General features: G+C 63.1%; 58 protein-coding genes and 4 tRNA genes (2 of these 62 only partly in view). 26 read left to right on the top strand and 36 right to left on the bottom strand.

Annotated elements, in window-relative coordinates; genetic code table 11:
- Positions 1 to 658, top strand: the 3' end of a protein-coding gene (gene menE, locus NO877_RS02920) for an o-succinylbenzoate--CoA ligase (RefSeq protein WP_256394792.1). 995 nt of this gene lie to the left of the window's left edge; the window shows 658 of its 1,653 coding nt (coding positions 996-1,653); its start codon lies off the left edge, out of view; its stop codon occupies positions 656 to 658.
- Between the two features lie 158 nt (positions 659 to 816).
- Complete coding sequence (locus tag NO877_RS02915) at positions 817 to 1,110, top strand: HalOD1 output domain-containing protein (RefSeq protein ID WP_256394791.1); 294 nt, start codon at positions 817 to 819, stop codon at positions 1,108 to 1,110.
- Between the two features lie 16 nt (positions 1,111 to 1,126).
- Here NO877_RS02915 and NO877_RS02910 read toward each other — a convergent pair whose 3' ends face one another.
- Entirely contained in the window at positions 1,127 to 2,965 is a 1,839-nt protein-coding gene (locus tag NO877_RS02910; protein ID WP_256394790.1) for an ATP-binding protein, read from the bottom strand.
- A gap of 95 nt (positions 2,966 to 3,060) precedes the next feature.
- Between NO877_RS02910 and NO877_RS02905 the strand changes: the two genes are divergently transcribed.
- The gene (locus tag NO877_RS02905; RefSeq protein WP_256394789.1) at positions 3,061 to 3,273 is read left to right on the top strand and encodes a hypothetical protein; all 213 of its coding nucleotides are present in this window, start codon (positions 3,061 to 3,063) and stop codon (positions 3,271 to 3,273) included.
- A 58-nt stretch (positions 3,274 to 3,331) separates the two neighbouring features.
- Here the strand turns inward: NO877_RS02905 and NO877_RS02900 are convergent, their stop codons facing one another.
- The 4 genes from NO877_RS02900 to NO877_RS02885 all read right to left on the bottom strand — a co-directional run bounded on the left by NO877_RS02900 (position 3,332) and on the right by NO877_RS02885 (position 6,592).
- Positions 3,332 to 3,895, bottom strand: coding sequence for an NUDIX hydrolase (locus NO877_RS02900; protein WP_256394788.1), 564 nt, complete (start codon positions 3,893 to 3,895; stop codon positions 3,332 to 3,334).
- Between the two features lie 71 nt (positions 3,896 to 3,966).
- The gene (locus NO877_RS02895) at positions 3,967 to 5,190 is read right to left on the bottom strand and encodes a Tm-1-like ATP-binding domain-containing protein (protein ID WP_256394787.1); all 1,224 of its coding nucleotides are present in this window, start codon (positions 5,188 to 5,190) and stop codon (positions 3,967 to 3,969) included.
- Positions 5,190 to 6,023, bottom strand: coding sequence for a phosphoenolpyruvate hydrolase family protein (locus NO877_RS02890; protein WP_256394786.1), 834 nt, complete (start codon positions 6,021 to 6,023; stop codon positions 5,190 to 5,192). The genes NO877_RS02895 and NO877_RS02890 overlap by 1 nt, the downstream gene beginning before the upstream one ends.
- A 155-nt stretch (positions 6,024 to 6,178) precedes the next feature.
- Positions 6,179 to 6,592 carry an Lrp/AsnC family transcriptional regulator gene (locus NO877_RS02885; RefSeq protein ID WP_256394785.1) on the bottom strand — a complete coding sequence of 138 codons (414 nt, stop codon included), beginning with the start codon at positions 6,590 to 6,592 and terminating at the stop codon, positions 6,179 to 6,181.
- Positions 6,593 to 6,688: 96 nt separating this feature from the next.
- On the opposite strand from NO877_RS02885, the gene carA reads away from it, so the two are divergent.
- A complete protein-coding gene (gene carA / locus NO877_RS02880) occupies positions 6,689 to 7,753 on the top strand; it encodes a glutamine-hydrolyzing carbamoyl-phosphate synthase small subunit (RefSeq protein ID WP_256394784.1) in 1,065 nt (354 codons plus the stop codon).
- Positions 7,754 to 7,867: 114 nt separating this feature from the next.
- Here carA and NO877_RS02875 read toward each other — a convergent pair whose 3' ends face one another.
- Positions 7,868 to 8,545, bottom strand: a complete 678-nt coding sequence (locus NO877_RS02875) for a hypothetical protein (protein ID WP_256394783.1) — start codon at positions 8,543 to 8,545, stop codon at positions 7,868 to 7,870.
- A 105-nt stretch (positions 8,546 to 8,650) separates the two neighbouring features.
- Between NO877_RS02875 and NO877_RS02870 the strand changes: the two genes are divergently transcribed.
- From NO877_RS02870 to NO877_RS02835, 8 genes are all read left to right on the top strand, one after another.
- A complete protein-coding gene (locus NO877_RS02870) occupies positions 8,651 to 9,043 on the top strand; it encodes a DUF5778 family protein (protein WP_256394782.1) in 393 nt (130 codons plus the stop codon).
- Positions 9,044 to 9,185: 142 nt separating this feature from the next.
- Positions 9,186 to 12,311: an ATPase, T2SS/T4P/T4SS family gene (locus tag NO877_RS02865; protein ID WP_256394781.1), complete on the top strand. Its 3,126-nt coding sequence runs from the start codon at positions 9,186 to 9,188 to the stop codon at positions 12,309 to 12,311.
- Positions 12,312 to 14,345, top strand: a complete 2,034-nt coding sequence (locus tag NO877_RS02860; protein WP_256394780.1) for a type II secretion system F family protein — start codon at positions 12,312 to 12,314, stop codon at positions 14,343 to 14,345.
- Entirely contained in the window at positions 14,342 to 14,854 is a 513-nt protein-coding gene (locus NO877_RS02855) for a DUF7287 family protein (RefSeq protein ID WP_256394779.1), read from the top strand. The genes NO877_RS02860 and NO877_RS02855 overlap by 4 nt, the downstream gene beginning before the upstream one ends.
- A 1-nt stretch (position 14,855) precedes the next feature.
- Positions 14,856 to 15,485 carry a DUF7288 family protein gene (locus tag NO877_RS02850; RefSeq protein WP_256394778.1) on the top strand — a complete coding sequence of 210 codons (630 nt, stop codon included), beginning with the start codon at positions 14,856 to 14,858 and terminating at the stop codon, positions 15,483 to 15,485.
- Positions 15,473 to 16,411: a DUF7261 family protein gene (locus NO877_RS02845; RefSeq protein ID WP_256394777.1), complete on the top strand. Its 939-nt coding sequence runs from the start codon at positions 15,473 to 15,475 to the stop codon at positions 16,409 to 16,411. The genes NO877_RS02850 and NO877_RS02845 overlap by 13 nt, the downstream gene beginning before the upstream one ends.
- A complete protein-coding gene (locus tag NO877_RS02840) occupies positions 16,408 to 16,902 on the top strand; it encodes a DUF7266 family protein (RefSeq protein ID WP_256394776.1) in 495 nt (164 codons plus the stop codon). Before NO877_RS02845 ends, NO877_RS02840 begins: the two co-directional genes overlap by 4 nt.
- Positions 16,899 to 17,720: a DUF7289 family protein gene (locus NO877_RS02835; RefSeq protein ID WP_256394775.1), complete on the top strand. Its 822-nt coding sequence runs from the start codon at positions 16,899 to 16,901 to the stop codon at positions 17,718 to 17,720. The genes NO877_RS02840 and NO877_RS02835 overlap by 4 nt, the downstream gene beginning before the upstream one ends.
- On the opposite strand, the gene NO877_RS02830 is transcribed toward NO877_RS02835, so the two are convergent.
- On the bottom strand, positions 17,721 to 19,292 hold the full coding sequence (locus tag NO877_RS02830) for a hybrid sensor histidine kinase/response regulator (RefSeq protein ID WP_256394774.1): 1,572 nt from the start codon (positions 19,290 to 19,292) through the stop codon (positions 17,721 to 17,723).
- 137 nt (positions 19,293 to 19,429) lie between these two features.
- On the opposite strand from NO877_RS02830, the gene NO877_RS02825 reads away from it, so the two are divergent.
- Positions 19,430 to 19,960, top strand: coding sequence for a GNAT family N-acetyltransferase (locus tag NO877_RS02825; protein ID WP_256394773.1), 531 nt, complete (start codon positions 19,430 to 19,432; stop codon positions 19,958 to 19,960).
- 30 nt (positions 19,961 to 19,990) lie between these two features.
- Here NO877_RS02825 and lysA read toward each other — a convergent pair whose 3' ends face one another.
- From lysA to NO877_RS02810, 3 genes are all read right to left on the bottom strand, one after another.
- The gene (gene lysA, locus NO877_RS02820) at positions 19,991 to 21,226 is read right to left on the bottom strand and encodes a diaminopimelate decarboxylase (protein WP_256394772.1); all 1,236 of its coding nucleotides are present in this window, start codon (positions 21,224 to 21,226) and stop codon (positions 19,991 to 19,993) included.
- 69 nt (positions 21,227 to 21,295) lie between these two features.
- Positions 21,296 to 22,183, bottom strand: coding sequence for a diaminopimelate epimerase (gene dapF, locus NO877_RS02815; RefSeq protein WP_256394771.1), 888 nt, complete (start codon positions 22,181 to 22,183; stop codon positions 21,296 to 21,298).
- Between the two features lie 191 nt (positions 22,184 to 22,374).
- Positions 22,375 to 23,217 carry a 2,3,4,5-tetrahydropyridine-2,6-dicarboxylate N-succinyltransferase gene (locus tag NO877_RS02810; RefSeq protein WP_256394770.1) on the bottom strand — a complete coding sequence of 281 codons (843 nt, stop codon included), beginning with the start codon at positions 23,215 to 23,217 and terminating at the stop codon, positions 22,375 to 22,377.
- Between the two features lie 331 nt (positions 23,218 to 23,548).
- On the opposite strand from NO877_RS02810, the gene NO877_RS02805 reads away from it, so the two are divergent.
- Positions 23,549 to 24,889: a glycerate kinase type-2 family protein gene (locus NO877_RS02805; RefSeq protein WP_256394769.1), complete on the top strand. Its 1,341-nt coding sequence runs from the start codon at positions 23,549 to 23,551 to the stop codon at positions 24,887 to 24,889.
- Here the strand turns inward: NO877_RS02805 and NO877_RS02800 are convergent.
- From NO877_RS02800 to dapA, 3 genes are all read right to left on the bottom strand, one after another.
- Positions 24,886 to 26,247, bottom strand: a complete 1,362-nt coding sequence (locus NO877_RS02800) for a GntP family permease (RefSeq protein WP_256394768.1) — start codon at positions 26,245 to 26,247, stop codon at positions 24,886 to 24,888. The two genes, NO877_RS02805 and NO877_RS02800, sit on opposite strands and share 4 nt — an antisense overlap.
- Before the next feature lie 420 nt (positions 26,248 to 26,667).
- Positions 26,668 to 27,435 (bottom strand): 4-hydroxy-tetrahydrodipicolinate reductase, encoded by a 768-nt coding sequence (gene dapB / locus NO877_RS02795; protein ID WP_256394767.1) that lies wholly within the window; start codon positions 27,433 to 27,435, stop codon positions 26,668 to 26,670.
- The gene (gene dapA / locus NO877_RS02790) at positions 27,435 to 28,355 is read right to left on the bottom strand and encodes a 4-hydroxy-tetrahydrodipicolinate synthase (RefSeq protein WP_256394766.1); all 921 of its coding nucleotides are present in this window, start codon (positions 28,353 to 28,355) and stop codon (positions 27,435 to 27,437) included. The genes dapB and dapA overlap by 1 nt, the downstream gene beginning before the upstream one ends.
- A 296-nt stretch (positions 28,356 to 28,651) precedes the next feature.
- Here dapA and NO877_RS02785 point away from each other — a divergent pair, with 296 nt between their 5' ends.
- A complete protein-coding gene (locus tag NO877_RS02785; protein ID WP_256394765.1) occupies positions 28,652 to 30,220 on the top strand; it encodes an HTTM domain-containing protein in 1,569 nt (522 codons plus the stop codon).
- 6 nt (positions 30,221 to 30,226) lie between these two features.
- Here NO877_RS02785 and NO877_RS02780 read toward each other — a convergent pair whose 3' ends face one another.
- Positions 30,227 to 30,517, bottom strand: a complete 291-nt coding sequence (locus tag NO877_RS02780) for a DUF7553 family protein (RefSeq protein WP_256394764.1) — start codon at positions 30,515 to 30,517, stop codon at positions 30,227 to 30,229.
- A 122-nt stretch (positions 30,518 to 30,639) separates the two neighbouring features.
- Here NO877_RS02780 and NO877_RS02775 point away from each other — a divergent pair, with 122 nt between their 5' ends.
- From NO877_RS02775 to NO877_RS02765, 3 genes are all read left to right on the top strand, one after another.
- Positions 30,640 to 31,479: a hypothetical protein gene (locus NO877_RS02775; protein WP_256394763.1), complete on the top strand. Its 840-nt coding sequence runs from the start codon at positions 30,640 to 30,642 to the stop codon at positions 31,477 to 31,479.
- Between the two features lie 70 nt (positions 31,480 to 31,549).
- Entirely contained in the window at positions 31,550 to 32,047 is a 498-nt protein-coding gene (locus NO877_RS02770; RefSeq protein WP_256394762.1) for a DUF2062 domain-containing protein, read from the top strand.
- A gap of 244 nt (positions 32,048 to 32,291) precedes the next feature.
- Positions 32,292 to 33,521: a cation:proton antiporter gene (locus tag NO877_RS02765; protein ID WP_256394761.1), complete on the top strand. Its 1,230-nt coding sequence runs from the start codon at positions 32,292 to 32,294 to the stop codon at positions 33,519 to 33,521.
- 199 nt (positions 33,522 to 33,720) lie between these two features.
- Here the strand turns inward: NO877_RS02765 and NO877_RS02760 are convergent.
- From NO877_RS02760 to NO877_RS02750, 3 genes are all read right to left on the bottom strand, one after another.
- Positions 33,721 to 33,794 (bottom strand) — tRNA-Phe (locus NO877_RS02760).
- A 75-nt stretch (positions 33,795 to 33,869) separates the two neighbouring features.
- The gene (locus NO877_RS02755) at positions 33,870 to 35,300 is read right to left on the bottom strand and encodes a hypothetical protein (protein WP_256394760.1); all 1,431 of its coding nucleotides are present in this window, start codon (positions 35,298 to 35,300) and stop codon (positions 33,870 to 33,872) included.
- 239 nt (positions 35,301 to 35,539) lie between these two features.
- Positions 35,540 to 35,612 (bottom strand) — tRNA-Val (locus NO877_RS02750).
- An 84-nt stretch (positions 35,613 to 35,696) separates the two neighbouring features.
- On the opposite strand from NO877_RS02750, the gene NO877_RS02745 reads away from it, so the two are divergent.
- Together NO877_RS02745 and NO877_RS02740 are read left to right on the top strand one after the other, a co-directional pair.
- Positions 35,697 to 36,176 carry a DUF192 domain-containing protein gene (locus NO877_RS02745; protein ID WP_256394759.1) on the top strand — a complete coding sequence of 160 codons (480 nt, stop codon included), beginning with the start codon at positions 35,697 to 35,699 and terminating at the stop codon, positions 36,174 to 36,176.
- 50 nt (positions 36,177 to 36,226) lie between these two features.
- The gene (locus tag NO877_RS02740; protein ID WP_256394758.1) at positions 36,227 to 38,164 is read left to right on the top strand and encodes an ABC transporter ATP-binding protein; all 1,938 of its coding nucleotides are present in this window, start codon (positions 36,227 to 36,229) and stop codon (positions 38,162 to 38,164) included.
- On the opposite strand, the gene NO877_RS02735 is transcribed toward NO877_RS02740, so the two are convergent.
- Positions 38,165 to 38,524, bottom strand: a complete 360-nt coding sequence (locus tag NO877_RS02735) for a DUF5789 family protein (RefSeq protein WP_256394757.1) — start codon at positions 38,522 to 38,524, stop codon at positions 38,165 to 38,167.
- A gap of 105 nt (positions 38,525 to 38,629) precedes the next feature.
- On the opposite strand from NO877_RS02735, the gene NO877_RS02730 reads away from it, so the two are divergent.
- Entirely contained in the window at positions 38,630 to 39,358 is a 729-nt protein-coding gene (locus NO877_RS02730; protein WP_256394756.1) for a creatininase family protein, read from the top strand.
- Between the two features lie 57 nt (positions 39,359 to 39,415).
- The gene (locus NO877_RS02725; RefSeq protein ID WP_256394755.1) at positions 39,416 to 40,261 is read left to right on the top strand and encodes a hypothetical protein; all 846 of its coding nucleotides are present in this window, start codon (positions 39,416 to 39,418) and stop codon (positions 40,259 to 40,261) included.
- A gap of 300 nt (positions 40,262 to 40,561) precedes the next feature.
- Here NO877_RS02725 and NO877_RS02720 read toward each other — a convergent pair.
- The 7 genes from NO877_RS02720 to NO877_RS02690 all read right to left on the bottom strand — a co-directional run bounded on the left by NO877_RS02720 (position 40,562) and on the right by NO877_RS02690 (position 44,830).
- Positions 40,562 to 40,632, bottom strand: a tRNA-Pro gene (locus tag NO877_RS02720).
- Between the two features lie 90 nt (positions 40,633 to 40,722).
- A complete protein-coding gene (locus NO877_RS02715) occupies positions 40,723 to 41,031 on the bottom strand; it encodes a lycopene cyclase domain-containing protein (RefSeq protein ID WP_321169422.1) in 309 nt (102 codons plus the stop codon).
- A 274-nt stretch (positions 41,032 to 41,305) separates the two neighbouring features.
- A complete protein-coding gene (locus tag NO877_RS02710; protein ID WP_256394754.1) occupies positions 41,306 to 42,157 on the bottom strand; it encodes a UbiA family prenyltransferase in 852 nt (283 codons plus the stop codon).
- A 68-nt stretch (positions 42,158 to 42,225) separates the two neighbouring features.
- Positions 42,226 to 43,140 carry an RNA-guided pseudouridylation complex pseudouridine synthase subunit Cbf5 gene (locus tag NO877_RS02705; RefSeq protein WP_256394753.1) on the bottom strand — a complete coding sequence of 305 codons (915 nt, stop codon included), beginning with the start codon at positions 43,138 to 43,140 and terminating at the stop codon, positions 42,226 to 42,228.
- Between the two features lie 24 nt (positions 43,141 to 43,164).
- Positions 43,165 to 43,743 (bottom strand): (d)CMP kinase, encoded by a 579-nt coding sequence (cmk, locus tag NO877_RS02700; protein ID WP_256394752.1) that lies wholly within the window; start codon positions 43,741 to 43,743, stop codon positions 43,165 to 43,167.
- A 99-nt stretch (positions 43,744 to 43,842) separates the two neighbouring features.
- Complete coding sequence (locus tag NO877_RS02695; protein ID WP_256394751.1) at positions 43,843 to 44,382, bottom strand: CBS domain-containing protein; 540 nt, start codon at positions 44,380 to 44,382, stop codon at positions 43,843 to 43,845.
- Positions 44,383 to 44,461: 79 nt separating this feature from the next.
- On the bottom strand, positions 44,462 to 44,830 hold the full coding sequence (locus NO877_RS02690) for a DUF555 domain-containing protein (protein WP_256394750.1): 369 nt from the start codon (positions 44,828 to 44,830) through the stop codon (positions 44,462 to 44,464).
- Between the two features lie 317 nt (positions 44,831 to 45,147).
- Here NO877_RS02690 and NO877_RS02685 point away from each other — a divergent pair, with 317 nt between their 5' ends.
- Positions 45,148 to 45,318: a hypothetical protein gene (locus NO877_RS02685; protein ID WP_256394749.1), complete on the top strand. Its 171-nt coding sequence runs from the start codon at positions 45,148 to 45,150 to the stop codon at positions 45,316 to 45,318.
- A 65-nt stretch (positions 45,319 to 45,383) separates the two neighbouring features.
- Positions 45,384 to 46,352, top strand: coding sequence for an alpha/beta fold hydrolase (locus NO877_RS02680; protein ID WP_256394748.1), 969 nt, complete (start codon positions 45,384 to 45,386; stop codon positions 46,350 to 46,352).
- Here the strand turns inward: NO877_RS02680 and NO877_RS02675 are convergent, their stop codons facing one another.
- From NO877_RS02675 to NO877_RS02645, 7 genes are all read right to left on the bottom strand, one after another.
- Positions 46,353 to 46,748: a Zn-ribbon domain-containing OB-fold protein gene (locus NO877_RS02675; protein ID WP_256394747.1), complete on the bottom strand. Its 396-nt coding sequence runs from the start codon at positions 46,746 to 46,748 to the stop codon at positions 46,353 to 46,355.
- Positions 46,745 to 47,911: a thiolase domain-containing protein gene (locus tag NO877_RS02670; protein ID WP_256394746.1), complete on the bottom strand. Its 1,167-nt coding sequence runs from the start codon at positions 47,909 to 47,911 to the stop codon at positions 46,745 to 46,747. The genes NO877_RS02675 and NO877_RS02670 overlap by 4 nt, the downstream gene beginning before the upstream one ends.
- Before the next feature lie 148 nt (positions 47,912 to 48,059).
- A complete protein-coding gene (locus NO877_RS02665) occupies positions 48,060 to 48,827 on the bottom strand; it encodes a proteasome assembly chaperone family protein (protein ID WP_256394745.1) in 768 nt (255 codons plus the stop codon).
- A gap of 4 nt (positions 48,828 to 48,831) precedes the next feature.
- On the bottom strand, positions 48,832 to 49,014 hold the full coding sequence (locus NO877_RS02660) for an RNA-protein complex protein Nop10 (RefSeq protein ID WP_256394744.1): 183 nt from the start codon (positions 49,012 to 49,014) through the stop codon (positions 48,832 to 48,834).
- A 2-nt stretch (positions 49,015 to 49,016) separates the two neighbouring features.
- Complete coding sequence (locus NO877_RS02655) at positions 49,017 to 49,817, bottom strand: translation initiation factor IF-2 subunit alpha (RefSeq protein ID WP_256394743.1); 801 nt, start codon at positions 49,815 to 49,817, stop codon at positions 49,017 to 49,019.
- A 32-nt stretch (positions 49,818 to 49,849) separates the two neighbouring features.
- Entirely contained in the window at positions 49,850 to 50,023 is a 174-nt protein-coding gene (locus NO877_RS02650; protein ID WP_253738046.1) for a 30S ribosomal protein S27e, read from the bottom strand.
- A 2-nt stretch (positions 50,024 to 50,025) separates the two neighbouring features.
- Positions 50,026 to 50,310, bottom strand: a complete 285-nt coding sequence (locus NO877_RS02645) for a 50S ribosomal protein L44e (RefSeq protein WP_256394742.1) — start codon at positions 50,308 to 50,310, stop codon at positions 50,026 to 50,028.
- 172 nt (positions 50,311 to 50,482) lie between these two features.
- Between NO877_RS02645 and NO877_RS02640 the strand changes: the two genes are divergently transcribed.
- Complete coding sequence (locus NO877_RS02640) at positions 50,483 to 50,749, top strand: HAH_0734 family protein (protein ID WP_256394741.1); 267 nt, start codon at positions 50,483 to 50,485, stop codon at positions 50,747 to 50,749.
- A gap of 65 nt (positions 50,750 to 50,814) precedes the next feature.
- Here NO877_RS02640 and NO877_RS02635 read toward each other — a convergent pair whose 3' ends face one another.
- Positions 50,815 to 51,807 (bottom strand): YeiH family protein, encoded by a 993-nt coding sequence (locus NO877_RS02635; RefSeq protein ID WP_256394740.1) that lies wholly within the window; start codon positions 51,805 to 51,807, stop codon positions 50,815 to 50,817.
- Positions 51,808 to 52,079: 272 nt separating this feature from the next.
- Between NO877_RS02635 and NO877_RS02630 the strand changes: the two genes are divergently transcribed.
- Positions 52,080 to 52,154: transfer RNA gene (locus NO877_RS02630), tRNA-Met, on the top strand.
- A gap of 251 nt (positions 52,155 to 52,405) precedes the next feature.
- On the opposite strand, the gene NO877_RS02625 is transcribed toward NO877_RS02630, so the two are convergent.
- The 3 genes from NO877_RS02625 to NO877_RS02615 all read right to left on the bottom strand — a co-directional run.
- Positions 52,406 to 52,828: a Rieske (2Fe-2S) protein gene (locus NO877_RS02625; protein ID WP_256394739.1), complete on the bottom strand. Its 423-nt coding sequence runs from the start codon at positions 52,826 to 52,828 to the stop codon at positions 52,406 to 52,408.
- 69 nt (positions 52,829 to 52,897) lie between these two features.
- Positions 52,898 to 54,064, bottom strand: a complete 1,167-nt coding sequence (locus NO877_RS02620) for an inorganic phosphate transporter (RefSeq protein WP_256394738.1) — start codon at positions 54,062 to 54,064, stop codon at positions 52,898 to 52,900.
- A gap of 96 nt (positions 54,065 to 54,160) precedes the next feature.
- A protein-coding gene (locus NO877_RS02615; RefSeq protein ID WP_256394737.1) for a hypothetical protein crosses the window boundary here: on the bottom strand, positions 54,161 to 54,842 show its 3' portion. It continues 17 nt past the right edge of the window; the window shows 682 of its 699 coding nt (coding positions 18-699); its start codon lies beyond the right edge, outside the window; its stop codon occupies positions 54,161 to 54,163.

Below are 54,842 nucleotides of genomic sequence, written 5' to 3'. Positions count from 1 at the left end.
TGGTGAACCGGTCGAGCCCGAAGAACGCGGCGAGATCGTCGTGGCTGGACCGATGGTAACCGCCGGCTACTACGGCGACGTCGACGCCAACGTCGATGCGTTCTGCGAGCACGGGCTCCGAACGGGCGATATCGGCTACTCGACCGACGAGGGGTATCTCTACGTACTCAACCGGATCGACGACCGCATCATCACCGGCGGCGAAAACGTCGATCCCGGCGAGATCGTCGAGGTGCTCCGCTCGCATCCCGACATCGACGAGGCTGCAGTCGTCGGGATCGACGACGAAACATGGGGCGAGCGCGTGAGCGCGCTCGTCGTCCCGAAGACGGAGACGCTCTCGGTGGGGGCCATCGAGGAGTTCTGCCGCGAGCGGCTGGCTGGCTACAAGCTCCCACGACAGATCGCCGTCACTGACTCGTTGCCGCGAACCGCCTCCGGCACGGTCAAACGACCCGCAGTTAGGGACCAACTAATCGCGCTTGACGGAGCCGATAGCGAAAACACATCGGACGCGATCGATCGAGAGCCGACGCCTCGACTCCCCGACGACCAATCGACCGAGGACGCGGACGATCAGTCGACGACCGGAGACGACCAGTCGGCAGAGAATACGAACGACCAGTCGACCGTAGACCCACAGAACGAACAGGACTGACACCCTTCGCTGCGAGGAAGTTCGGTCAACCGGAGTGCCGTGTCTATTGGTATATCATCAGTCGGTAACGTACGACCAACGTGGTACAGCGAGCGGTTATAAAATCACACATATAGCAGGCATATGTTCATTGCCGGTGGCGTCGTTCGAAGTAGTGTATGTCTAATGCAGCAGTTCAGGGGGAGGGGGAACTCCACTACATTACACAGTACGATCCGGCACAGAACCGACCGATCACCGAGGCGGTTATCGATGCACTCGCCGCGGCCAGCGGGTGCGATCCGCTCGATCTGCCGCCGCTGTACGAGGCCGTCGACCCGGACGCACTCGAACAGATCGTCCGCGAACCGAACGCCGCACCCACGCGCTCGTGTTTCATAGGCTTCCAGTTGGGCGAGTGGGGCGTCATCGTCACCGGCTCCGGCGAAATCCAGGTCTACGAACAGCACTGAACGCCGACCGCTTTTTTTATGAGCCGTGACGTGTGAGACACGTCGATAGTCCGATCAGCTCGACGGGTTCGGAATTATCAGGTGAGTAGACCACCATCTGGCCTTTTTCCATATACGGCACCTTCGACTGGAGCGTCGACGGAATATTTACACTGTTGATCGCGTCCTCGTCGCCGAGATTCAACACCAGTTTCGTGTTTATTTGTTTGAATACCGAGTCGGCGATATCCTGTGGGTCCTGGGTAATCAAAAACAAGCCGAGCCGCTCCTTTCGACCTTGTTTGGCGGCCTCAGTGAACTTCTGGATGACTTTCCGGGCCTGAACGGTATCGGCTTCGGTGAGGAAGTTGTGGGCCTCGTCCATTCCCAACACGACCGGCGTCTCCTTGATCCGGTCGCTGTCGGGCGTATTCGAGAGCTTGTCGTCGATCAGATACGCCGAGACAGCCAGCACGAACAGCTCCTTGGCTCGGCTCGAACTCAGGTGGTACGTTGGAATCACGGTGAGGCCACCGGGCCGGACGAGCTGATGATCGAGTTCGGTGATCGGTTTGGCCGACTGATCGAAGATCCCCGACGGGATGGCCAACACCCGGCGTTTGACCGCATCGAAGGTCGCCTCGTGGACCCGTCCCGACTCGTCGAGTTCCTCCTTGAGTGCGGGGTCGTCCAGGAACCCTTTGAATTTCTTGTAGGTGCCGCTCTCGCCGTACTGGCGGAAGAACCGATTGAGGAGGGTTCGAAGCGCCGAAAACTGGTTTTCGTTGAGGCTGCTCCCCGCGACGAGCCACGGCCGCTCTTTGGTCATCGAAAAGGGAATCGTGAACTCGATGCGCTCGGCGCGGTGGCTTTCCCCGCCGTAGCTGGTCCCGTCTTCTTTTGGAACTAATGCGATCGTATCGTCAACACCCCCGTAGGCAATGCCTTCTCGGTCGAGCCGACGGGCGTAGGCACTGTCTAACTCGGGATTATCGTCATGCATCTGGGCGTACTCGTCTTGCGGGTCGAACTGGACGACCGCTGGCTGGACCGTCCGACCGTCGTCCATCGGGTAGGCCCGATCCGCATCGAGATACTGCCGGAGGACGTTCTTCGAGGCGTGGGTTTTCCCCGAGCCGGTGCCGCCAGCCACGAGCGTATGGCGGAAGACGAGCGGATCGCCCGAATCGTAGTCGTCCTTCAGGCGGTAGTCAATCGTCGGCGGGCTGGCAGCAGTTTTGACCTTCTCGCCGCCGACCGAGAGATGGCCGAGGAAGACGCCCTCGGAGGGGATCTTGAGGCCCGTTTTGATCTCGGCGCTGTCGGTCGCCTCGGCGACGTTTGCGCCGGGTTTGGGGACGCGGTCGGTCATCCGGCGTTTGAGTTCGGCCTCACCGTTTTCGTCGTAGTCTTTATAAAGAACGGCCACCGGTTCGAGTTCGGCCATGAACTTGTAGTCCCGCTCCTCGATACCCGACTGGCGCATCATCCGCCGGACGTGGATCTCGGTGGCGTCGTCGGCCTGGAACTCCTGGGCGTATTCGAGGCCGACGATCCGACAGAACAGCGTTTCGTCGTCCGGATAGGGGACCAGCAGGTATTTGCCCAATCTGACCGAGTCGCGGTTCCCCGTGACGACGAACGCCCGCAGGGTGGTGTCGTCGGCCTCTTCGCTGACCCGCAGGCCCTGGGCGACCGACAGCGCACCGAGGCCGACGTCCTCGCCGTCGACCGTGACCGAGTACTCCTGGAACTCGTCGTCAGGGTCGGGCTCCGGGTCGGCCTCCGACGGAACGGGCTCGTCGGCCGTCGACGCTTCGACGGACTCGTCGGGCTCCTCGCCCTCGTCGACATCGGTGAAATCCTCCAGACTCATACGTATCCGACGTTCAGCCGTGAGGTAAACGCTTTCCCCTCCTGGGGGCCGTCGGCCGCGTGGCGTATATAAATAGTCGAGCACGAAGTGACAGTATGGCCGTCATCAAATACGAAACACCGGATGGACCGATCGAGTACGATGTCGCTGCCTCGAAGATTTCGTACGAGGAGGAAACCGAACACTGGCGGGTCAAAGCCGGTGAGAAAAACGGGCGGGACGTCTACGAACTCATCCCGCGAGAACGGGTGTTTTCGGTGCAGATCGCCGGGGCGAAAAAAGGGACCTCGGTGACGCGAACGAAGTAGCGTTCGACTCCGAAAAGCCGAAACGGGATTCGAAATCGGTGGAATCGAGCAGTCGCCGTTAGGCGAAATCCCGGCGCATGGCGATATCGAACCACGGACAGAGCCGGAGTTGGCGGTACCACTGTGGGTTGTCGTGGAGGTGTTCGTAGTCGACCCACAGCAGGCCCGCAATCTCCTCCTCGTCGGGATCGAGGGAGGTGTCGTCGAGGGTGACTTTGAGGACCGCACAGACCTCCCACTCGACGCCCGCGTTCTCGTAGTAGCGTTTGTACTCGAAGCGGTCGGTGAGCTCCACGTCGCCGTACTGGTCGGGAGTGATACCGAGTTCCTCTTCGAGACGCTGGATCGTGGCGTCCGTTTGGCTCTGTCCCTCGACGGGGTGGGAGGCGACCGTCCCGTCCCAGTGGGTATCCCACAGGCGTTTGTCGGGGCTTCGCTGGCCGAGCAACAGGCGGCCCTCGGTGTCGAAAACGAGACACGTAAAGGCTCGGTGGCGAATCCCGTCGCCCGTGTGGGCATCGAGTCGGTTGACTAACTCCTGTTCGGTGTCGTCGGCGTCGACCGCAATGACGTCCTGTCCGGCGTTCGCGTGGCGTTCCTCGCCCGCGTCGTCAGCACTCATAGGCGACTAATAGCCCAGTGGGGTCAATAAGGGTTCGATACTGGGTGGGGTCGGAGCCGCCCGAACAGTCGTTACTCGGGGGCGACCCCGGCAGCGCGCATATACCCGTCGAGGGTTTCGGCCAGTCGCTCGGCGAAGGCATCGTCGTTGATGTCGGTTTCCAGCTCGATCAGCTCTACCTCGTCGTCGGCTGACTCCCGGAGCGCATCGAACAGCGCGGCGTCGGCATCGGGATCGTAGAAATCCTCGCCCTCCACGTCGAGCATCGAGACGCCACCCAGCGGCAACACGAGTGCGGTCGGTCCGGTTGCGGCGGCGAGTTTCTCGCCGATAATACTGCCGAGTTCGGCGTTCTCCTCGGCCGTGGTTCGCATCAGCGTCACCTGCGGGTTGTGGATGTGGAAGTTTCGCCCTTCAAACTCGTCGGGCACCGAGTCTCGGGGCCCAAAGTTGACCATGTCGAGTGCGCCCGTCGAGACGACCTGCGGAATCCCACGCTCGCCCGCGGCGTCGAGCCGATCGGGGCCAGCATTCAGGACGCCGCCGACGAGTTCGTCGGCCCACTCGGTCGTCGTGAGATCCAGGACGCCGTCGATGACGCCCTCCTCGATCAAGCTCTCCATCGCCCGGCCACCCGTCCCTGTCGCGTGGAAGACGATCGTTTCGTAGCCCCGGTCTTCGAGATACGCGCGGGCGGTCTTGGCACAGGGCGTGGTCACGCCGAACATCGTGATGCCGATGGTTGGCTTTTCGTCGACCTCCACGTCGGGCTCGTTGGTTACCATCCCGACCATCGCGAGGGCGGCGTTGGCGATCACCTGCCGGGAGAGCTGGTTGAGCCCCTCGATGTCCGCGACCGAGTACAACATCATGATGTCGCGGGCCCCGACGTAGGGTTCGGTGTCGCCGGAGGCCATCGTCGAGACCATGAGTTTGGGGACCCCGACCGGGAGGGCGCGCATCGCGGTTGTCGCGATCGAGGTGTTGCCCGAGCCGCCGAGACCCATGATCCCCTGGAGGTCGCCCGCCTCATGCATTCGCTGGGTGATGGCGGTCGCGCCCTCGCCCATCGCTTCCATCGCCTCGCCGCGGTCGGCCTCTTCGCGGAGGGCATCGAGTGTGGTCCCGGCGGCCTCGGCGACCTCGCCCGCCGAGGTGTCGGGTTCAATCTGCGGCTCGCCGACGACGCCGGTGTCGACGATGTGGACATTGACACCCTGCGCTTGGAGGACGTCCCGGGCGAAGCCGATCTCTTCGCCTTTGGTATCGAGCGTGCCAACAATGACGACCGCCATCAGAACTCGATCTCCTTGAACTCGCGGGCCTGCTCCTGGATCGCCTCCTCGGTCGGCAGGCGTTCGATACTTGAAGCCCCGAAGAAGCCGACGACGCCCTCGGTGTTGTTGAGTACGTACTCGGCGTCGTCGGGCCACGCGATGGGCCCGCCGTGACAGATAACCATGACGTCCTCGTTGACGTCCTTGGCGGCATCGTGGTGGGCCTGGACACGCTCGGCGGCCGCCTCAAGGTCGAGGGCCGTCTCCGCGCCGATATCGCCGGAGGTGGTCAGACCCATATGCGAGACGATCACGTCCGCGCCCGCTTCGGTCATTGCGCGGGCCTGCTGTTCGCTGAACACGTAGGGACAGGTGAGCATCCCCTGCTCGGAGGCCTCGCGGATCATTTCTACTTCTTTGTCGTAGCCCATCCCAGTCTCTTCGAGGTTCTGCCGGAAGCTGCTGTCCTCGTCGATCAGGCCGACCGTCGGGAAGTTCTGGACGCCCGAAAAGCCCCGTCGCCGGAGGTCCTCGATGAACACGTCCATCTGCCGGAAGGGATCGGTGCCGTTGACCCCTGCCAGCACGGGCGTGTCCTCGACGACTGGCAGCACCTGTCGACCCATGTCGACGACGATCTCGTTGGCGTCGCCGTACGGCAGGAGGCCAGCGAGAGAGCCCCGACCGTTCATCCGATACCGCCCGGAGTTGTAGATGATCAGTAGATCGACGCCGCCGCGCTCGGCGAACTTCGCCGACATTCCCGTGCCTGCCCCGGCCCCGATAATCGGTTCACCGCTCGATACGACGTCTCGAAGTCGGCTGATCGACTCCTCGTGTGTAAACTCCATACAACATCATTATTAATGTTATAGTTTATTTAGTTTTTCTATCACTCAAACAGAATTTTATGTATTCGAGACAACAGTAAAATACCGGATTCGCTCGCACTGGAACCAAGCGGTACGGGACTGCGAGGAGAACGCTCACCGTTCAGGAATAGATATCAACCGAGCCGCTCGTCCAAAATCAGCCGCGTCGTGGTTCCTTTGACCTCGTCCATCTCGCGGGCCTGCGAAATCAGGTCGTTGACGGCCTGGGTGTCGACACAATCGACCACGAGCACGATGTCGTCTTCGCCCGAGACCTGCCAGACGAAGTCGACTTCCTCCCAGTCGGCCAACCGCTCGGAGACCGCGCTGGTGTTGACGTTCATGTCGACCGAGACCTCGATCATCGCTTTCACGTTCCCCGTCCGTGTGGTGACGGTGAACCGTTCGATGATTCCCTCGCTTGTGAGTCGGTCGACGCGGTTCCGCACCGTCCCCTCGGAGGTTCCAACTCGGTCGGCGATCTCCGTGTACGGCGTCCGAGCGTCCCGCCGGAGGATCGACAGAATTTGGCGGTCGAGGTCGTCCATACACCCCGGTGTGGATGAGCGGAGTTAGTGATTACGAATTTCGTAGCTCAACTTCGAACGACGCACTTAAGAACGAAGAACGATACGTAACTCGTAATGTCGGACGCCTACATCGCACTGGCCGACGGCCGCGTGCTCGAAGCCCGCTGCCGCGCGCCGGGCCGTACACGCGGAGAACTGGTTTTCACGACCGCCTATACAGGGTACGAAGAAAGCCTCACCGACCCCTCCTACGAGGAACAGGTCCTTACCTTCTCGTACCCACTGATCGGCAACTACGGGGTCCGGGCGGACCGCTTCGAGTCCGGTCGCGTCCACCCCCGTGCCGCCATCGCCCGCGAGTTCACCGACTCGGTGGCGACGTGGCTCGAAAGCGAGGGCGTGCCAGCGATCGACCACATCGAAACCCGCGATCTCGTCACCTCCATCCGAGAGGAGGGCGCGATGAAGTGCGGAATCGCAGCCGGTGAGGACGCGACGCCGGAGGACGCGAAGGCCGAACTCGCCGACTGTAAGGCGATGAGTGACCACGTCGACATCGGCTCGCAGGTGACGACGCCGGAACAAACGACTCACCTCGGCGATGGCTCCTACGATGTCGCACTGATCGACTGCGGCGCGAAAGGGTCGATCATCAGCTCGCTCAACGAGCGCGGGGCAGACGTTCACGTGCTGTCCTGTGAAGCCAGCGCCGACGATGTCCGCGAGGTAGCGCCCGACGTGCTGTTCATTTCGAACGGGCCGGGCGATCCGGCCAACTTTACCAATGCCCAGTCGCTGGTCGAGGAGTTCGCCGGAGAGCTCCCGATCGCCGGTATCTGTCTCGGCCAGCAGATCGTCGCCCGTGCGTTCGGCGGCGACACCGAGAAAATGTCGTTCGGCCACCGCGGTGTCAATCAGCCAGTCCGCGATCTCGATTCGGGCCGCGTCGTCATGACGACCCAGAACCACGGCTACACCGTCTCCGACCCCGGTGAGCTGTCGGTCAAACAGATCAACGTCAACGACGACACCGCCGAGGGGCTCGCCAGCGAGGACCTCGGCATCATCACCCGACAGTACCACCCCGAGGCCAACCCCGGCCCACACGACTCGCTGGACTTCTTCGACGACGTGCTGGCGATGGCCGACGAGAACGAACCGGTCGCGACCGCCGACTGAGCAGGCGCTGTTGGCGTCCCTGTTTTCGGTTGATGCCGACAACGACAGTACTCGACTCTCGCAGACAGCAACACTGAGATAGTAATTAGGCCGCTACCGAGCAGTAGCCAGTGACTACTCGTCGGTCGAGTCGGTTTCGTGGGAGAGATCGTCGGGCGGCCCCTCCGAGTCGACTGTTTCAGGGTGGCGCAGTTCCTCGATGGTGATCATGTCGGCGTAGTCGACGAGCCGTCGGAGGAACACCCCAGTCAGGAAGCCAGCGATGCCGATCGAGAGCGTGAAAAGCAGGCTGAACACGAGCGCGATGCGGAGTCGGTTGAGGAGGCGAAACCCTTCGGCGATGCCGTATGGGGCGTTGATCATGTACCCCAAAACGGGAAAGAAGACGATCGACAGCGAGGCCAACGCCCCGTCGTTGGCGTAGGCCGACAGCGCGACCAGGATGCCCAAAAAGATCGCCGGGCCGACGAAGAAGACGAGCTGTGACTCGGTGACGACGCCGGTGACGCCGTAGCTCGTGAGCACGACGAACACTGCCGCCGTCGGAACGTACGGGTTGATGTTGGCGGTTTTTGCGACGACGTAGACCGCCGCAATCACCGAGAGGACGAACCCGATAGCCGCCGCGGTCTGCATCGTTTCGGCACCGCTTGGGGACACATACGTCTCCCAGAGTGTCGGCACGGCGAGCGTCCCGAAGGCCGAAACCGTCAACGCCGCAGCTATCAGCAGAATCCGGCGCGTTACCGTCCGGTCACGACCAACGACAAACCGTCGGACCGAGTCGGCCATACGTAAACGTGTAACACAGCATTTATAAACGTTCGTGTTGGTTCACTTCGGCTCTCGTCGGCACAGGATCGGCAGTCGTTTACTGGTCGACCTCCCATGGCCGATATGAGCGAGACACTCGATTCGGACCTCTATCAGCGAACCAAAGCACTCTTGGAGCCCGGCGAGATCGAACTGGTCGGCCTGATCGTCCACACCGACCTCACGGGCCAGGAGGACCTCGAAATGCACGAACTCACCGTCGATTTAAATGAGATCATCGCCGAGCACGCAAACAAGGGCGAGACCTACATTTATGCGGGCAACGACGACACGAACTTCTCGTCGAACCAGTTCCAGGGACTGACCGTCGACGACGAGGAGTTCGTCTGGGAGTGCCAACAGCTGCTCCGCGAGGGCACCTTCGATCTCGTCTTTTATTACGAGGCGACCGCCGACCACGAGGCGATCGTCGAAGCCGTCGAGGAACTCGGCCCGTCGGTGACCCCCGTACCCTGACAGCGAGCCGACACGACAATCGGGGCCGGACGGCGAAAACCCATAGCAATCGTCTGGAAGCGCCCGCTGTTGGGGTCAGTTAGTTATCACATCTGATACTACTCCCCAGAACTATATATGCAAACAGCAGCTACGACGGGCCATGGCAGTCGACGACGCCGAAGGCGTCTCCGAACAGGCCGAGCCCTCCGACGAGGAGTCGACCGCTCGGGCGTCGTCAGGAACAGACGAGTCACCCGCCGTCGGCGAGTACACCTGGGAGGACTACCTCAACGAGTACGGGCCCTCCGGGGCCGCCGATGAGCTGGCGTCCGGGCGGTCGGCGGCGAGCAGCGCGACCGATACCTTCGACGAGGGTGGAGACGTCGAGGGGGCCGACGATGACGGCTGGGCGCGCGTCGAGTCCCTCGGCATGGAGATCGAGGAGCTGGCGGGGATGCACCCCCTGGCGTTCGCCGAAGCCGTCGACGACGGGGTCGACCGCGGGATCCGGCTTCACAACTTCTTCGAGGAGTTCTGCAATCCCGAGACCACGCCGGTCGTCAAGGGAACGTGGCTCTGGGAACACCACAAACGCCTCTACTACTACGAGCCCGACGGCAGCCGTCCGCGAACTGAGGAAGGCGAGCTCATCTCCTTCGACAGGGGCGAGGCGCTCGGCTGGGACCCCGAGGCGCTCGACTCCATGCTCGCTGGCGGTGCCGACACCGCCGAGCGGCTCGCGGAGTTGGTCGACGAACGAACGGTGGACATCCAGGACGGCATCGACGAGGACGCCTTCTTTACGACCGACGATGGACGGACCACGCTGGTCAACCGCTACGACCTCGAAAAGGCAGTGCCGATGGCGAAAAAGACCCACTTCGCTGAGGTCGAACGCTACTGGGTCAACGAGCCGCAGGCGTTCGTGATCGTCTTCCGGTCGACGAAGGAAAACGAGACGAAGTACTACACGGTCGAGCCGTACAGAAACGAGATCGAAAAGGAGATCGCAACCTACCTGACCGGAAAGCTTCGGACCGCGATCAAGTACGGCGACCAGGGCGCGGAGGCCGCAGACAGCGACGCCCGCCGGGCGGTCATCGAGTCGGAGACCTACCGGCTGTTGGCCCGGTACGATCTCTACGACCGGTCGACGGAGTCGTCGCTGGGCGACCGATTCGCCGAGCTACCGCCGAGGTTCGCGATCTACGCCAACGCCCTGCTCGATCGGTTCGAACGGCTGGTCGAGCGCTTCGAGGAGCCGATCGCGGGGCTCGAAACGATGCTGGATGAGCTCGAAGACGACGAGAACGACGCGGCCGACAACAGAGCCGGGGACACCCGGTACGGCGAGTATCTCGCCTCACGGGACCACGACACCGGCGACGCCGACCGGCCGCCGCTGGCCGAGCGACTCGTCCCCGACCGGCTCGACCCCGACGAGTACCGCCTCGACCCGAACCCCGACAGCGATCTCGGCGAGCTCCTGGCGAGCTTCGGAATCGAGGTTGACGGCGAGACAGATGCCGACAACGAGTCGGGCGGCCGCAACCTCGACGGCATCGCCGCCCGGCCCGAGCCCGCAGTGCTCGCCGAAAACCCCGAGACACTGACCGAATACCAGGTCGAGAAACTGCTGTACTACCTCCAGCGGGACTTCCTCGGCTACGAGCGGATCGACCCGATCAAACACGACATCAACGTCGAGGATATCTCCTGTGACGGCTACAACTCCCCCGTGTTCGTCTACCACTCGGGGTACGAGCAGATCATCACCAACGTCGTCCACGGCGAGACAGAACTCGACGATTTCGTCGTCAAACTCGCCCAGCGCTCCGGGAAGGGCGTCTCCAAGCGCAGCCCACAGGTCGACGCCACCCTCCCCGACGGCTCACGAGCACAGCTCACCCTCGGCAAGGAAGTCTCCGATCACGGTACCAACTACACCATCCGGCAGTTCAAGGAGGTCCCCTTCACGCCGATCGACCTCGTGAACTGGAAGACGTTCTCGCTCGACGAGATGGCCTTCCTCTGGCTGGCCATCGAGAACGACAAGAGCCTCATCTTCGCTGGCGGCACGGCCTCGGGGAAGACGACCTCGCTGAATGCGGTTTCGCTTTTCATTCCATCGAACACTAAAATCGTCTCGATCGAAGATACTCGCGAGGTCGAACTCCCACAACGCAACTGGATTGCCTCCGTGACGCGGCCCTCCTTTACCGAGGGCGACAAGGGCGACATCGACGAGTTCGATCTCCTGGAGGCCGCCCTGCGCCAGCGGCCCGACTACATCGTGATGGGCGAGATCAGAGGAGAGGAAGGCCGAACTCTCTTCCAGGTCATGTCGACGGGCCACACCACCTACACGACGTTCCACGCCGATTCGGTCGGCGAGGTGCTCAAGCGGTTTACGACCCAGCCGATCAACGTCTCGAAGACGATGTTTTCGGCGCTCGATCTCGTCTCTATTCAGACCTCGACGCGTGTCAAGGGCAAGAAGGTCCGCCGGAACAAGTCGCTCACCGAAATCAACCACTACGATGCGGAGAACGACGAGATCAACGTCCAGGACATCTACCAGTGGCAGGCCGAGGGCGACCGGTTCCTGAAGATGGGGACCTCCAACACCTTAGAGGAGATCAAGTTCGACCGCGGCTGGACCGACGCGGAGCTGGAAAGCGAGATGTTCGAACGGCGACTCGTGTTGGCCTACCTGATCGACCGGGGATTGAATACCTACACGCAGGTCGCGGCGACGGTCCAGGCTTATATCAACGATCCCGACACCATCCTCGCGCTGATGGCCAACGACCAGCTGGAGGCGAGCCTCGAAGACCTCCGAGAGATGGAGTCGGTGCTGATCGACGTCGACCCCGAGACGGAGGCGCTGGTGCCGCGGCCCGATCCCGGCGAGGAGCAGCGCGAACTCGCCGCGGAAATCCTCGACGAGGGAGAGGAACTGTTCGAGGAGTACCGCGGCCGGACGGGAGCCTCGATCAGCGATGCGCTCACGGGGATGTTGGAACCGGAAGCGGCCGGCGAGGAGTCGGCAGCCGACGCCGACGAGACGGCACGCGAATCGGAGGCGACGAACGCCGACGAGTCGGCGGACGATACCGAGCCAACGGTTGATGACCAGCCAGCCGATGAGCAGGACCCGATCGAAAGCTTCCTCGCCGAGGAAGACGCTGGCGACTCGCCGGTCGGTGAGCCGTTCGACCGACCGGCTGATGAATCGGCCGAGGGGTGGGGCGGAGACGAGATCGACCCAGCCGAGGACGAGTAGATGAGCCTCCAAACCACCCGAACTGACGCCGAGACCGACGGCCTCGCCGATGCGTTCTACCCCCTCTACCGGCTGGTGTTCGACGACAGCAGCGACTTCGTCGACGACCTAGAGGGGAAACTGACCGAGGCGCGGATGGCCGATACCGTCGAGATCTACATTTCGCGGGCGCTGGGGATCGGGACGATCCTCGGGGGCGTGTTGTGGATCGTCGGCTCGCTTTTGGGGTACGGACTGTTCCGGTTCGGCCTCCTCTCGCCGGATATGCTGAGTCTCGGGATCCCGGTGGGTTCGAGCCAGGTGGCCGCCTTCCTGCGGTCGCTGGTCGTCCCGGTGACCGTCGGGCTGGCGGGGATCGTCTTCGGCTCGATCGGGTTTACCCTCGGATTCGGCGGGCTGGTCGGCCTCCCGTATATGCGGGCCGGAGAGCGCAAACGGAACATCAACATCCTGCTGCCCGACGCGATCTCCTTTATGTACGCGCTGTCGGTCGGCGGGCTCAATCAGCTAGAGATCCTCCGGGCGATGGCCGAGGCCGAAGACACCTACGACGAGATCGCCCGGGAGTTCCAGAGCATCGTCAACGAAACCGAGTATTTCGGCACCGACTACCGCAACGCGATCCGCAAGCAGTCCTTAGAGACGCCGAGCGAGCCGCTGGCGCAGTTTCTGACCGATATGCTGTCGATCGTCAACTCCGGCGGGGATATGGAATCCTTCCTGAAGGACAAGAAGGACGCCCACATGCGGACCGCCAAACAGCAACAGGAGATGACCTTAGAGACCCTGGAACTATTCGGCGAGATGTACATGACGCTCTCGCTGTTTCCCCTGCTGCTCGTGATCATTCTGGTCATCATGGGGATGCTCGGTAACGCCGACGAGCGACTCCTCTACGGGACGATCTATCTGTTGATCCCGCTGATCGGCGCGGCGTTCCTCGTGCTCGTCTCGACGGTCAAACAGGACGACCCCGGCGACGGCTACCTCCGACCGAGGGCCAGCAGCGATCGACTCAGGGAGTCGACCAAGGAAGGGCTCACCCATCTCGGTCTCGTCGAGGGGTTCGTCGGTCGCTTCCGGGTCTTCGACCGGATCAAATCCGGCGAGCGGGCCTACAAGATCAAACGGGTACTGACGGCTCCACACCTGTTTTTCCGCGACAATCCCCTGTTCACGCTGGCGCTGACCGTCCCCGCCGCACTGCTCGTGGTTGGCGTTGCGGTCGGGACCGGCCGGGCACCGCTGTCGATCCAGGCGTGGATCGATCGGCCGGTCTGGAGCACCTTCATCTGGGCGTACGCCCCGATCTATCTGATCTGTATCCCGCTGGCGATTTTCTACGAGTGGAACGTCTACACGCGGAACGCCATCACGGGGAAGCTCTCGACCAATCTCAGAAAACTGTCGAGCGCCAACGACACCGGCCAGACGCTCCTGGATTCGATCATGACTGTTGCCGAGACCTCCAGCGGCAAACTCGCCGACGAGTTCGAGGTGATGTACGCCAAAGTCAACTACGGCATCAGTCTCCGGGAGGCGTTCGTCGAGTTCAACAACAAATACCACCTCCCACGGCTGGCCCGGACGGTCAAACTCATCACCGAGGCCCAGGAGGCCTCCAGCGAGATCACCGACGTGTTGCGGACCGCCGCCCAGGCGAGTGAAAACACCGACGACATCGAACGCGAGCGGATCTCACGAACCCGGATGCAGGTCGCCATTATCCTGATGACCTACCTCACGCTGTTGGGTGTGATGGCGATCCTCCAGACGCAGTTCATCGACGTGATGGCGGGACTCACCGACCAGGCGTCGGGCAGCGGTGGCGGCGCGGCCAGCGGCGGCCAGGAGTTCGGCGGCGGCGTCAATCCGGATCTGCTGTCGCTGCTGTTCTTCCATGCCGTCTCGATCCAGGCCGTGTTGGCGGGGCTGATCGCGGGCTACATCCGGACCGCGAAACTGGCCTCGGGTGTCAAGTTCGTCGTCATCCTCCAGACGATCGCGCTGGCGGTCTGGGTGGTGGTCGGATGAGACGAACTGATCGGGGACAGACAGTGATCGATTTCGGCATCGGCGCGGGCGTGTTCATCATCGCGGTGGGGATCGTCTTCGCGTTCGTCCCCACACTGTTCGAGCCGTTTTCGACCGCCGCCGGGAGCTCGCCGGTCGTCGCCGACCGGACGGCCGACCACCTGACGGGCTCGATGCTGGCGGCCGACCCCGCCACCCCCTCCGTACTGTCGGCGGCGTGTACGGCCGCCTTCTTCGGGCCAAACGAGAGTCTCGGTGACACCGCCGACTGTGGGTTCGACACCTCCGAGCCGACCGGCGACCTGCTCGGCGTCGACAGGGACGTGAACGTCACCGTGCGACACCTGAGCGACTCGCCGACGACTGGCCCGCCGGTCACCCGGAGCGTCGATGGCACCGACTACACGCTCACACGCGGAGACGACAGCCCCGCCTCGGAAGTCACCGTGGCAAGCCGCGCGGTGATGATCGAGGGCGATCAGTACCGATTCGTGGTGAAGGTGTGGTAATATGAACCGAAAACACGAGACCGTCGACACGGATCGCGGGCAGGCCCACACGGTCGAGGCGTTTATCGCCGCGCTGTTGCTGGTGAGCGGGCTGCTGTTCGCCATGCAGGCGACGGCGGTCACCCCGCTGTCGGCCAGCACGTCGAACCAGCATATCGAAAACCAACAACGGGCGCTAACCGGGGATCTGCTGTCGACGGCCGCCGAGGACGGCAGCCTCCAGGAAGCGATCCTCTACTGGAACGCCTCGCGGGGAGCCTTCCAGGACAGCCCCGAAAGCGGCTACTACACCGACTCGGGCTCACAGAACGCCTTTTTAAGTAGACTCAACGACACGCTGGCCGAGCGGCGGATCGCCTACAACGTGAGGCTGCGGGTCCACAACACGACCGGCACGCCGTCGCGACGGACGGTGTCGATGGTCGAGATGGGCCGCCCGAGTGACAACGCGGTGACCGCCAGCCGGACGGTCACGCTTGCGGATTCGGCCACGCTCACCGGCAGTGACCCCCAGTCGCTGTCGGCTGTCGCGAGCGACTCCGACGCATCGTTTTACGCGCCGGATGCCGACCCCGGCAGCGAGCTGCTGTACAACCGCGTGGAGGTGCGTGTAACCACATGGCGGATGTGAGAGCCCGGTTCGACGGCGACAGCGACCGCGGCCAGCTGCTGTTGGTGACCGCACTCGCCCTCGCCGTCATGTTGGTGACGGTCGCGCTGCTGTTGAACACCGCCATCTTCACCGAGAACGTCGCCACGCGGGATACGACCGCCGACGGCAGCGAGGCCATCGAGCTTCGGGGCGAGGCGGTCGACGCCGTCGGCGAGCTGATCGAGGCCGAAAATCGGGGTGGTGGCGGCGACCCCGGCGACGTCGATACCGCCGTCGACGCCATGGGGCCGCTGGTCGACCGCGAGCGGGCCCGTCACGGGACGGTCGCCACCCTCAGCCGAAACGGGAGCGCCACGGCTGGACAACTGCTGCGGTGGGACGAATCGGGCGATCCCCGCGCATTCGGCGAGTACAGCACCAACTGGACGTTCGCCGAGGGGATCGACAATGCCCGTGGGTTCCGCCTCACAGTCGAGCCGTCGGAGCTGGAACCTGCGACCGCGGCAACCAGCGACACCGACGCCATGGGCGTCCGGTTTATAAACTCCACTGGCGACAACGTGACCTACTACCTCTACGAGGATGGGAGCGACACGCTCTCGGTCGCCGAGGCGGTCGACGGGTCGACGCCGACCCGGCAGTGTTCGATCGAACACGACGGGACGACGACCGTCGGCTTCACCGCCAGCCAACTCTCGACAAACGGGGCGAGTACCGACTGTTTCCGGGCGCTGTGGCCACCGAACTCACCCGACGAGATCCGGTTCGTCAACGTCGGTAGCGAGGAGGGGACCGCCGAGGTGACGGCCGACTCGGTGAGTTCGTGGGGCAGCGGCGTCTACGAGAACGACGCGGTGTACTCGGTAACGGTCGACATCACATACCAGTCTCAGGACTTGCTGTTCGAAACGACGGTGCGGGTCGCACCAGGAGAGCCGCAATGAGCCGTTTTCGTCGTGATCGGCGCGGCGTCTCGGTGACCGTCGGCTACGTATTGATGTTGGCGGTCGCCGGGCTCCTCCTCGGAGTCTTGGTGACCGCTGGCGGGGGGCTCCTGGAGGGCCAATCAGAACAGGTCGTCGACGACGAACTGACTGTCGTCGGCTCGCAGTTGGCCGCGAACATCCACGAGGCCGACCGCCTCGCGCAGGTCGCCCACGCCGACGCCAACAGCACGACAGCGAGGGGGACGGTGGCACTCGACGTGAACCTACCCCGGCAGGTCGCCGGAACCGGGTATCGGATCGAGATCAGAAACGAGACGATCAACCTCCTGACCTCGAACCCGACGATGAACGTCACCGTGAGCTATCCCGAGACGGCCGTTCCCGTCTCGACCGATGGGCAACTGAACGGCGGCGACCTGCGGATCGTCTACGAGACGCCGCCAGCGGGCGAGCCCGTCGAGGCCGGTCGGCTGGTGGTCGAGGGATGACCGGACCGCGACCGATGGGACTGTTGGGAGCCGACAACCGTGGGGTCAGCGAGACGCTGGGCTACATCCTCGTCTTTTCGATCGTCATCACGACGATCACGACCGCGACCGTCTTCGGCTTCAGCGGCCTGGAGGACCGACAGGCCGCCGAGGAGGTTCGGAACGTCGAACGCGCCTTCGACGTGCTGGCCGACAACTTCGGCGATATCGCCCGCTACGAGGACCCCAGCCGGGCGACGGAGATGCGACTCGCCAGCGGTACCGTCGCCGTCGGCGATCCGGTAACGATCACCATCGGCCAGAACAGCACGACACCGGGGGAGGCGTTCGTCGACGACCCGAACAACGTGACCAACGTGACGCTGCAGCCGCTGGTGTTCCGGAGCGACGGCGGCGATGTCGTCTACGAGAGCGGCGTCGTCTTCCGCGCCGACGACGGGCGAAGCATCGCCCGCTCGTCGCTGCCGTTCGTCGTCGGCGAGGAGCGTGCTCTCGTCCCGACAGTCGCCACGGCACAGGGTGGGTCGACCACTGGCGTCGGCGGCGAGCGAACCGTCCTGGTCGTCGGCGAGCTCCGACCGAACACCCGAACCCTCCACAACCGGACCGTCGAGGGGGATGACCTCCGCGTTCGGATCGAGTCACCCCGTGCCGACGGCTGGGACCGGCGGCTCCGAGCCGAAGGGTACCGGAACGTCAGCTACGATGCGGCTACCGACACTGTCACCGCCGACCTCGCGGTCGAGCGAGATGGGACGGTCCGCCATCCGGAACAGGCTCGGCTCCCGGTGACGAACATCGCCGTCCGGTTCGACTGATTATCTGACGTTCGTAAACACGAAGCGCGCGCCGCCGTCGAAGCTCTCTTCGAGATCGACCTCCCAACCGTGGGCCTCAGCGATCCGCTTGACGATCGACAGGCCGAACCCCGTCCCCTGTGGGTTGGTCGACTCCCCAGCTTCGAAGACCTCCTCGCGTTTCTCCTCGGGGACACCGGGGCCGTCGTCTTCGACGTAGAACCCGAAGGTGCCGTCGCTCTCGACGCGGGTGGAGGTAAACATCACATCGAGTTTTCCGACCCGGATCGTTACCGGTCCCTCGCTGTGTTCGACCGCGTTCCGAACCAGGTTCTCGAACAGCTGATACAGCCGGTTGCGGTCGGCGTGGGCGACGAAATCGTCGATGAGTCGGAGCTCCGAGCCGCCGGTTTCGACGATCTCCCGGGAGTGGTCGATGACGTCGTCGATCGCGACCGGCTCGATGTCGCTGTCGTCGACCGTCTGGCCCTGTCGGGCCAACGTGAGCGTGTCCTCGATGATCTCCTCCATCCGGTCGAGGGCCCGGTCGATCGGGGCGACGCTCTCGGAATCGCATTCTTCTTTGACGATGTCGATCCGCCCCTGGGCGATGTTGAGCGGGTTCCGCAGGTCGTGGGAGACGACGCCGGTGAACTCCTCGAGCCGATCGATCTGGCGTTTGAGCTCGCGTTCGTACTCGTGGCGGTCGATCTCGTAGCCGACCCACTGGGCCAGCGTTTTGACCGTCAGCTCGTCGTCCTCGACGGTCGTGCTGTCCTGTGGCCCGCGGCTTGCGAAACAGAGCGTGCCGTAGACCTCGCCGTCGACGATGATCGGCGCGCCGACGTAACACTGGAGCTCCGTCTCGGCGAGGGCCTTCGAGTCGGCCCACTGGTCGTCGCGTTTGGCATCGCTCACCGCCTGGGGAGTCCCGTCTTCGATCGTGTGTTTGCAGTAGGTCGCATCGAGTGGGACCGTGGCGTCCTCCTGGATCACCTCGTGGTCGCCAACGGCGGCGAGCACGTCCAGCGAGTCGCCCTCGATGTGGGTGATGTAGCCGATCGGATAACCGAGTTCGGTCGTCCCGATCGTTAGGACGCGGTCGAGTTTCTGTGCAAACGAGAGATCGGTCTCGTTGATGACCTCATAGAGCCCCGAGATAACCGCCGTCGACTCCATGAGCTGGGTGCGGGCGATCCGCCCCCGCTCCTGTTGGACGGCGTTGGCGATCCGGTTTGCCAACACCTCGTACTGCTCGGGGCCGCCGCCCTTCCGCAGGTAGTCTGTCACCCCCGCCTCGATCGCTTCGCTGGCGACATCGGCCGACCCCTTGTTGGTAAACAGTATAAAGGGCTTGTTCGGCTCTCGGTCGCGGATTCGCCGGAGGAATTCGAGGCCGTCGGTGCCGGGCATCTGATAGTCACAGACGATACAGTCGATATCAATCTCGTCGAGAACCGTCTCGGCCTCGCTGACGCTCCGTGCGGTGGTGACGGCGAACTCCTCCCTGTCGACCGACTCTTCGAGATAGGTCTCCAGCAAGCCGCCGATCGCCGCGTCGTCGTCGACATGGAGGACCCGAAACACGGACATCACCGAATATAGTATATACAGGATAATAAATATGTATTAATAACATATTTCCGACTGCCTCCGTTCGTGGAGCGATGCTCTCGTCCGTTCGATCACACAACCGAGTCGTTTTGACCGCCGAGCGATCAACCCGACCAATGGCGACGCTGAGAGTTATCCGACAGCCGACCGCCGAGAGGGACGCGATTCGACGGCTGCTGTCGGCGGCCGACGAGGCGTTCGTCCCGCCGCTGACCGACGACGCTCGGGCGAGGATCTCTCGACCGGGTATCGAGCCGGGACCGACCAGTATCGACGACTACCTCCAGGCTTGCCTCGACAGACCGCTGCTCGGAGCCTTCGACGAGGGGCAGCTAGTCGGGTTTGCATCGCTTGAACCACAAGCAGGCAGCGGGCCACTGGCCGACTACACGCCGACGACTCACGTTTCGGTGCTTTTGGTCGACGAAGCCTACCGGGGCGAGGGGATCGCCACGCGCTTTTATAAGTATCTCCTGGAGACACCGCCGACTGAGCTCCCGCAGTCAGCGGTCTCGACGAAAACGTGGCACACGAACCGCGGCCATATTGCGATCCTCGACTCGCTCGGCTTCGAGTGTGTCCACCGGGTCAAAGACGACCGCGAACCCGGTGTAGACACGGTCTACTACGCCCGACGGCTGCGGTAGGCAGTCCTGCCGGTCAGTCCAACAGCGCTGCTACTGCTCGACGCGGGTCACGTCGTCGAGGGTTTCGCGTCGACGGACGATACGGGCCTCGCCGTCTTCGAGTGCCACTTCGGCGGGCCGCGGCTGGGAGTGGAACTGGGAGGCGAGTTCGTAGCCGTAGGAGCCCGCGTTGCCGATGGCGAGAACGTCCTCGCGTTCGGGGCGGGCGATGGGCCGATCGGTGGCGAATACGTCAGCGCTGGTGCAGACCGGGCCGCCGACGGTGACCGGTTCGGGTTGGCGATTGGGCGCGCTAATATTCCGCATCGGGTGGTAGGAGCCGAACATCGCCGGGCGAATGAGGGTCGCAAGGCTGGCGTCGACGCCGACGACCGTTGCGCTGGGGGTCTCTTTGATCGTGTTGACCGCCGTGAGGATGAGCCCCGCATCGGCGACGATGTAGCGGCCCGGCTCCAGTTTGAGCTGGGCGTCGATCTCGCCGATCGCATCCCGAACCATTTCGGCGGTCTTCTCCAGATCGAGCGGCGGTTCGTCCTCGTGGTAGGGAACGCCGAAGCCGCCGCCGATGTCGACGAACTCCAGGGAGCCGACCCGGCGAGCCATCTCGCCGACGCGCTCGATCGCTCGACAGTGCTCCTCCAAGTCGTCGGTCAAGACGCCACTGCCCGCATGGGAGTGAATCCCGACGAGCTCGAACTCCTCGCGGACCCGGTCGGCGACGGCGGGGACCTGTTCGTAGGGAATCCCGAACTTGGCGTCACTGCCCGTCGCTACTTTCTCGTGGTGGCCCGTCCCGATACCGGGGTTGATCCGAATGGCGATCCGGCCATCGTAGCCGCGCTCGGCGAGGCGGTCGAGGGTATCGGTCGCTCCGATGGTGATCGTCAGTCCAGGAGCCTCCTCGGCGAGATCGACGGCGTAATCGAGGTCGTGATCCGGGGGGTTCACCGCCGTATACTGAAGGGTGTTCGGGTCGGCTCCGGCGTCGATCGAGCGCTGGAGTTCGCCCCAGGCGGCACACTCGATGTCGGCACCGACCGAAAGGAGGGCCTCCAGGACCGACCGGCCGGTGTGAGCCTTGGCAGCATACATCACGTGAGCATCGGGGAACGCCGCCGAAAACCGGCGGTAGTTGGCTTTGACGCGGTCGAGATCGGTGACGTAGAGTGGCGTGTCGTACTCGTCGGCGAGCGACGCTAAGCGCGTGTCGTCCCAGTCGGCGAGTCGACGAACGAGCGGTGAGTCGGCGAGGTCCCTGGTAGCCATTACTCCGTCTGGGGCCGCTCGGGCGTTCAATGCTTTGGTTCGTGCGCCGACCCTACCGGCGTCCGCGAGTTAGTCGTCGACTACTGCGGCCACGGTGCCGTCGAACTCGTGGTCGACCGCGCCGGTCAGCAGGAGGCCACCGCGATCGGCGCGTTCGACCTGTAGCTCGCCGCCGGGAACCGAGAGCTCGACCGTGTCGGCCGACTCGATCAGGCCGAGCCGGGTAGCGGCGGCGACGATCGCCACCGAGCCGGTGGCACAGGCCTGTGTTTCGCCCTCGATGCCGCGTTCGTAGCTCCGCTGGCGGAATCGCGGGACGCCCTCGCGGCGGGAGTCGACCCGTTCGGCGAAGGTGACGTTCGCCCCGGCGGGGAACACGTCGGCGTGCCGAACTGCGGGGGCAACCGACTCGACGTCGACCGCGTCGATCGTATCGACGAACGCGACGGCGTGGGGGACACCCGTGTTGACCGCGGTGATAGTGAGTCCTTCGACGGACTCCTCGACGAGTGGCTCGGTTCGATCGCCAGCCAGCGGGAGCCGATCGGGGTCGAACGTCGGCTCACCCATCTCGACGGTGATGCCAGCCTCGGCCCGCGTTGCCTGGCGTGTTCCGGCCTGGGTGTCGATCATAACCGCCTCGGCGTCGGTTCGGTCCATCGCCCAAACGGCCGCACACCGCGCGCCGTTGCCGCAGATCGGTGCGACCGAACCGTCGGGCTGGAGGAGCGTCATGATGATCCGCGGCGGCGAAAACCGGTCTTCGAGATCCAAAAACAGGACGCCGTCGGCGCCGGTCGGGCCGTCGGAATCGCTGCCGACGCCGCGCTGCCGATCGCAGTGGGTCGTGGCGAAGGCGCTCCGGTCGGGGACCGAATCGGTCGCGTCTACAATAATGAAATCGTTGCCGGTGCCGTGGTACTTCTCGAAATCGACTGCGTGGGTAAGCGTGCTCATAGGTCTGCTGGATGCGAGTCCGATCCCCTCGGGAGCCACGAAACTGCCGTAGCTGTCGACGGGATGCTAGTCGTTACCTACCCATGCACATCCCTATACATATGTCCACCGGATACAACAGGGGTTGCCAAGAATCGGACGTTCGTTCACAAACGGCCGTTATCGTTCGGCTACGCAGCAGTAGTCAGTGACTACTCCCGCAGCGCGTCCTCGCGTTGGGTCGCTTCAAGCGTTTCCTCTTCGACACCCGTGGCGACAACGGCTGGCTTGTACGCCCCACCATCGAACAAAGCGTGGTCGCTGACCGAGGATTCGACATAGCGGGTGAACGCCCGACGGTCGGAGGGGAGGTGACCGTAGATGACCTCCTCTTCAACGAGATCGTAGACGGGAATGCGTGGTGTGAGGAGGGTGTTTTCGCCGACGATCGAGTTTTCGCCAATCTTGAAGCCGGAGGTAACCCGGCAGCCAGCGCCCAGCGAGACGCCGTCTTCGATGATGACCGGCGCGCCCTCAACGGGCTCCAGGACGCCGCCGATAAGTGTGTTCGCACCCAATTTCACGTTCTCGCCGAGCTGCGCGCAGGAACCGACCGTGTCACAGGAGTCGACCAGCGTGCCGTCGCCGACATAGGCACCGATGTTGACGAAGGAGGGACTCATCATGATGCAGTCGGAGCCGAGGTAGGCCCCCCGGCGGATCGTGGTGCCGTCGGGCGTGTTCCGGGTGCCGCGTTCGTTGAGGTCGGCAGTCTGCCGGAGGGGGAGGACGTCGTGGTAGTCGACGCCGCCGTGGCTCCGGGCTTCGGTGTGCCGGAGGCCGAAGTTGAGGAGAATCCCCTGTTTGACCCACGCGTTGGCCTCCCACGAGGTCACGTCGTCGCCGGTCTTCTCGGCCGACCGGACGTCGCCTGCTTCGAGGGCCTCCAGGAAGACATCGAGCGTTGCGAGGTCCTCGTCGGTCGCCTCGTCGGCGGTCAGGCCGTCGTCGTAGCGGTTCCAGAGCGCCTGGATTTCGGATTGGAGTGTCGACATTCGTGTAAATTCGGCTTTCTCGGCCACCCAATAAGACCCATCGGTTGCGGTCGACGGGATGAAGGTCGGTGCCGTGTCGAGTGGGGGAATCGTCGGCCGTGCTCGCCGGTCGACTGTGAGGTTGCCTGCCCGTGGTCGCTCCTTCCTGCGTTCTAGGACAGGAACTTTAGCAGTTGCCGGAATACTGTCGGGGTATGGAACAACTGGCAGCCGTCGATCGACCCAGTGAGTTACTCACGGTCACGTCGGCGACGCGGGACCGGAGGCCAACTCCGAGCGGCGAGTCGCCGAGCAGCACCCCCAAGCCCACAGCCTCCACGGGTATCGACGCATGATCGAGGACCGCGATCGCCTCGCCGCAAGTGAGGCCCACGGGACTGCACTCGACTGCATCGAGGCGGGCATCGAGGCGGGCCATCCCCGAACGATCGTCCGGGATGCCGTGGGGCTCGACGGAGACACCCTCCGAATCGCCGACTCGACGTATGACCTCGGGGGCTACGAGGAGATCGTCGTCCTCGGCGGCGGCAACGCCGCGGCACACGTCGCGGTCGCACTCGAAGCCATCCTCGGCGACCGGATCGATCGTGGCGTCGTTGTCACGGACGATCCCGTCGACACCGAGCGCGTGACGGTGCGAGAGGGCGATCACCCGGTGCCGAGCGAGCGGGCGGTCGACGGGACACGGGAGCTGCTGGCAGCGGCGGATGCGGCCGCCGAGGACACGCTCGTCCTCGCGCTGATCACCGGCGGCGGGAGTGCACTCCTCCCCGCACCGGCAGGGGAGGTCTCGCTCGCGGATCTCCAATCGACGACCGATTCGTTGCTCGAAAGCGGGGCCGATATCCACGAGATCAATGCCGTCCGCAAACACCTCTCGGCGCTGAAGGGCGGTCGGCTGGCGCGTCGTGCGGCCCCCGCGACGGTCGTCTCGCTGATCTTCAGCGACGTCGTCGGCAACGACCTGAGCGTGATCGCCAGCGGCCCCGTCGCGCCCGATGAGTCGACGTTCGACGAGGCGCTCGCGGTGCTCGAACGGTACGGGATCGACGCGCCCGACGCCGTCATCGCTCATCTGGAATCCGGTGTGTCCGGCGAGATCGACGAAACGCCGAGTGCGGACGATCCCGTGGTCGCGGCCGTCTCGAACCACGTCGTCGCCGACGGGATGACGGTGCTTGCGGCGGCCCAAGCGGCGGCGGCCGACCGCGGATACGAGACCCTCGTGCTCTCCTCGCGGGTTCGCGGTGAGGCCCGCGATGCGGCCACGACCCACGTCGCCATCGCAGAGGAGGTACAGGCAACAGACACGCCGGTCTCGCCGCCAGCCGTGATCCTCTCCGGCGGGGAGACGACGGTAACGATCCGCGGAAACGGGTCTGGCGGCCCGAATCAGGAGTTCGCGACGAGCGCGGCGCTCGAACTCAATGGCAGCAAAGAAGACGACGAGGGACGGATCGTGGTTGCAGCGGTCGACACCGACGGCATCGACGGCGCGACCGACGCGGCGGGCGCAGTGGTCGACGAAACGACCGTCGAAGACCCCGAGACGGCTCGGGCGGCCCTCGCTGAAAACGACGTGTATCCGTATCTCGAATCCCGGGACGGCCTCGTTCTGACGGGACCGACCGGGACGAACCTCAACGATCTGCGAGTAGTGGTCGTCGACTAGAAGACCACTCCCACGATGTTCCGGAGGATGACGATCCAGATGATACTCGAAACGCCAAGCACCAGCGTCGCAAGCGTCCAGGCCTGATAGGCCGTCGCCGTTTCCATGTCGGAGAACTCCGTGATGATCCAGAAGTAGGAGTCGTTGGCGTGGCTGACGGTCATGCTACCGGCACCGATCGCGAGGACGGTGAACACCTGACCGATCTCCGTGTTCAGTCCGAGCGAACCGAGCAGCGGCGCGACGAGGCTAGCCGTGGTCAGGATCGCGACCGTCGAGGAGCCGAGGGCCGTCTTCATCGCTGCGGCGATGACGAACGCGGCCAACAGCCCGATACCGAGACCACCCAGCGTATCAGTGATGAAGTTCTCGAGGGGCAGCGCCGAGAGGACTTCGCCGAACGCGCCGCCAGCACCGGTCACCGCGAGGATGACCGCGGCACTTTTGATCCCGTCGGAAACCCAGTCGTCGGTGACTTTGCTGCTGAAATCGGGGACGATTGCAAAGGCGATGAACGCGCCGATGAGCAGCGCGACCGCCGGATCACCGATGAACAGCAGCCAGCGCTGGAGCGGCCCGGTGATGAGTTCCGGGTTCTCCGCTTCGGGGAAAGCGGCGATCGATCCGAGCGCGATGAGTGCGATCGGGACGAGGAGCGGCGCGAACGACGCGGCACGCGAGGGCATCGTCCCGTACTCGTCTTTGATCTCCTGGATCGTCATCTCCGGATTCGGATCGATGTGGTAGTTCGAGGCGACTTTGTCGGCCCACAGCGCGGCGACGAGGACGATCGGCGCGCTGACGATGAGCCCGGCGATCATGACCAGGCCGATGTCCGCACCGATGATTCCCGCCGCCGCGATCGGACCGGGCGTCGGCGGTACGAAGACGTGTGTGACGTAGAGCCCACCGGCGAGCGCCACGCCGAGCGTCGACAGCGAGAGCCCCGAGCGCTCGGCGAGCGACCGGTTCAGTCCCGAGAGGATGACGAACCCGGAGTCACAGAACACCGGAATGGAGACGAAACTCCCCGTGATCGCCATTACTTGTGTCGTGTACTCCTCGCCGACATAATCGAGGATCGTCTCCGCGATGACGATCGCGGCACCGGACCGTTCGAGACAGGTGCCGATAATCGTCCCCGCGATGATGACGATCCCGATGTAGCCGAGGATGCCGCCGAACCCGCCGGTCACCAGCGAGGCGACCTCTGCAGGGTCGATTCCTGCGACGAGACCGGTCAGATAGGCGGCGATGAGGAGTGCAAGAAACGCATGGAGGTCCAACTTCGCCGTGGCTATGATGATGAACGCAACCGATGCAGCGAGCAACAGTACCAGTGGTAATCCTTCGAGCATACGACCCGAACACAATAATGAATTATAATGAAAGTACCGATATACCGGATTTTTGATGTATGACAGATATCCAATTACTCGAAATGAGTTATTGAAAAACAGTGGCCGAATCCAAATACCTCATAAAATACCCAGATATTAGGCCATAATAAATTAAATTAAAAATAAATATAGAGTTTCTTGCCAAACACCTATAGACAATAAATATAACATTGGATACTTTTTCTAGCATCTATTTATTTACTTATGATTTTCAGCAGACACACAGATCCGAATATATCAATAATCAATGATAATATCTTCCGCTAGTCGAACGAAAACCGGAGTGACTCATCCGGTAGCCCTGCTGTGTCGACGATTCGATAACGGAGTTCACCCCATCCGGAAGACCGCTTCAATGAACTCGGGGCGTCGACGAGGCTACTCGCCCTCGATAACCTCGAAGAAGTCGTACCAGCCAGCCTCGCGTCCGGCCAGCCACTCGGCGGCATCCAGCGCTCCGTCGGCGAAGATGCTCCGGTCGCCAGCCCGATGCGTGAGTGAGAGCGTCTCGTTGCTCCCGCCAAGCAGGACCTCGTGTTTGCCCGCGATATCTCCGGCCCGGCGGGCGTGGACGCCGATCTCGTCGGTCGACCGTGGGGCCTCGCCCTCTCGACCATGGACGCGCTCGGAGAGGTCCTCGCGGACCTCCTGGATATCGTCGAGCAGCGTTTTGGCGGTCCCACTCGGCGCATCGCGCTTGGCGTTGTGGTGGGTTTCGGTGAGTTCGATATCCGCGTCGGGGAGGGCGGCGGTGGCCTCCTGGACCGCCAATCGAAGCGCGGCAACACCACGCGAGAAGTTCGAGGCCTTCAGAACGGCCGTCGACTCGCTGGCCGCCTTCAGAGCCGCGAGGCCAGCCTCGTCAAAACCGGTGGTGCCGGTGACCAGCGCGACGCCGATCTCGGCGCAGGCGTCAGCGTAGTCGACCGCGGAGTCGGGCCCCGTGAAGTCGACGACGGCATCCGGCTGGTGGTCGGCCAACAGGGCGGCGAACTCGTCGGTTGGCTGGACGTCGACGCCCGCAATCGGCTCTGCGACTGGACTGCGGTTGACCGCGAACGCCACCTCGACCTCGCGGTCGGCGGCGGCCGCGAGTACCTCCTGGCCCATCCGCCCGGCCGCGCCGGTGACCGCGAGCCGGACCATCAGTTCGGGACCTCCGCCTCGTCGGGCGTCGCTGGCTCGCCGTCGAGTTCAGCCAGTCGGGCGGCCAGTTCCTCGCGGTGTTCGTCGGAGAGTTCAGTGAGCGGCGACCGAATCCGGCCGGGGGCGTAGCCGCGGATCTCCATGGCGGCTTTCACTGGAATGGGGTTGGTCTCGACGAACAACTGGCGGACGAGCGGCGCGAGTTCGTGGTGGAGCGCCCGCGCGAAGGCGTAGTCGCCCTCCAGGGCCGCCCCGACCATCGCACAGGTTCGCTCGGGTTCGACGTTGGCGACGACGCTGATCGCGCCGTGGCCGCCAACCGAGAGGGTCGGCAGCGTCAGTCCGTCGTCGCCCGAGAGGACCGCGAAATCCTCCTCACGAGTGCGTTCGATGACCTCGCTGATCCGGTTCAGGTCCCCGGAGGCAGCCTTGTAACCCCGGATGTTGTCGTGTTCGGCGAGCCGGACGGCGGTCTCGACTTCGATATTGCGACCCGTGCGGCTGGGGACATTGTAGACGATCTGCGGGACGTCGACCGCGTCGGCGACCGCTTTGTAGTGCTGGTACATCCCCTCGGGTTCGGGTTTGTTGTAGTAGGGAGAAATCAGGAGGAGAGCATCAGCACCCGCGTCGGCGGCCTGCTGTGAGAGGTCGAGGGCTTCGGCGGTGTTGTTCGAGCCGGTGCCTGCGATCACGGGGACGTCCTCGACGGCGTCGACGACGGCCTCGATGACCTCGACGTGTTCGGCATGCGAGAGCGTCGCGCTCTCGCCGGTCGAGCCGACGGGAACGAGCCCGTCGACGCCCGCTTTTTCGAGCCGCTGGGCGTCCTCGCGGAGTGTTTCGGTGTCGATCTCGTTATCTTCGGTAAAGGGGGTCACCATCGCCGGAAAGACCCCGCTGAAGTCGATGTCTGTCATGGGTTGTGTGTTGTCGTCGGCTGCTGTATAGTCGTCGCACTCTGCGAGATGAGTAAAAACACCCGAAACGGGACGCCACGCCCGCAACGAGCAGTCAGAAGAAACGCTTCTTCGGCTTCGGACCCACCGCTGTCGAGGGGCTGGCGACGGCCGCGAGGCGAGTGGGCATCACACCGAACAGTGTGGCGCACCTGAACTTATATATTGTGTTCGGTACGACGCCCGCTGCGTGAACACAAAGCATACATTCACCATCTGAATACTGTTTTCCACCGCTCGGTTCCTAGACATCGACTATGGACACAAACAGCCCCGATCCGCACGCCGAGTACTCGCCGACCGATCGGCTACGGGTCCGTCTCGATCCCGTCTGGAGCCGGATTCGCTCGCGGTTCATCGTCGACACCCGGTCGCTGGCGGCGATGCGAATCGCCCTCGGGCTGACGCTGCTGATCGACCTGCTTCATCGGGCCGGAAGCATGGCGCAGTTCTACACCGACAGCGGCGTCTATCCGCTCTCGGTGTACGAAGCCACTTATAGCCAGTTTACCGGACTATCGATCCACGCGCTTTCGGGGGAGCTGTGGTTCCAACAGCTCTTGTTTGTCGTGGCCGGACTGCTCGCGGTCGCATTCGTATTCGGCTACCGAACCCGGCTAGTCGGGGCGCTGTCGCTGATCTTGCTGTTCTCGCTGCACGCCCGCAACCCTGCGGTGCTCAACGGCGGCGACCGACTGCTCCGGGTGATCCTGTTCGTCGCGCTCACCACACCGCTCGGCGAGCGGTGGTCGGTCGATGCGCTTCGGCGCGGGTCGGCCCGATCAGCGGTCGCCAGTTTCGGGACCGTCGCCGTGCTGCTCCAGCCACTGATCGTCTTCATTTCGAATGCGATTCTAAAACACCAAGGCGAGACCTGGTATGCGGGCGAAGCCCTCGAAATCGCATTGAAAAACGACGTGATGACGATCTTGCTGGGCGACGTGCTCGCCAGCTATCCGACGGTCATGACTGTGCTCAACTACGGTTGGATCACGTTGCTATCGGGGTCGGTGCTGTTCTTGGTTGTGCCCGTGGGTCGGCTCCGGGCGCTCGCCGCGCTAGCCTACATCGGCGCGTTCAGCGGCATGCTCGTGACGATGAGCGTCGGAATCTTCCCGCTCGGACTGATCGCCTCGGTACTTCCCTTCCTTACGGCCCCCTTCTGGGACCACCTCTCGCGTCGGGTGCCGGACCGCTGGCGCAACCGGCTGCCGACGGTCGACGACCTCGGGCCGGTGGGCCGACCGCCGATCGAGCGGCGACTGCTCGACGGCCTCCGAGCGCGTGGCCACGCGTTTGCGGCCTCGTATGCAGTATCATACGCCCGGTCACTGCTGACGGTGATCGGGCTGTTGGTAGTCGTCTGGATGCTCATGTTCGGCGCGGCGGACGTCTCCGACTACAGCGTCCCCGAGGAGATCGACAGCGCCACCGTCGACCAGCAGAGTTGGGGCCTGTACGCTCCGGATCCGTCGGAGTCCTACAGTTGGTACGTCGTCGAGGCCGAACTCAGCAACGGGACGGTGATCGCCGACCTTCCTGGAACCGCCGACACCTTCAAGCACCCGCCTGATGCCGCCGGGAGCTACGAGACGTTCCGGCACCGCAAATATCTGCAGAAGGTCCAGGACTCCGGCGAGGACGACACTGGCGACGAGATCGCCGAGGCCTACGCCGACTGGGCCTGCGGGCAGGTCGCGACGGCCCACGACCGGCCAGTCGACCAACTGACCGTCTCCAGGGTCTACCAGCCCAGCCCGCTTGACGGAAGCTTAGACACGGCACGTCCGTTCACAGTCATCGAGTGGGAGTGTCAGGCGAGTTAACGGCGGCTACTCCTCGCTCGTGAGTCCCTGGGCCCGTCGGTGGAGATCGAGTTCGTCCCGGGCCGCCCGGAGTTGCGTGGCTGCTTCGGGATCGTCGACCTGATCACCCAACCCTACGAGCTTCGCTTCAATGGTTTCCAATGTGTCGGGGTCCGTCACCGTCCGGTCCGTTTTCTCGCCCGATTCCAACTCATCGAGTCCCTCCGCTACGTGTATCAACTGCTCGCGGACGTTCGCTTCGGCTTCGTCGGCAGCCTCCTGGACGGACTGGCGGGCCTGCCGGATGTGGTCGGTCATGGGCGGTCGACGCCGGGGCGACGAAAAGCGATTGTGGCGTCTCGCTGACGGGTTCGAGGCGGTGAGAGTCAGTCGAAGCCGACCACGCGGAGACTGATAGACGCCGGTCACGTAGCTATTGTATGGGACCGACCACACTCACAGAGCAGGATCGACGGCTCCTCCGGCGATTGTCGACGGGACCACAGACAGCGGGCTCGCTCGCAGCACACGCTGCTGACGATCCTGACAGGCTCGCCGACCGGCTCGACGTGCTGGCTGATTCGGGGGTAGTTCGCCGAACCGACGAGACGTACGAACTGACCGACAGCGGTCGGCGCGTGCTCGCGGCCCCCGGCGACGGGAGTGCCGACGGGTGGATCGACGTCCCGCTGGCTGTCGAGCGGGAACTCGGCAGTCAGACCATCGATGAGCCATGTGCTGCGGCGATCCGGGCGGCGTACGGCTTTCTGCAGTACTGGGGCGAGGCGACCGCGAGCGAACTCCGGGACGCGATCTTTTTCGAGCAGACCGCGGGCTACGACGACCGACACCAGTGGTGGGCCGAGTGTGTCGAACCGATGTTCCGAGAACTCCCGGCTGTGCGGCGGCTCGACTCCGATTTACTGGCTGCTCGGTGGCACTCCGATCGACCGCCCGGTGTCGACGACGCAGCCGACGGGAGAGCGGTGTTCGGGTCGACCGATGGACAGCCGTTCGGCAACGCTCGACGGGCAATCGAGGCCCAGGTCGAGTCGGACGACCAACGGGTTGTGATACGCGAGGCGTTCGCCGCGCTCGAAACACGGGGGCAGGCTACCGAAGAGACGCTCCGGAACGTCGTAGAGAATATTGCCGACGAAACGTCGGACCAGAGGCCGATTCCGGCAGCGTTCGACGTACTGGCATCGGTTCCATCGGTCCAACAAGTCGACGAAGCGGGGTCGGGTGGGTTGTGGCGATATCGCCACCAGTCGCGGTAAGCCTTCGACCCCTTAGAGACCGAAACCCGATCAGCGTATTAATCAGCGTGGGACTGAATGTGTACGTGTGATGAGACAGCGGCTTGTAACGTATCGCGGCTACGTCCGCGAGCAACTCGAAGCGGCCTTCGGTGAGGACCACCCAGCGACGGATATCGCCCTGAGTTTCTCGCTGGGGCTGTTCGTGGCCGCCCTCCCGAACTTCGGGATCGCGCTCGTTCTGTTTGCGGCGCTCATCCGCTATGTCGACCGTGTGAGCAGTCTCGCGCTGCTGGCCGTCCTCGTCATCATGAACCCGCCGGTGAAGTGGGCGATCTACGCGGCGGGCTTCTGGCTCGGCTCGCGACTGCTCGGCCCCGTGCCGGGAATCTCGGTCACGGAGTTCTCGATCGCCGATCTCTCGCTGTCTGTCGGTCCGGAGGTATTTATCCGAGTGTTCGTCGGGAGTTTCTGTCTCGCGGCCGTCATCGCAGTCGTGAGCTACGTCGCGGCGATTCGGTTTATAAAGGAGCTCCGGCAGCGCGAAATCGAGTTGGTCGACAAACTGCCCGAGACGTTTTCTGACTGAAATCAACGGTGGTCCTGTTTGGGTATCGCTGCTGGCACCGAACGAGCAGTCGTCGTCGGGAGCGACGAGACTTCTTTAAAAGCGGTCGACAGGGTGACGTCCTTCCAAGCGTGGAAAAGAAGGCTTGGGTACGGGCGTGGTACGACGGGTTGTGTCTCTCGACCGGTCCAACCTCCACCGGCAGTCCAGCAGTCCAGCAGGCCAGCCGCCCGTCGATGTCCGAACTGTAGGAGGTCGGTAGCCGGTGTCTATCCACGTCGACCTCGATCTCATCACACTGGTCGCGGCCATCGTCGCCCTCGGCGTCGGGGCCCAGTTGCTCGCCGCCAAATACCGCGTGCCAAGTGTGCTGTTTCTCATCGGCGCGGGCCTCACCATTGGCCCCGAGGGACTCGGCCTGATCACGCCCGAGACCTTCGGAGCGAGTTTGTCGACGATCGTCGGCGTGAGCGTCGCCATCATCGTCTTCGAGGGCTCGTTCCGGCTTGATGCCGAGGCCATCCGAACAGGCCCGCGAGCGGTGAGGCGGCTGGTCACCGTCGGGGCTGCGCTGACCTTCCTCGGGACCGCCCTGACCGTCCGACTGCTGGTCGGCCCGAGTTGGGACATCTCGTTGCTCATTGCTGCCTTACTGGTCGCCACCGGACCGACGGTCATCACGCCGATCCTCGCGGTGGTCCCTGTCCGCGAGACGGTCGCCACAACACTCGAAACTGAAGGGATCGTCAACGATGTCACCGCATCAGTGCTCGCGGTCGTCCTTTTTAAGGCGATGACGGCTCAGGCACTCCGCCCGCGCGGCTACGTATTCCTGTTTCTCCAACGCCTCGTACTGGGAGTTCTCATCGGCCTTCTGATCGCGGCGGTCGTCCGGTATCTCCTCACCGAAGTCGACCTCCCGGCGCGGGCAGCCCCACAGACGGCGCGGTTGCTCACGTTGGCGGGCGCGGTCGTCGCGTTCGCGGCGGCGGACTCGGTGTTCTCGGAGGCCGGGATCGTTGCCGCAGCGACCGCCGGGTTCACCCTCGGGAACCTCGAACTCCCACACCGGGACACCATTTTGCAGTTCAAACAGGACGTGACGCTGCTCGTCCTCTCGTTCGTGTTCATCACGCTCGCGGCGCTGCTCGAATTCTCCGAACTCTTCGCGCTCGGCCTCGCTGGACTTGCGGTCGTCGCCGTTCTGATGGTCGTACTCCGCCCGGCGGTCGTCTTCGTGTCGACGGTCGGCGGCGGGTTCTCGATGCGCGAACGGCTATTTATAAGTCTCGTCGGTCCACGGGGTATCATCCCCGCCTCGGTCGCCACCCTGTTCGCCATCCGACTCCAGACCGACACGCCCCCGTCGGATCCTGCCGGTGCGGAAATCCTGCTCGGCACGGTCTTTCTGGTCATCCTCGTCACGGTCGTCGTGGAGGCAGGGTTTGCCAGACAGATCGCAGGCACCCTTGGGGTAATTCAAACAGAGGAGTGACGGATGGATCGGATTCATCGCCCGGGCGGATCGGTGCGGTGGCCCTAATTGAATGCATACCGTGGTGGGCGAAGCGAGCCACGGTTTCACCGGACGCGACCGACGAGAGCGTCCGGCTGTTTTTCCCCAAGTTTTTGCAAGGAGTGGTGCCCGCAGCGAACGAAGTGAGCGAGGACACCCGACGTAGCAAAAAGTGGAATGCCGCCTCCCGGATTTGAACCAGGGACAGCTCGATCTTCAGTCGAGTGCTCTCCCAGTCTGAGCTAAGGCGGCGCGCACTCGAAGCGAGGGCGATAGCAGTAAAAAGGATTTCGAAGACGGCGCGGCGAGTGCGTTATTCACACAGGCCTATCCGTTCCCGAACCGCTCCGACCGGTTCGGCGTCTCATCGACCGCCTCCGCATCGTCGACCGCTGCGGCGTCCGTACGGCCATCGTCGCTTCCATCCGAGTTCTCACTGGGCGATTCAACGCTCGTCTCGGCCGCCTCGGGCGTCTCGCCGAGAGTTCGTGAAACCAGATACGAGACCGTCCCGGCCGCGCCACCGGCCGCCGCGATCCCGCTCCACCACGGGAGTTGCCGACCGATCGTCTCCTGGACCACGGGCAGACCGCCGGAGGATGGTGAGTGATCGGTCTCCGGGCCGGTGTCGGGTGGGCTGGAGCGTGCGTCATCGCCGTCCTCGGTGTCGGCAGCCGAGCCGCCCTCGGTGCGATCGCTGGCTGGATTCGACCCGTCGTCGGTTGCATCCCCGTCGGCCTCGGCGGGTGGGGCTGGTTCGCAGTCGTCGACGGTCGGATTCACGAGCCGAAAGGCGATATCTCCGTCCCCCTTTTCGATGCCGATCGATTCGATCAGCGCCCCAACGTGGTCCCCGGTCCCAGCGAACGTTTCGGGGGCGGTAAACGCCGATCTGTGATCCGGCCCATCGAACGACTGGGTCGACCCGTCGGTGAACGTCAGCATGGCGCGGTCGAACGTCGGCTCGGCGGCGAACTCCTCGGGGCCGACGGTCACCTCGGTGCAGTCGAAGACGGTGGCGTAGCCGCCCGGCTCGCAGTCCGGATCGGGGTTCACGATCTCGATATCCACACTCTCCTCGCCGACCGATTCGATCACGCGACCCGGTGAGCCGAATTGCGTTTGGTCGGGGTCGGCAGGCGGGTCCCACTGTTTGACCGAGCCATCGGTAAACCGTAGCCGGACGTCGTTGCCCCGACTGAACCGCGCGGAATCGCAGTCGAACGTGAGGTCGGCGAACGGACAGCGGCCGCTGTTGGTGACCGTCTCCGTGGCCTCGCCAGCGATCACGGTCGCCCAGGCGATCGGCCCACGGAACTCCTCGATGGCGGTCTCGGCGTCCGGATCGAGCCGCCCGTCGCCGCTGAAGCCGAAGGTGGTCGCGCCGTTGTAGCCATCGTCGAACGTGACGGTTGTGCCGTCAGTAAACCGCAGTTCGACGCTATCGTAGGTTTCGGCGTCGACCGAGAGCGCATAACAGTCGAGATCGAGCTGCGGATCGAACGCCTCCGGCTCCGCGTCCTGTTCGTACTCGTCGGCCTCGCCATCCGTCTCGTCGTCGGTCGCGGTGCCACGGTCATCGGGCTCCGGCTCGGTGCCGTCGTCGACGGGGTCACTGTCGTTGCCGGGTGCCGTCTCGTTGGCGGTATCGCCGTCGTCAGCCTGCTGTGCGGCGACTGTCTCGGCGGCGGTGCCCGTTGCAGCAATCCCCAGTGTACAAAGAACGGCGCGTCGACGCACCCGTAGCGAGGCGGACATGATAGAACTCTATCGAGTGGCTGTCCTCGTAGGACTATTTTTCAGTTACCCTCGTATGGTCCATCTTTCACTGTGTGGTCGACGGTAGGTGTGTCGGCGGCGTCGACTGTCGTTTTTATAACGGCTCGGGCGGAGTCGAACCACGCCAAGACGTGCTCGCTACGCTGCGCGCGACTTGTCTGGTTCACTCCTTCCTCGCAGAACATCGAAGACGGCTCGCTATCGCTCGCCGGTTCGGATGGGCTCGGGCGGAGTCGAACCACCGATCTCAGCCTTGTAAAGGCCGCGTCATAACCACTAGACCACGAGCCCGCATTCGATCAGACTTCCTACGCGTGAATAACGTTTTCCTTCCGCGTCGGAACCGATATACTCCTCCACAGGAGACATAGCCGCATGGCTGCTCGCTCGAACTGGCTCCCGATCCTCGCCGTCTGCTGTCTGGTCGCCCTCGGCGGCTGTGCCGCACTCGGCGGCCCACCTGCGGATAGCGCCTACAACTGGACCACTGTCACCGCCGTCGACAGCGACACCAACGAGGAGCTTGCCACCGTCGACGTCCGGATCGCGGACAACGGCTCACTCCGCTACACCGGCCTGAGCAATACCACCTCGCTCGGCGAAAACGAGGGAATGCTGTTCATCCACAACGCCGAGAGCACCAAAGGCTACGTCATGCGAAACATGGCGTTCCCAATCGATATCGTATTTATAACTGCCGACGGTGAGATCACGACGATTCACCACGCCCAGCCGGAGGACGACGAGACGTTCCGCGGCACTGCGAAGTACGTCCTGGAGGTTCCCTACGAGTACACCACCGACAACGGAATCGAGGAAGGCGACCGAATCGAGATCCCCGAGCAGTACCGCTGAGCCACGCCGGGAAGCCAACCCTCTTTTGCGCTGGCCCGCTACCACAGCCAATGAGTGGCGTCGAGGCGGGCAGCGACGCGGAGGAGGATGATCCGTTCGCCGAGCAACGCGAACGCGTCGACGACCCCATGCGGCGGCTTGTCGGCGACTACGGGCGGCCCTACTGGCTCGCGGTCGCCCTCGGGATCGGCGCGAGCCTCGGGGCCCGACTGCTCGATCTCCTCCCCACTATTTTGCTGGGAATCGCCATCGATAGCCTCTTTCAGGGCATCGAACCCTTCTCGCTCCCGCTCGTCCCGGAGGCATGGCTCCCCGGGGCCGAAGTCGACCAGTTTTTCCTCGTTATCGGCCTGATCACCGGCTCCTTTATCATCGGGGCTGGCTTCCACTGGCTCCGAAACTGGGGCTTTAATTCGTTCGCCCAGGACATCCAACACGACGTCCGAACCGACAGCTACGACACGATGCAGCGGCTCAATATGTCGTTTTTCGCCGATAAACAGACCGGCGAGCTAATGAGTATCCTCTCGAACGATGTCAACCAGCTCGAACGCTTCTTGAATGACGGGCTCAACTCCGCCTTCCGGCTGGTGGTCATGGTCGTCGCCATCGCGGGCTACCTGCTCTATCTCAACCCACAACTCGCCCTCGTCGCGCTCTCGCCGGTCCCCCTCATCGCGGTGTTTACCTACATCTTCATCAAAAAGATCCAGCCCAAGTACGCCGCTGTCCGCTCCAGCGTCGGCACGGTAAACTCCCGGCTCGAAAACAACCTTGGGGGGATTCAGGTCATCAAATCCTCGAACACCGAGAGTTTCGAGTCGGGCCGCGTCGACGACGTCTCGCGGGACTACTACGAGACGAACTGGGGGGCGATCACGATCCGGATTCGCTTCTTCCCCGGCTTGCAGATCATCTCGGGGGCAGGGTTCATCCTCACCTTCCTCGTCGGCGGCTTCTGGGTCTTTTCGGGCTCGGCCCCCGGCCCATTCACTGGGACGCTCTCCACCGGCGAGTTCGTCGTCTTCATCCTCTTCACCCAGCAGCTCGTCTGGCCGATGGCCCAGTTCGGCCAGATTATCAACATGTACCAGCGCGCCGAGGCCTCCGCCGAGCGCATCTTTGGGCTGATGGACGAGACGGCCCTCCTGGAATCCGACTCGGAAACCGAGGAACTGACCGTCTCCGAGGGCCGGGTCGAGTACGACGACGTGAGCTTCAGCTATGAAGACGAGCAACCGATTCTCGACGATATCGACTTCACCGTAGAGGGTGGCGACACCCTCGCACTCGTCGGGCCGACCGGCGCGGGGAAGTCGACCGTCCTCAAACTCCTCCTGCGGCTGTATGATGTCGACGAGGGAGCCGTCAGAATCGACGGCCAGGATATTCGCAACGTGAGCCGGACCTCGCTCCGGCAGTCGATCGGCTACGTCGGCCAGGAGTCGTATCTGTTCTACGGAACCGTTCGGGACAACATCGCCTACGGGAGCTTCGAGGCCAGCGACGAGGAGATCAAACAGGCCGCCGAGGCTGCCGAGGCCCACTCGTTCATCCGAAATCTGCCGGAGGGGTACGATACGATGGTCGGCGAACGCGGCGTCAAACTCTCCGGCGGCCAGCGCCAGCGGCTCACCATCGCCCGCGCGATGCTCGAAGACCCCGATATCCTGGTGCTCGACGAGGCCACCAGCGACGTCGACACCGAAACCGAGATGCTGATCCAGCGGAGCCTCGACGAGCTCACAGCCGACCGGACGACGTTCACCATCGCCCATCGGCTGTCGACGATCAAAGACGCCGACGGGATCGTCGTGCTCGAAGACGGCCGGATCGTCGAACGCGGCACCCACGAGGAACTGCTCGGTGACGACGGCCTGTATGCCCACCTCTGGGGCGTCCAGGCTGGCGAAATCGACTCGCTGCCCCAGGAGTTCATCGAGCGCGCCTCGCGCCGACAGGCCCGGACCGAGGCCGCCGAGGACTGATCAAAACGAGTCAGTGTCGTCGCCTTCGGAGTCGACCCCGCGGTCGCTGTAGCCAGCCTCGCCGACAGCTCCGTCGCCGACCATGCTCAGCACGGCCTGCCGGACCGCCCCGGCATCGGTGAACTCCTGATCGGCTTCGTCAGCATAGGGACCGAGCACCTCCCGGAACGACTCCTCGCCGCTGGGCAGTTCGAGTTCGTGGTCGCCGTACTCCCCGATGAGCGTCTCGGCAGTCGTCGGATATTCGTGGGCTTCGAGTTCCGCGCCGAGCTCGCCGAACTCGACGCCGAGTTCGCGGCTACCTTGGTCGGTATCTTCGATTTCGATGTTGTCTTCGTCGTCAGTGCCTGTGTTAGCCATAGCCCCTGAGATGACGCCCGGCAGCCACAAACAGGTTTGGAGCCGTCGAACCGCCGACCAGTCGACTGACTGGGGTTTAAATAGTGCTCCGCTCCTCGAAGGAGTATGCACCTCTCGGAGTCGACGTGGCCCGAGGTCCAGGAGTTGGAGACTGACCTCGCGGTCCTCCCGGTCGGCAGTACCGAACAGCACGGCCCCCACGCACCGCTCGGTACCGACAGGTTCACCGCCGAAGCGGTCGCGGCGGCTGGTGTCGAGGCGTATCGAAACGAGACAGGTGTCGACGTACCGATCGCTCCGGCCATCCCGGTCGGCATCGCCGAAGAACATCGTGCCTTCGATGGGACGCTGTGGGTCTCGCCCGATACCTTCCGGGGCTACGTTCGGGAGACGGTCGCCAGTCTCGCCCACCACGGTTTCGACCGCGTGGTGATCGTCAACGGCCACGGCGGCAACACCGACGCCCTCCGCGAACTCACCGGCGATATTTCCCGTCACGACGACGCCTACGCGGTCGCCTTCACGTGGTTCGACAGCGTCGACAGCGAGCTCCCGATGGGCCACGGCGGGGCCCGCGAGACGGCAGTGCTCCGGCACATTCGGCCGAATCTTATAAATGAAGACGAGTTGGAGGCGGCCAGCAAGGGTGGCAGCGAGGGCTGGGGCGAGTGGGTCGCTGGCGTCAATCTGGCCCACGATTCGGCGGAGTTCACCGACAACGGCGTTGTCGGCGATCCTGCTGCCGGGACGGCTGCTGATGGCGAACGACTGGTCGACGACGCGGCGGCGGCGCTGTGTGAGCTGTTGGGGGCTGTCGACGCGCGGGAGCGGTGATAAGGGTCGGGTACTAATCAACGTTAGAATTATTAACAGTGTTCATTATGTGAAAATATGAGTAGTAAATTTGAGTTGTTTGGAAGAGAACCAACAGAGAGCATCTGGAGGTATACTAGCTTAGCTAAACTTCTAAATATGATTGAAGGACCGAATGAAATGAATCTTATTGCACTCCAGACCAAGGAATTTGAGGATGATTATGAGGGGACTCTTTCAAGAAATGCACTATTAGAGTTGGAAAAAATGATTGTAGATGATTCACAGAACAAATATCTATTTGATTTTGGACCAGTACGCCATAAATACACAGAAAACGTTCGTAATGACATTAGAAGAGACTATTATAGGGGGGCAAGGTCCAAAGTATGGTCTGCATATGACATGATTGAAAGAATGCGTGAAATCACGTTTGCTAACTGTTGGAACATTGGAAATGTTGAAGACTCGAATATGTGGGGTTCTTACACTACCAAAACAGACGGTGTAGTAATTAAATCAAATTTTGAATCTTTTAAGGATAGTATAATATCATCAGAAGGAAAATTGTATGTTGGAGACGTTGAATATATCGATTTTGAAGAGGGCGGTGAAAAAATGAGAAATAAGGCTATAGCCCCATTTTTCTACAAAAAGAAAGAATTTAGAAATGAATCTGAATTTCGTTTCGTTGTCACAGATTATAGCAGAGAAAAATTGAATATAGAAAATAGTATTACGTCTATGCCAGATACGGAGGATCGTGTCCGTAAAATAAAATTAGATACAACGACATTTATTGATGAAATTCGTGTACACTCCCAGTCAGATGATTATCTCAAACGAGTGCTGACTGATTTGTTACAAGACAAAGATGTAGATATTCCGGTGAACGATTCATCATTAAAACCTAACCTTTCCTAATACCCTATCGATGATGTTTCGCGTCGACCCTGCGCTTCGCTTGCGTCGACTGGCACTGCTTTGCTGAGCGGTATATTTTGAAATCAGTCTTCCTTTAGAGACACAGCATAAGATTGTCTGTCCGCTCTCTGGGAGCGAAGGCGACCGAACCACCACTGAGCGATCAATCTCGGTCGAACTCGATGACTGCGTGCTTGATTTCTGCCGGATCTCGACCCATATATAGCTCACCACTAAAAGAGAATTTAAATGCCTCAGAGGGTTCTACCGGGCGATGATAAAGACGTGTAGAATTCGGAATGGGACTGCCGAGAGTCGAACTCAGGTCCTACGGACCCCATCCGCAGAGGATACCACTACCCCACAGTCCCGCACCCGAAACGATGCGAGTGAATCGTTTAAGCCCTTCGTTTCCCAGACCCCGCTCTGTCGTGCGGTTTGCCACTGTATACCACCCACAGCTATCGACCAAACCGTTCACAGAGCGTTTCGTGGGCTCCGATCACCATCGAGGGGACCACGAGCATGAACAGGTGTTCCTCGATGGGGATACCGGCCACTTCGACGCCCGTTCGCAGCGGAATCTCGAAGACACCCGCCTCCAGGGTGTAGCGATCCCAGAGGTAGCCGAGCGGATACAACGCGAGGATCGTCCGGGCGGCCCGCCGCTCGGAGCCGCTCCGTCTGAGCAACACCGCCGCCACCAGCCCCCAGAACAGTTCGGTCGCGAGGTAGGTGTACCGACCCAGAACGGAAATATTGTGGCCCATACACTCAGACTGCAACACAGCCGCAAAAAACTCCGGTCGACTGAGGGTCAGACGCTCGGCGGAAGGGTCGGTAAGACGCTGCCTACTTATACTTCGGGCGCTCGGTCCACAGCGCCGATTCGAAGATCATCTTGTTCGGCGTGGTCGTTCGTGAGTCGCTATCTGATTCGGACGAGTCGATACGTTCCGTAGATTCCATGCTATGTGGTATTACTCCACACACCATTATAAGAATGTGTGTTGATATATCGACAGGTCCTGTGCGTTTAGTAGGCTACCGAAGCGGCTGGAACCACGCCGCGACCACGAGAACGGCCAAAAAGAGGTAAGAGCCACGGATCAGCAGCATCGTCGCGTGCTTCTCGTCGGCAGCTCTGGACACCACGAACACGGCTCCGAAGACCACCGGCGCAAGCACGGCGGTCGGTGGAAACACGCCGAGTGCCGCCAGCAGGACGACTGCAGCCATCCCAACGATCATCAGCCAGTGGGCCAGTCGTCTGGCCCGCTGGCGGCCCAGCACAACGGCCACGGTCCGCTTGTCGATCGATGTGTCGTAGGCGTAGTCGGTAGCGTCGTCGACCGTCTTGATCCCACAGAGAATGGTCGTAAAGACGACCGCGTAGGCAACGACCGGGAGCGTCAGGGTTGTAGTCTGGACGTAGAACCCGCCGAGCAGGGCGATCCCGATCCCCGTCGGATAGCCCGCGGTCGCGCCGACCGGGTGGAGATCCAACTGCGGGGCGTGGAGGTAGCCGATCAGCCATCCCGGCAGCGTCAGCAGGGCTGCAATCGGATCAACCAACACCCCAAGCGCAAGACAGCCCGCAAAGAAGGCCACGGAGGCACCGGCGAGGCCGACCCGACAGCCGCGGGCCGACAGCGGGTGGTCGTCGTCCTCATCGCGGATGTGGAAGTCGACGTAGCCGTCCTTGAGGTGGGCGACGTACAGCGCACAGAACGCCGTCGCCATGTGGAGGGCAGCGAGCGGAACCGTGAAGTCGACCGCGAGCACGGCCCCGAACGCCGAGGCGGCCACCGGCGGCAACATGAAGACGGGGTGTATCTGCGAGCGGAACGCATCGAAGACCGCAGCCGGACCATCCCCGTGACGGGCGAGAGACATATGACTCTCTAACGACAAATTCCGCAAAGAGTGTTCCCCCGCCGCCGACTGAACGTGTGAACGGAAACTCAGACTAATACGCGTTCGAGGTCGAGGACCTCGCCGCTGTCGGCGTCGGGATCGCCGACCATCGTCCCGAGACAGACGGCACTCCCATCGGGCGTGAAGCAGGCGACGAGCGCACCGTCTTCGATCTCGTCGTCGACACCGATCACGCCCGGCGCGTACACCGGCGCGCCGGTGGCGACCTCGCGGGCCGCCGAGGGGGCGATCTCGACGCTCGGTAAGTGGGTCAGCGCGTGCTCGGCGGGCTGGACGATCTCCCGGAGCAATTCCTCGTCGCCCTCGCGGGCGAATTCGAGGGCGTCAGTAAGAGACTGGAGGTTCACCAGCGAGGCATCATCGAAGGGGTCGGTCGCCGTCCGCCGGAGATGGCCCATGTGCGCGCCGGTGCCGAGGGCGAGTCCGAGATCGTGACAGAGTTTGCGGACGTAGGTGCCGCTTTCGCACTGAATCCGAATCAGGGCCTGCCGGTCGGCCAGATCGAGGAGCTCCAGTTGGTGGATCTCCCGGACGCGTAGTCGGCGACTCACGGCGCTCTTCCGGGGTGGTTTCTGGTAGAGGGGTGCCTCGAACTCAGCGAGAACGGATTCGAGGTTCGCGGGAGCCGGGCCGTGGAGTTCGAGCACCGAGACGTACTCCTTGCGGCCCTCCAGGAACACCTGGGCCATCCGGGTGGCATCACCGAGAAGCATCGGGAGGCAGCCGGTAACTTTGGGGTCGAGGGTTCCGGCGTGGGCCGCGCGGTCGACAGTCGGTCCGTCGGGTTCGAGATCTTCGACGGCGTCGTTCGCCAGATCCCGGACCCAGCCAGCGACCTGATGGGCCGAGGGACCGGCGGGCTTGTCGAGGTTGACGACGCCGAAGGAGAGCAGTTCGGCCGCCGAGCGATCGTCGGGTGGAGCGCGAAGCGGGTCAGTCATCGGAAAACGGTCGGCGTGTCATGGTTAGAAATCGTAGACGACGTCTTCGACGGGCGCTTTCCCCTCGTCGGCAGCGGGGTCGTAGGCTTCGACGGCGGTCGCGAGGACCTGCTGCATCGATTCGGGGCCCCAGCGGGCCGTATTGCAGGTGATGTCGTAGATCGTGAGATCGGCGATATCGATGTTGTAATACTCCTTGTACCGGAGTGACTCGCTGTTCTCGCGGCGCGAGGTCTCCTGGCGGGCGACCTCGACCGGTTTGTCTTCGCGGTCGGCGATACGTTCGGCGCGGATCTCACGGGGTGCATCGAGCCAGATCTTGATATCCGCGTGGTCGGCCGCGAGCCAGCCTGCGAGGCGGGATTCAAGCAGGATGTCCTCGCCGTCGACAGCGATATCGCGGAGCCTGCGGTCGAGATCACGGTCGATCTGCTCGTTTTCCTCGGCCAGCTCGTTGAACTCGACAGGGGAATAGCCGCGTTCGTCGGCGAGCTCCCGGAAGATGTCGCCGCCGCTGACGTGATCGAGGTCGAAGCGGTCGGCGAGGGCGGCGGCGTTCGTACTCTTGCCGCTGCCGGGCGGCCCAGAGACGGTTAGTAACATACTGTTCCTCTTGGGGTCCGGCTAAAAGAGATTGTCCTTCGGAATCGCCGTGGGCTGTGGTGGCGTCGCATACCGCAAGCGGCCGACGGAGACGGCGAATCAGGAAAGCTGGGCCGCGATGTCGGCCTCGGTAATAATCCCGACCGTGCTGCCGCCGTCGGTGACCATGACCGCCTTGTAGTGCTCCAGGAGGTTCCGGATCTCGTCGACGGTCGCGTCGGTCGCCACCGTCGGGAACGACTCGCTCATGACCTCGCTGACGGGGTGGTTGCCCACGTCCTCCCCGGCCCGGATCACGTCGCCTTGGCTGATCGAACCGACTGGAATCCCACTCTGCAACACCGGCAGCTGGGAGTAGGCTTCGGCCTCCATCGTCTCGATCGCCTCCCGGACCGAATCGTCGGGTGCGACGCTGATGACGTTCTCGTGCATAAGGTCGGCCGCACGCACGACTTCGCCCTCGGCCTCGTCTAAGGCATTGACGATCCGGCGCAGCGTCGAGAGCCGTGGGTCGACGTCCCCGCCCTCGATGCGAGCGATCAGCGGCTGGGAGACGCCTGCGGCCTCGGCGAGCGAGCTCTGGGTCAGCCCGAGGGCGGTCCGCCGCTCCCGGAGATCCTGTGGCGTCGGCAGTTCCATAGCCGCCTATAACTCAAGGTTATTTGAAAAGCTTTCGTCAGTGGCAGTCGACGGTCAGCGGATCGAGAAACCGGCGGCGTTACTGCCCGTCGTCGTCCTCGTCGGGGTCGGTCTCGATGACGTCGATCACCGACAGCGGGACGTCACGCAGCGCGCCGCCGACCTCGCTTTTGGCGATGCGCGAGGCGTGTTCGACGCTGTCGGCGTTGAAGATATCGATCTCCAACAACAGCCCGACGAGCGCAGTGTCAGCCGCGATAAAGCCGGAGTCGAACGGCTCACCGCAGGCCGGACAGCCGGTAACGCCGACCTCGACGTCGACGTACTCCTTGCCTTTTTCGTTGAGCCGCTTGCCCGCGGAGCTCACCGCAACCCCGATCGCATCGTCGATATCCTCCACATCACGAACCAACCACGCCGCCTCCATCGCAACGAGATAGTTACTCATTACTCGGTCAATGAGCCGGAGGGTTTCGTGTCTTGTGGTTCCGCCGCGCCACGCGGGTCGCTTCCAGGAGGCATGCTACCGCCCTCCAGGAGCCGTGACACCACTCGCCACAAATAGGCGCAAGGCAGCCACTCGTTTCCCATAAGTTATAGCTATCACTCGGGTGGGCCACACCGTTTACGTTCGACCACCGACAGGAGATCCATCTGAGTTGGAGTCGATCCAAACTCAGTTTAATCGCATGACTGCGACGGGGTGGTGGATATCACGGCCCCAGAACGGTTATATATAGGGAGCGCAGCTTGGGAGATACGGTTATGATAGAATCGGTTACGCGACTCACCGTGTTTGCCCTGTACCAGTTTACCGTCATGCTCGGTATCCTCCTGCTGCCGGTCGCGCTGGCGGTCCGTCGGCTCGGGATCCAACTCCCCATCGGCGAGCTGATCGAGCGGCTCGATTCCGCCTACGATCGCACCGCGAACTGAGATCGAACCGGCGACCGGAACTGCGGCTCACAAATAACTAAACCGCTCCTCACCCAACTAGCGGTATGTCTCTCCGGAAGCTACTCGGCTCGGCGCTCGCCGGTGTCGGTGGGATCGTCGCACTCAACCGTCAGCTGCGGTCGCGCGCCGAGGATCTCCCCCCAGCACTCGATGGCCGACAGGAACCCTATCGGTGGCGCGGGATGGATATCGCCTACACTGCGGCTGGCGACCCCGACGATCCAACCCTCGTTTTGCTCCATGGTATCAACGCTGCCGGGTCCAGCGGCGAGTTCCGCGAGATTTTCGGGGCGTTAGCAGACGATTACCACGTCGTTGCCCCGGATCTCCCCGGCTTCGGTCGGTCGGACCGCCCACCGCTCAACTACTCGTCGACCCTCTACACCGAGTTCGTCGAGGACTTCCTCGCGGAGTTCGACTCCCCCGCCGTCGTCGCCTCCTCGCTGACCGCCGCCTACACGCTGGGGGCGCTCACCAAGGGACCGACTGACCACGACGTTAGCGACCTCCTCCTTATCTGTCCAACTGCAATCGCCGGTCCAAAGCCGCCGAAACAGTGGCTCCGCGAACTGATCCGTGCCCCCGTCGTCGGCGAAGCCCTCTTCAATCTCATCGCCTCCAAGCCCTCGATCCGCTACTTCAACGCCGACCACGGCTACTACGATCCGACGAAGGTGACCGAAGACTGGCAGGACTACGAGTGGCAGACCGCCCACCAGCCCAACGCCCGCTTCGCTCCGGCGTCGTTCATCAGCGGCTATTTAAATAGCGACGTCGACCTCGCCGGGGCGATCCGGTCGCTCGACGTGCCAACCACGATCGTCTGGGGCCGGGACGCGGACATCACGCCGCTGTCGGATGGCCGCGAACTCGCCGACGAGGCCGATGCAACGCTTGTCGTCTTCGATCGAGCGCTGCTGTTGCCACACGTCGAGTTCCCCGCGGAGTTCCAGGATGTCGTCGGCGACTGGATCGACGCCGACAGCGAGATACCCGAACGGACACCGAACTGATCAGGCAGGCCGGAAGACGACGAGCCGGTCGTCGGTCGTCTCGCGCGTTTCGACAGTCACACCCACCTCGTCGCCGACAGCGACTGCCTCAAGATCCACGCCACGGACGACGCCGGTGAGTTCGACCGGTCCGAAGTCGACGATTGCGCTTATATACGGCGTGTCGTCGTCGAACGCCGTCGCCCCGACGTGGACGACGGTGTAGGTTTCGACCGTACCGGTCTCGGACAGCGGCTCCCGGCTGAGATCGGTCGCTCCCGAGTGGGGACAGACCCGCCGCGGCGGCAGCGATCCGTGGCCCTCCGGCGATTCGAGATAGAACCCCTCGCCCGCCTCGATGGCGTCGAGCCACTCGTCGTAGGTCGCTACCTCCTCGTCGAGTGTATGGTCCGTCATTGGTCGGCCTCCAGGACGTGCACGACAGCACTGGCGACGGTGCCACCCGCGTTGTGGGCGACGCCGACGGTGGCGTCGTCGACGGCGTCGCTGTTCGGATGATCGCCGCGAAGGAGGCGGGTGATCTCGGCGATCTGACTTCCGCCGGTCGCGCCGACCGGATGTCCTTTCGCTTTTAACCCGCCCGAGAGATTGATCGGCGTCTCGCCGTCGGCGGTCGTCGCCCCCTCGCGGGCCGCTGCGATACCCTCCCCGGGCTCGAAGAGGCCGAGCCCCTCGATGGCGAGCACCTCGGCGATCGTAAAGCAGTCGTGGACCTCCGCGAAGTCGACGTCCGCAGCCGTAATTCCGGCCTCGCCGTAGGCCTCCGCGGCGGCGATTTCGGTCGCTGGCGTCTGGGCCATCTGCTCGCGGTCCTGGAGGGCGAGGTTGTCGCCGCCCTGTCCCGTCCCGGTGATCGATACCGGGGCCTCGATACCGTGATCGTCGGCGTACGCTTCGGAGACCAGCAGGACGGCGCTGGCCCCGTCGGTGATCGGACAGGCGTCGTAGAGGTGGAGGGGTGTGGCAACTGGCGGGCTGTCGAGGGCCTGTTCGACGGTGATCTCCGTCTGGTACTGGGCGAACTCGTTGTCGACCGCGTTGGCATGGTTTTTAACGGCAATATGCGCCAGATCCTCGCGCTCACCGCCGAAGCGGTCGAAGTAGGCCCGCGCCATCAGGGCATACGCACTGGGGAAGGTGACACCGGCCCGAACCTCGTAGAGTTCGTCGGCGGCGATCGCCAGCGCAGCGGTGGCCTTCCCGGTGTCGAGGGTGGTCATTCGTTCCATCCCGCCAGCCAGCACCACATCGGCCTCGCCCGACCGGATCGTCCGAACGGCCTCCCGGACGGCGACGCCCGCCGAGGCACAGGCCTCCTCGTACCGCGTGGCCGGACACGAGAGCCCGGCGGCCTCGGCCATCAGCGGCGCTTGGTGGCCCTGCTGCTCGGCGAGTGCACCCATGAAATTGCCGTAGTTGAGCTGGTCGACATCGCGTCGCTCGACGCCAGCGTCTTCGAAAGCTGCCAGCGCGGCCGAGGCGAACAGCTCACGTCCGGCGCGGTCAGCGTGGGCACCGAACGGCGTCAGCCCGACACCCGCAATGCGGACAGAGGTCATACCGACCCGTTGTACTGAGTGTGGTAAAACTTTGGCTCACCGGTCGACTCCCCTGAAAACACGGCCGACTGGTCGGGCGTTCTGCCGATGGATCCGACGGTAGTAGCCTGTAGCTAACAGGGCCGTAGGTACTGACTACCAGCGGGTTTCAGCCGATATACCGGAGTTCGTCGTCGGGCATGACCTGCTGTTGTTGCTGGGACTGCATCTCTTGGATCTTGCCGACGACCTCCTCCATCTCTTCGGCGCGATCCTCCAGCGAACTGAAGTCGACCTCGAAACCGATGACCTCCTGGAGGACCTCCAGGACGGCTTGGGCGCTTTTGGGATCGACGAGATAGCCGCTGGTCTCGCCCATCAGACAGGTAGCATCCAGTCCGCGACGCTCGCCGAGGCCGAGAAGGAGGCCACTGACGCCGACGATCCCACCGGCCGGTTCGTCGGCACGGAACTCCACGTCGGCGGCTTCGAGCGATTCTTTGAGGTCGGCGTCGGTCACCGCGCCGAGGACGGTGTACTCCTCGACGAGTTCGCCGGTCGGGACGCCGCCGAGCGCGTAGGCCTGCTCGACGCCGAAGGCCTCGGCGACATCGAGGAATGCCGACGTGAGCTTGTAGTGTCCGGCGTTCGTCGAGGCTTGATGGTCGCCGGTCAGTACGAGGAGGTCCGAGGCGTCGCCCGGCGTCTCGATGGCGTGGAATTCGGCGGCGGTGAGGTCGGTGACGCCCTCGTCGTCGACGGTCACCTGTGGCGGGAACTCGTCGGCGTAGACGCGGCGAACGAGCTCGCCGTCGAACTCCTCGACGAGGTGTTCGGCGACGAGCTTGCCGATATGGCCGACGCCCGGCAGTCCTTCGATGAGAACAGGATCGGAGAGAGAAAGTTCTGCGACGTGTTCGATATCGATCTCGTCCATGCCCCTACTGGCGTACGCGCCGCTTAAGAGAGCGTCGGTACTCGCCGTAGGGGTCTTCGGGGCTGAACGGCGCTGGCGCGCTGTTTTCGGTGGGTGCCCCGCAGTCGGGACACGTCTCACCGAGACTATAGACGGGGCGGTCGTGTTCGCCCGCCCAGTCGCTACAGACCCGAATGTCGGATTTCACGGTTACTCGTCGTCTTCACGCCGCTCGCGGTGGTACTCGCCGGAGCCGCCGACGGCTTCGATGGCCTCTTTGGCGCGGGTGGCGCTGGCTTCGAGTTCCTTTTCGGCCGTTTTGTAGTCGGGCGCACGGACCTTGATCCGGTACTCCGGCGAGCCGACATACGACACCGAGAGCTCGATCTCGTTGGGGATCTCGCCGTTGCCCTCGGCGGCCTTCAGCGCCTCCTTGACCGCGTCGACGCCGTCGGCGGACGGACATTCGAGGTCGACGTAGCCGGTGACGTTGACGTACGGGACCGAGACGTTCTCCCGGGCGGTCTCGACGATGGCCTCGATCTCCTCGTCGTCGAGGTCGGCCTCGTCGAGGGCCGCCTCGCCGTGGATCGCCGCCTCCTCGAAGGCGTCGTACAGCGAATCGTACTCCGCGAGCAGGGCGTTGGCGACCGCGCCGTAGGTCTCGTCGTCGACGTCCTCGCCGAGTGCGAGCAGCATCCAGTTGTCGGCCTTCTGCTCGTTTTTCCACTCCTGGATCTTCTCCTTGCGCTGGTGTTCGTTGACGTCCTTGATCGAGAGGTCGATCTGCTCGGAGCCCTCTTTTACGTCGAGGACCTTGGCGACGACGGTCTGTCCCTCGCGGACGTGGTCGCGGACGTTCTTGATCCAGCCGGATGCGACCTCGCTGATGTGGGCGAGCCCGCGTTTGTCTTCGTACTCTTCGAGGTCGACGAAGACCCCGAAATCGGTGATTTCGTCGACTTTACCGACGACGAGGTCGCCCGTCTCGGGCCAGCCACTGTATTTCATTTGCTATGTAAACTCCTTGAATCAGTACCGCGTTATCGAGCTTCGACGGTCTCGACGATCTCGTGGTCGATCTCGGCCATGCCGCCGGTCGGCACGGCGAGGGTGGTGCCGCAGACCGCACAGGAGACGGTCGTCGCGGCCTTGCCGAAGACGATCTGTTCGTTCTCGCAGTCGCCACATTTGACGCGGACGTATGTTCCTGCCATACTTACTCCTGGAAGGTGAGTCGGCCAGCGCGCCATCCTTTCCGGACGTGGGCCTTGCCGCAGTCGCTGCACCGGTAGGTGAGGTTGGTCTTCTTGGTCGGCTTGTCGCCACCGGGCACCTTCGAGAACTTGCCTGCGTTCCCGATGGTGGATTTGGCGCGGCGTCGCTGGCGGTCCTGGACCTTCTTCATCCCCGTCGAGCGGCCCGTGCGGACCTTTTCGACTTCGTGTTCCTGGTGGGAGTCACAGTGCGGACAGTACGTATTCATTCGGCGTGGCATTTCCATAGTGAGATCTACCTTGGCGGTGGTTTGGTATGGGCCGTTAAAACCCGTTTGGTTCGGGTCTGTCGCCTGCGGCCGATTTCGTGGGATACAGTGGCATACAACCGGCGGGCGCAGGCCGGTTGCAGCCACCCGTTCCGAAGCCATTAAACGCCGACCAGTCGAACGAGGAATCATGCAGCAGCTCATCGTCAACGGGGACCCCGGCATCCGGAAGGGTGCGATCATCAACTACGATGGGGAACAGCAGGTCTGTTTCGGCATCCAGCGCCAGGGCGACTGGCACGGACCCGACGAGGTCCAGCTGTGGTGTACGATCGGCACCGAGGACGAACACGAAACCTACGAGAAACGCGAGTACGTCCCCCACTGGCTGGAGGTCGACACGATCGACGCCGACGCCCTCGACGTCGTCAAGGCCCGCAGCAAACTCTCGGTCTGATTGGGCTAGCGTTTCTCAGTTCAGTCTGCGAGCGGCCGTCTTTTTAAGAACAGTACCCCACCGAGTCAGAACACCGCCATCAGTACGGCCAACGATACGGAACTCCCGAGTACCAGCGACAGCAACACGACGACGATCGGCCGGAGGCCGGTGTTTCGGAGCTTCCCGAGATGGATCTCGCTGCCGAGTCCAACGAAGGCCATGCTGAACAGCCAGCTGTAGGCGGTGTCGATCGCCGCGAGCTGTGTCGGCGAAAACAGGCTGAGACTCGCAAACACGGCGAGGGCGAGAAACCCGAATATGAACGTCGGGAACTCCTCGTAGAGCGTCCGCGCCGAGAGTCGACCGTCGGTTTCGGTTCGCGCGTAGGAGGCCGCATAGGCGATCACGACGAAGCCGATCAACGCGTTTCGAGTGAGTTTCGTCAGCGTCGCCCACTGTCCGGCCACCTCCGAGTAGCTCACGCCCACGGCGACGACCGGCCCTGTCGAGAACATACTGACACCAGTCCAGATGCCGAAGACGACATCCGAGAGCCCGAGCAGTTCGCCAGCGGTCGGGTAGACGACGAGCGTGACGGCATCGAACAGCAGCACCGTCGCCGCCGCATACGCGATCTGGTCTTCCCGTGCGCGGACCGCCCCGGCCACCGCGACGACTGCCGATACCCCGCAGATCCCAGCCCCCGCCGCGAGCAGCGAGCCGAGTTTCTCGTCGAGACCGAACGCATGCCGTGAGAGCAGCTCGACGACGCCGATGGTGAGCCCAGCGACTGAGACGACGACTACCAGGACGACGATACCGGCCTCACGAACCGTCTCAAGCGTGAGCGACGCACCCATCAGCACGATTCCACCGGCGAGCCAGAGGTCGTGTGTCGCAAGTCCCGGCGCGTATCGGTCCGGAACACCGGGACCGTTCACCAGGATGGCTCCGAGTCCGATTGCCACAAGCAGCGAGGGAACACCGGAGATCGATGCAATCGCTCGTGCAAGTATCGCCCCGACACAGAGCAGCCCAACACCCGGAAGCAGTCGAAGCAGCCGTACGAACCGCATTATGTCCCCGGTCTGGGCCTTGAGACCAGCGGTTCAACACCGTGGTGCCAGCCACGTCCAGGAGGGATTCGTCGTGACCGGACGCCAACAGCGCGAGACCACCAGTGATCGGTCGACATCTATTTCGGCTCTCGCTCGGCGTCAGTAATGGGTATCGATTGTGTCGTCGAGATGCGCCAACAGTACGCTCGTGGGAGGCAGTGACTCGGTCGAAACTGCCATACTGCGGTTGAATCATAACCCTTAACCGTAACTGTGGCATTCGCTTTGATAGCGGGATGGGATAGCCAGGAGATTCCGCCGGGCTCATAACCCGGAGATCGGTAGTTCAAATCTACTTCCCGCTATATTTCTCGGACTCACACCATATCGCCGAGTCTTGGCTCGGCGAACGTACGTGAGTCCGTGTAGATTGCTTCGGAATAGGTTTGAAGTAGACAACGAGGGAGCGAAGCGACCGAAGTTGGCGTAGTTGAAATCTACTTCCAGCTACTCCAACAGGTCGTTTTTAGCGGTACTCTACCTCTCAGATAGCTTTGTGTGTATCCGAGTTGCGTCGAGAGAACCGAATAGAGGGATATGTTTCGACGATTCGGTTTCAGAACTCGTAGTTCGACTTCGATCCCAGATCATCGGCGTCGGTTTCGATCCCACCGGTTCCGACGAACTCGTAGTCGTCGTCGACCAGATACACTGCGCCGTCGTCGACGCCGACCGCCAGCTCATTTAAAAATGCCCCCTCACACGGGCCGAACGTGCAGCGGCCGCTGTCGGCCTCGAAATACGCGCCGTGGTTAGTACAGATGACTTCGCCGTCTCGCATCTCTGCCCCCGATCCCTTGTCGAGTTTGATATGGGTGAAGTGTTGGCAGTAGTTGAGCCAACTCACGACACCCTCGTCGTCGTGGAGCAGGATCGCCTCCTTCACTTCGTCGCCATCGTCGACCGGTTGCACGCGGAACAGAAAGGTCGTCTCTTCGGGCACATCGTCGATCGATGTGATCCGACTCGCGGAACTCATTGTCGGTGACAGTCGACTGTGAGCCTTTAACGATGTGTTTTCCCACAGCAGGCCACCGGTGTCGAAGAGCTACATCGCAACCGGCACGAGAGTGAAAAAGAGGTACGACAGCCCCAGCGCCACCGTCGGGCCGATAATCCACATCGAGAGGTATTTCGCGATCGCCCGCGGCCGGAACAGCTCGCCAGCGTCCAGCGTCGCCTGCGCCTCGGGTTGGCCGATCTCGCGGACTGGTGTATCGGGTTCGGCGGTTAGCGCCCCGGTGGCGATCTCGGCGTCGACATCCCCATGGATAGCCTCGCCCACGGTGATCGGCCGCGTTGCCCGTCCCCACCCGAGGCCGACGATGGTCATCACCATCCCCATCACGAGGCTGATCGGGATACCGATCGACGAGAGGAAAGTGGTGATCGTCGCGGCGACGAGCATGACGATCAGCGCCGCCAAAAGCGGGATATCGCTGAGTTCGGTGCCGACCGACTGCATGGTCCGCCGGGCGATCGTGAACCCACCGACTCCGATCGCAGCCGTCGCCAGCAGGATGGCGGGGTTCGCATCGAGCGCGCCGCTGCTGACCAGTGGCGCGACCGCGTTCGGGACGTTGCTCGCGCCCGCGCTGAACGACATATAACAGCCGATGGCGAGCACCCCGAGCGTGCTGGCCAGCTCGCGGCCGGTCGTGTTCGAGCCGAGCGAGACGGTCGGGCGTAGGCCGCGTCGACCCACCGACAGGAGCGGACCGGGAGTCGTGCTGACGTCGATTCGAGCATCGAGAGCCGGATAGAAGTAGCGACCGATGACGCCCCCGATCCAGAAGCCGATGACGGGCGTGACGAACCACCACGAGACGATCTCGCCCATCGTCGCGTAGTTGAGCGTGTCGGTCGCCACCCCGAGCCCGGCGATCGCGCTGACGGTCGTCATCGAGGTGGGGATGGGGACGCCAAAGATGTTGGCGATCAGGATTCCGAGGCCGATGAAAAACAGGACGGCGACGCCAGCAGGCAGCGAGATTTCGATGGTGATGATGTCGCCGCTGAGCGTCTCGATGACGTTGCGGCCGACCGTCCACCCCCCTAAAAAGACGAAGCCGACCATCAGCCCGGCGGCGGTCACTTTGCGGAGGACGCCCGCCCCGACCGCGGGTCCCCACGCGATGCCGGTCGACGAGCCGCCGATGTTGAACCCGACGAACAGCGAGGCGAGGATCCCTGCGGTCAGTGCCGTGACGACCATAGAAGCACGACGACGACGGGCCGCAAGTAGCTAGTGGCGGCTGCGTGATTGGTCTGCGAGCGGCGAGTCTGTAGTGGGCTTATGAACGGCAGTCGACTACCACTCAGCCGGAAGCCATTTATACGTCCGCCACAGGACGGCGAGACCGAGCAAAAACATGAACGCGGAAATCCCTGCTTCGACGGTGTCCCCACTGCTGAGCCAGCTTCGGCCCGTCTCGACGAGCATCACGTATCCGTCATCGGTGTCGACGATTCGATTCGCATCGGTGAGCGGCTGATCCGTCTGCAGCCAGCCGAGCGCCAGCCCGAGCCGGGCACGGACTGAGAGTTGCTCCGGAGAGACCGCAACCGACTCGACGACGGTTTCGGGGTCGACCGGCTCCAAGCTGAGCGACTCGGGGAACGGCTCCCCGGCAGCAGTACGGCGGTAGTAGACTGTGTCTTCGGCCCCCGGATGGTACGCGTACCGTGTTTCGATCTCGACTCTCGGATCTACCAGTTCGATTTCGAGAGTCCCCTGCTGTATGTGGGTTCGTTCGTAGGAACACCCCGCAGAAGGACGCCAACCGGTGCAGGCAACTCCATCGATTGGGTCGCCCCGCAGCGACGTATCAGCAACACCAATGGTCCTGTCGTCGACCGTAACCGGTTCCACGGCATACGTGTGAGCGGACATATCGAGATTGAGAACCGGCAGGTACAGCGGGTTTAAAACCAAGAGAAGCGCAACTAGCACGGCAACACCGATGCGCTGTCGTTGGGTCGGTGGCCAGATC

Source organism: Halohasta litorea (assembly GCF_024494645.1).
GTDB lineage: Archaea > Halobacteriota > Halobacteria > Halobacteriales > Haloferacaceae > Halohasta > Halohasta litorea.
This window is presented reverse-complemented; position numbering and strand designations above follow the sequence as displayed.

Excerpts from the sequence above, each read along its gene's own strand:
- NO877_RS02915 (WP_256394791.1), top strand. The coding sequence starts at position 817 with ATGTCTAATGCAGCAGTTCAGGGGGAGGGGGAACTCCACTACATTACA.
- NO877_RS02910 (WP_256394790.1), bottom strand. The coding sequence starts at position 2,965 with ATGAGTCTGGAGGATTTCACCGATGTCGACGAGGGCGAGGAGCCCGAC.
- NO877_RS02905 (WP_256394789.1), top strand. The coding sequence starts at position 3,061 with ATGGCCGTCATCAAATACGAAACACCGGATGGACCGATCGAGTACGAT.
- NO877_RS02900 (WP_256394788.1), bottom strand. The coding sequence starts at position 3,895 with ATGAGTGCTGACGACGCGGGCGAGGAACGCCACGCGAACGCCGGACAG.
- NO877_RS02895 (WP_256394787.1), bottom strand. The coding sequence starts at position 5,190 with ATGGCGGTCGTCATTGTTGGCACGCTCGATACCAAAGGCGAAGAGATC.
- NO877_RS02890 (WP_256394786.1), bottom strand. The coding sequence starts at position 6,023 with ATGGAGTTTACACACGAGGAGTCGATCAGCCGACTTCGAGACGTCGTA.
- NO877_RS02885 (WP_256394785.1), bottom strand. The coding sequence starts at position 6,592 with ATGGACGACCTCGACCGCCAAATTCTGTCGATCCTCCGGCGGGACGCT.
- carA (WP_256394784.1), top strand. The coding sequence starts at position 6,689 with ATGTCGGACGCCTACATCGCACTGGCCGACGGCCGCGTGCTCGAAGCC.
- NO877_RS02875 (WP_256394783.1), bottom strand. The coding sequence starts at position 8,545 with ATGGCCGACTCGGTCCGACGGTTTGTCGTTGGTCGTGACCGGACGGTA.
- NO877_RS02870 (WP_256394782.1), top strand. The coding sequence starts at position 8,651 with ATGAGCGAGACACTCGATTCGGACCTCTATCAGCGAACCAAAGCACTC.
- NO877_RS02865 (WP_256394781.1), top strand. The coding sequence starts at position 9,186 with ATGGCAGTCGACGACGCCGAAGGCGTCTCCGAACAGGCCGAGCCCTCC.
- NO877_RS02860 (WP_256394780.1), top strand. The coding sequence starts at position 12,312 with ATGAGCCTCCAAACCACCCGAACTGACGCCGAGACCGACGGCCTCGCC.
- NO877_RS02855 (WP_256394779.1), top strand. The coding sequence starts at position 14,342 with ATGAGACGAACTGATCGGGGACAGACAGTGATCGATTTCGGCATCGGC.
- NO877_RS02850 (WP_256394778.1), top strand. The coding sequence starts at position 14,856 with ATGAACCGAAAACACGAGACCGTCGACACGGATCGCGGGCAGGCCCAC.
- NO877_RS02845 (WP_256394777.1), top strand. The coding sequence starts at position 15,473 with ATGGCGGATGTGAGAGCCCGGTTCGACGGCGACAGCGACCGCGGCCAG.
- NO877_RS02840 (WP_256394776.1), top strand. The coding sequence starts at position 16,408 with ATGAGCCGTTTTCGTCGTGATCGGCGCGGCGTCTCGGTGACCGTCGGC.
- NO877_RS02835 (WP_256394775.1), top strand. The coding sequence starts at position 16,899 with ATGACCGGACCGCGACCGATGGGACTGTTGGGAGCCGACAACCGTGGG.
- NO877_RS02830 (WP_256394774.1), bottom strand. The coding sequence starts at position 19,292 with ATGTCCGTGTTTCGGGTCCTCCATGTCGACGACGACGCGGCGATCGGC.
- NO877_RS02825 (WP_256394773.1), top strand. The coding sequence starts at position 19,430 with ATGGCGACGCTGAGAGTTATCCGACAGCCGACCGCCGAGAGGGACGCG.
- lysA (WP_256394772.1), bottom strand. The coding sequence starts at position 21,226 with ATGGCTACCAGGGACCTCGCCGACTCACCGCTCGTTCGTCGACTCGCC.
- dapF (WP_256394771.1), bottom strand. The coding sequence starts at position 22,183 with ATGAGCACGCTTACCCACGCAGTCGATTTCGAGAAGTACCACGGCACC.
- NO877_RS02810 (WP_256394770.1), bottom strand. The coding sequence starts at position 23,217 with ATGTCGACACTCCAATCCGAAATCCAGGCGCTCTGGAACCGCTACGAC.
- NO877_RS02805 (WP_256394769.1), top strand. The coding sequence starts at position 23,549 with ATGATCGAGGACCGCGATCGCCTCGCCGCAAGTGAGGCCCACGGGACT.
- NO877_RS02800 (WP_256394768.1), bottom strand. The coding sequence starts at position 26,247 with ATGCTCGAAGGATTACCACTGGTACTGTTGCTCGCTGCATCGGTTGCG.
- dapB (WP_256394767.1), bottom strand. The coding sequence starts at position 27,435 with ATGGTCCGGCTCGCGGTCACCGGCGCGGCCGGGCGGATGGGCCAGGAG.
- dapA (WP_256394766.1), bottom strand. The coding sequence starts at position 28,355 with ATGACAGACATCGACTTCAGCGGGGTCTTTCCGGCGATGGTGACCCCC.
- NO877_RS02785 (WP_256394765.1), top strand. The coding sequence starts at position 28,652 with ATGGACACAAACAGCCCCGATCCGCACGCCGAGTACTCGCCGACCGAT.
- NO877_RS02780 (WP_256394764.1), bottom strand. The coding sequence starts at position 30,517 with ATGACCGACCACATCCGGCAGGCCCGCCAGTCCGTCCAGGAGGCTGCC.
- NO877_RS02775 (WP_256394763.1), top strand. The coding sequence starts at position 30,640 with ATGGGACCGACCACACTCACAGAGCAGGATCGACGGCTCCTCCGGCGA.
- NO877_RS02770 (WP_256394762.1), top strand. The coding sequence starts at position 31,550 with ATGAGACAGCGGCTTGTAACGTATCGCGGCTACGTCCGCGAGCAACTC.
- NO877_RS02755 (WP_256394760.1), bottom strand. The coding sequence starts at position 35,300 with ATGTCCGCCTCGCTACGGGTGCGTCGACGCGCCGTTCTTTGTACACTG.
- NO877_RS02745 (WP_256394759.1), top strand. The coding sequence starts at position 35,697 with ATGGCTGCTCGCTCGAACTGGCTCCCGATCCTCGCCGTCTGCTGTCTG.
- NO877_RS02740 (WP_256394758.1), top strand. The coding sequence starts at position 36,227 with ATGAGTGGCGTCGAGGCGGGCAGCGACGCGGAGGAGGATGATCCGTTC.
- NO877_RS02735 (WP_256394757.1), bottom strand. The coding sequence starts at position 38,524 with ATGGCTAACACAGGCACTGACGACGAAGACAACATCGAAATCGAAGAT.
- NO877_RS02730 (WP_256394756.1), top strand. The coding sequence starts at position 38,630 with ATGCACCTCTCGGAGTCGACGTGGCCCGAGGTCCAGGAGTTGGAGACT.
- NO877_RS02725 (WP_256394755.1), top strand. The coding sequence starts at position 39,416 with ATGAGTAGTAAATTTGAGTTGTTTGGAAGAGAACCAACAGAGAGCATC.
- NO877_RS02715 (WP_321169422.1), bottom strand. The coding sequence starts at position 41,031 with ATGGGCCACAATATTTCCGTTCTGGGTCGGTACACCTACCTCGCGACC.
- NO877_RS02710 (WP_256394754.1), bottom strand. The coding sequence starts at position 42,157 with ATGTCTCTCGCCCGTCACGGGGATGGTCCGGCTGCGGTCTTCGATGCG.
- NO877_RS02705 (WP_256394753.1), bottom strand. The coding sequence starts at position 43,140 with ATGACTGACCCGCTTCGCGCTCCACCCGACGATCGCTCGGCGGCCGAA.
- cmk (WP_256394752.1), bottom strand. The coding sequence starts at position 43,743 with ATGTTACTAACCGTCTCTGGGCCGCCCGGCAGCGGCAAGAGTACGAAC.
- NO877_RS02695 (WP_256394751.1), bottom strand. The coding sequence starts at position 44,382 with ATGGAACTGCCGACGCCACAGGATCTCCGGGAGCGGCGGACCGCCCTC.
- NO877_RS02690 (WP_256394750.1), bottom strand. The coding sequence starts at position 44,830 with ATGAGTAACTATCTCGTTGCGATGGAGGCGGCGTGGTTGGTTCGTGAT.
- NO877_RS02685 (WP_256394749.1), top strand. The coding sequence starts at position 45,148 with ATGATAGAATCGGTTACGCGACTCACCGTGTTTGCCCTGTACCAGTTT.
- NO877_RS02680 (WP_256394748.1), top strand. The coding sequence starts at position 45,384 with ATGTCTCTCCGGAAGCTACTCGGCTCGGCGCTCGCCGGTGTCGGTGGG.
- NO877_RS02675 (WP_256394747.1), bottom strand. The coding sequence starts at position 46,748 with ATGACGGACCATACACTCGACGAGGAGGTAGCGACCTACGACGAGTGG.
- NO877_RS02670 (WP_256394746.1), bottom strand. The coding sequence starts at position 47,911 with ATGACCTCTGTCCGCATTGCGGGTGTCGGGCTGACGCCGTTCGGTGCC.
- NO877_RS02665 (WP_256394745.1), bottom strand. The coding sequence starts at position 48,827 with ATGGACGAGATCGATATCGAACACGTCGCAGAACTTTCTCTCTCCGAT.
- NO877_RS02655 (WP_256394743.1), bottom strand. The coding sequence starts at position 49,817 with ATGAAATACAGTGGCTGGCCCGAGACGGGCGACCTCGTCGTCGGTAAA.
- NO877_RS02650 (WP_253738046.1), bottom strand. The coding sequence starts at position 50,023 with ATGGCAGGAACATACGTCCGCGTCAAATGTGGCGACTGCGAGAACGAA.
- NO877_RS02645 (WP_256394742.1), bottom strand. The coding sequence starts at position 50,310 with ATGGAAATGCCACGCCGAATGAATACGTACTGTCCGCACTGTGACTCC.
- NO877_RS02640 (WP_256394741.1), top strand. The coding sequence starts at position 50,483 with ATGCAGCAGCTCATCGTCAACGGGGACCCCGGCATCCGGAAGGGTGCG.
- NO877_RS02635 (WP_256394740.1), bottom strand. The coding sequence starts at position 51,807 with ATGCGGTTCGTACGGCTGCTTCGACTGCTTCCGGGTGTTGGGCTGCTC.
- NO877_RS02625 (WP_256394739.1), bottom strand. The coding sequence starts at position 52,828 with ATGAGTTCCGCGAGTCGGATCACATCGATCGACGATGTGCCCGAAGAG.
- NO877_RS02620 (WP_256394738.1), bottom strand. The coding sequence starts at position 54,064 with ATGGTCGTCACGGCACTGACCGCAGGGATCCTCGCCTCGCTGTTCGTC.